The 56,135-nt window shown below is 67.5% G+C and carries 50 protein-coding genes and 1 pseudogene; 24 read left to right on the top strand and 27 right to left on the bottom strand.

Going from position 1 to position 56,135, the window contains the following annotated elements:
• Window positions 1-160: 160 nt before the first annotated feature.
• The 6 genes from AC2EAL_RS09685 (at window position 161) to plsY (ending at window position 4,338) form a co-directional block, all read left to right on the top strand.
• Window positions 161-718, top strand: coding sequence for a hypothetical protein (locus tag AC2EAL_RS09685; protein WP_484724007.1), 558 nt, complete (start codon window positions 161-163; stop codon window positions 716-718).
• On the top strand, window positions 715-1,293 hold the full coding sequence (locus AC2EAL_RS09680; RefSeq protein ID WP_484724006.1) for a hypothetical protein: 579 nt from the start codon (window positions 715-717) through the stop codon (window positions 1,291-1,293). The genes AC2EAL_RS09685 and AC2EAL_RS09680 overlap by 4 nt, the downstream gene beginning before the upstream one ends.
• Window positions 1,294-1,430: 137 nt before the next feature.
• Window positions 1,431-1,871 carry a hypothetical protein gene (locus AC2EAL_RS09675; protein WP_484724005.1) on the top strand — a complete coding sequence of 147 codons (441 nt, stop codon included), beginning with the start codon at window positions 1,431-1,433 and terminating at the stop codon, window positions 1,869-1,871.
• The gene (locus tag AC2EAL_RS09670; protein WP_484724004.1) at window positions 1,868-2,392 is read left to right on the top strand and encodes a hypothetical protein; all 525 of its coding nucleotides are present in this window, start codon (window positions 1,868-1,870) and stop codon (window positions 2,390-2,392) included. The genes AC2EAL_RS09675 and AC2EAL_RS09670 overlap by 4 nt, the downstream gene beginning before the upstream one ends.
• A 58-nt stretch (window positions 2,393-2,450) precedes the next feature.
• The gene (gene pyrC, locus AC2EAL_RS09665; protein WP_484724003.1) at window positions 2,451-3,734 is read left to right on the top strand and encodes a dihydroorotase; all 1,284 of its coding nucleotides are present in this window, start codon (window positions 2,451-2,453) and stop codon (window positions 3,732-3,734) included.
• On the top strand, window positions 3,727-4,338 hold the full coding sequence (plsY, locus tag AC2EAL_RS09660; RefSeq protein WP_484724002.1) for a glycerol-3-phosphate 1-O-acyltransferase PlsY: 612 nt from the start codon (window positions 3,727-3,729) through the stop codon (window positions 4,336-4,338). The genes pyrC and plsY overlap by 8 nt, the downstream gene beginning before the upstream one ends.
• 89 nt (window positions 4,339-4,427) lie before the next feature.
• Here plsY and pepT read toward each other — a convergent pair whose 3' ends face one another.
• The 5 genes from pepT to AC2EAL_RS09635 all read right to left on the bottom strand — a co-directional run bounded on the left by pepT (window position 4,428) and on the right by AC2EAL_RS09635 (window position 9,506).
• Complete coding sequence (gene pepT, locus AC2EAL_RS09655) at window positions 4,428-5,669, bottom strand: peptidase T (protein ID WP_484724001.1); 1,242 nt, start codon at window positions 5,667-5,669, stop codon at window positions 4,428-4,430.
• 9 nt (window positions 5,670-5,678) lie between these two features.
• Window positions 5,679-7,025, bottom strand: coding sequence for a glutamate--cysteine ligase (locus AC2EAL_RS09650; protein ID WP_484724000.1), 1,347 nt, complete (start codon window positions 7,023-7,025; stop codon window positions 5,679-5,681).
• A gap of 225 nt (window positions 7,026-7,250) precedes the next feature.
• Window positions 7,251-7,802 (bottom strand): hypothetical protein, encoded by a 552-nt coding sequence (locus AC2EAL_RS09645; protein ID WP_484723999.1) that lies wholly within the window; start codon window positions 7,800-7,802, stop codon window positions 7,251-7,253.
• Window positions 7,799-8,644, bottom strand: coding sequence for a GNAT family N-acetyltransferase (locus AC2EAL_RS09640; RefSeq protein WP_484723998.1), 846 nt, complete (start codon window positions 8,642-8,644; stop codon window positions 7,799-7,801). Before AC2EAL_RS09640 ends, AC2EAL_RS09645 begins: the two co-directional genes overlap by 4 nt.
• Before the next feature lie 142 nt (window positions 8,645-8,786).
• Window positions 8,787-9,506: a 16S rRNA (uracil(1498)-N(3))-methyltransferase gene (locus AC2EAL_RS09635; RefSeq protein ID WP_484723997.1), complete on the bottom strand. Its 720-nt coding sequence runs from the start codon at window positions 9,504-9,506 to the stop codon at window positions 8,787-8,789.
• A 12-nt stretch (window positions 9,507-9,518) separates the two neighbouring features.
• On the opposite strand from AC2EAL_RS09635, the gene ubiA reads away from it, so the two are divergent.
• From ubiA to AC2EAL_RS09595, 8 genes are all read left to right on the top strand, one after another.
• A complete protein-coding gene (gene ubiA, locus AC2EAL_RS09630) occupies window positions 9,519-10,493 on the top strand; it encodes a 4-hydroxybenzoate octaprenyltransferase (protein ID WP_484723996.1) in 975 nt (324 codons plus the stop codon).
• Window positions 10,494-10,563: 70 nt separating this feature from the next.
• Window positions 10,564-12,627: an OmpA family protein gene (locus AC2EAL_RS09625; RefSeq protein WP_484723995.1), complete on the top strand. Its 2,064-nt coding sequence runs from the start codon at window positions 10,564-10,566 to the stop codon at window positions 12,625-12,627.
• Window positions 12,624-12,953 carry a hypothetical protein gene (locus AC2EAL_RS09620; protein WP_484723994.1) on the top strand — a complete coding sequence of 110 codons (330 nt, stop codon included), beginning with the start codon at window positions 12,624-12,626 and terminating at the stop codon, window positions 12,951-12,953. Before AC2EAL_RS09625 ends, AC2EAL_RS09620 begins: the two co-directional genes overlap by 4 nt.
• Before the next feature lie 172 nt (window positions 12,954-13,125).
• Entirely contained in the window at window positions 13,126-14,604 is a 1,479-nt protein-coding gene (locus AC2EAL_RS09615) for an NAD-dependent succinate-semialdehyde dehydrogenase (RefSeq protein ID WP_484723993.1), read from the top strand.
• Window positions 14,605-14,759: 155 nt separating this feature from the next.
• A complete protein-coding gene (yghU, locus tag AC2EAL_RS09610; protein WP_484723992.1) occupies window positions 14,760-15,605 on the top strand; it encodes a glutathione-dependent disulfide-bond oxidoreductase in 846 nt (281 codons plus the stop codon).
• Between the two features lie 71 nt (window positions 15,606-15,676).
• Complete coding sequence (locus AC2EAL_RS09605) at window positions 15,677-16,408, top strand: SDR family NAD(P)-dependent oxidoreductase (protein ID WP_484723991.1); 732 nt, start codon at window positions 15,677-15,679, stop codon at window positions 16,406-16,408.
• A 74-nt stretch (window positions 16,409-16,482) separates the two neighbouring features.
• Window positions 16,483-17,601 (top strand): pyridoxal phosphate-dependent aminotransferase, encoded by a 1,119-nt coding sequence (locus AC2EAL_RS09600; RefSeq protein WP_484723990.1) that lies wholly within the window; start codon window positions 16,483-16,485, stop codon window positions 17,599-17,601.
• 150 nt (window positions 17,602-17,751) lie between these two features.
• Window positions 17,752-18,237 carry a peptidoglycan-binding domain-containing protein gene (locus tag AC2EAL_RS09595; protein WP_484723989.1) on the top strand — a complete coding sequence of 162 codons (486 nt, stop codon included), beginning with the start codon at window positions 17,752-17,754 and terminating at the stop codon, window positions 18,235-18,237.
• A 57-nt stretch (window positions 18,238-18,294) separates the two neighbouring features.
• Here AC2EAL_RS09595 and AC2EAL_RS09590 read toward each other — a convergent pair whose 3' ends face one another.
• The gene (locus AC2EAL_RS09590) at window positions 18,295-20,226 is read right to left on the bottom strand and encodes a DUF3857 domain-containing protein (RefSeq protein WP_484723988.1); all 1,932 of its coding nucleotides are present in this window, start codon (window positions 20,224-20,226) and stop codon (window positions 18,295-18,297) included.
• A gap of 116 nt (window positions 20,227-20,342) precedes the next feature.
• Here AC2EAL_RS09590 and AC2EAL_RS09585 point away from each other — a divergent pair, with 116 nt between their 5' ends.
• Window positions 20,343-20,879 (top strand): RNA polymerase sigma factor, encoded by a 537-nt coding sequence (locus AC2EAL_RS09585; RefSeq protein WP_484723987.1) that lies wholly within the window; start codon window positions 20,343-20,345, stop codon window positions 20,877-20,879.
• A complete protein-coding gene (locus tag AC2EAL_RS09580) occupies window positions 20,876-23,014 on the top strand; it encodes a vWA domain-containing protein (RefSeq protein WP_484723986.1) in 2,139 nt (712 codons plus the stop codon). The genes AC2EAL_RS09585 and AC2EAL_RS09580 overlap by 4 nt, the downstream gene beginning before the upstream one ends.
• A gap of 139 nt (window positions 23,015-23,153) precedes the next feature.
• Here the strand turns inward: AC2EAL_RS09580 and AC2EAL_RS09575 are convergent, their stop codons facing one another.
• The 6 genes from AC2EAL_RS09575 to AC2EAL_RS09550 form a co-directional block, all read right to left on the bottom strand.
• Window positions 23,154-23,624 (bottom strand): Hsp20 family protein, encoded by a 471-nt coding sequence (locus AC2EAL_RS09575; RefSeq protein ID WP_484723985.1) that lies wholly within the window; start codon window positions 23,622-23,624, stop codon window positions 23,154-23,156.
• A 136-nt stretch (window positions 23,625-23,760) separates the two neighbouring features.
• Window positions 23,761-24,660 carry a trypsin-like serine peptidase gene (locus AC2EAL_RS09570; protein WP_484723984.1) on the bottom strand — a complete coding sequence of 300 codons (900 nt, stop codon included), beginning with the start codon at window positions 24,658-24,660 and terminating at the stop codon, window positions 23,761-23,763.
• Window positions 24,657-25,484: a trypsin-like serine peptidase gene (locus AC2EAL_RS09565; RefSeq protein WP_484723983.1), complete on the bottom strand. Its 828-nt coding sequence runs from the start codon at window positions 25,482-25,484 to the stop codon at window positions 24,657-24,659. The genes AC2EAL_RS09570 and AC2EAL_RS09565 overlap by 4 nt, the downstream gene beginning before the upstream one ends.
• Window positions 25,485-25,570: 86 nt before the next feature.
• On the bottom strand, window positions 25,571-26,857 hold the full coding sequence (gene glcF / locus AC2EAL_RS09560; protein ID WP_484723982.1) for a glycolate oxidase subunit GlcF: 1,287 nt from the start codon (window positions 26,855-26,857) through the stop codon (window positions 25,571-25,573).
• Between the two features lies 1 nt (window position 26,858).
• Window positions 26,859-27,941: an FAD-binding protein gene (locus AC2EAL_RS09555; protein ID WP_484723981.1), complete on the bottom strand. Its 1,083-nt coding sequence runs from the start codon at window positions 27,939-27,941 to the stop codon at window positions 26,859-26,861.
• A gap of 51 nt (window positions 27,942-27,992) precedes the next feature.
• Window positions 27,993-29,426, bottom strand: a complete 1,434-nt coding sequence (locus AC2EAL_RS09550) for an FAD-linked oxidase C-terminal domain-containing protein (RefSeq protein WP_484723980.1) — start codon at window positions 29,424-29,426, stop codon at window positions 27,993-27,995.
• Between the two features lie 82 nt (window positions 29,427-29,508).
• Between AC2EAL_RS09550 and AC2EAL_RS09545 the strand changes: the two genes are divergently transcribed.
• A complete protein-coding gene (locus AC2EAL_RS09545; protein ID WP_484723979.1) occupies window positions 29,509-30,195 on the top strand; it encodes a DUF599 domain-containing protein in 687 nt (228 codons plus the stop codon).
• Here the strand turns inward: AC2EAL_RS09545 and AC2EAL_RS09540 are convergent.
• The 5 genes from AC2EAL_RS09540 to AC2EAL_RS09520 form a co-directional block, all read right to left on the bottom strand.
• A complete protein-coding gene (locus tag AC2EAL_RS09540; protein ID WP_484723978.1) occupies window positions 30,163-31,470 on the bottom strand; it encodes a flavin monoamine oxidase family protein in 1,308 nt (435 codons plus the stop codon). The genes AC2EAL_RS09545 and AC2EAL_RS09540 overlap by 33 nt on opposite strands.
• Before the next feature lie 79 nt (window positions 31,471-31,549).
• Complete coding sequence (locus AC2EAL_RS09535) at window positions 31,550-33,619, bottom strand: hypothetical protein (RefSeq protein WP_484723977.1); 2,070 nt, start codon at window positions 33,617-33,619, stop codon at window positions 31,550-31,552.
• Window positions 33,616-36,399 carry a DUF4159 domain-containing protein gene (locus tag AC2EAL_RS09530; RefSeq protein ID WP_484723976.1) on the bottom strand — a complete coding sequence of 928 codons (2,784 nt, stop codon included), beginning with the start codon at window positions 36,397-36,399 and terminating at the stop codon, window positions 33,616-33,618. The genes AC2EAL_RS09535 and AC2EAL_RS09530 overlap by 4 nt, the downstream gene beginning before the upstream one ends.
• Window positions 36,400-37,272, bottom strand: a complete 873-nt coding sequence (locus tag AC2EAL_RS09525) for a DUF58 domain-containing protein (protein ID WP_484723975.1) — start codon at window positions 37,270-37,272, stop codon at window positions 36,400-36,402.
• Window positions 37,269-38,270 carry an AAA family ATPase gene (locus AC2EAL_RS09520; protein ID WP_484723974.1) on the bottom strand — a complete coding sequence of 334 codons (1,002 nt, stop codon included), beginning with the start codon at window positions 38,268-38,270 and terminating at the stop codon, window positions 37,269-37,271. The genes AC2EAL_RS09525 and AC2EAL_RS09520 overlap by 4 nt, the downstream gene beginning before the upstream one ends.
• Window positions 38,271-38,441: 171 nt before the next feature.
• Between AC2EAL_RS09520 and AC2EAL_RS09515 the strand changes: the two genes are divergently transcribed.
• From AC2EAL_RS09515 to AC2EAL_RS09505, 3 genes are all read left to right on the top strand, one after another.
• Window positions 38,442-39,545: a class II histone deacetylase gene (locus AC2EAL_RS09515; protein WP_484723973.1), complete on the top strand. Its 1,104-nt coding sequence runs from the start codon at window positions 38,442-38,444 to the stop codon at window positions 39,543-39,545.
• Between the two features lie 155 nt (window positions 39,546-39,700).
• A complete protein-coding gene (locus tag AC2EAL_RS09510; RefSeq protein WP_484723972.1) occupies window positions 39,701-40,279 on the top strand; it encodes a nitroreductase family protein in 579 nt (192 codons plus the stop codon).
• A complete protein-coding gene (locus tag AC2EAL_RS09505) occupies window positions 40,276-40,971 on the top strand; it encodes an EI24 domain-containing protein (protein ID WP_484723971.1) in 696 nt (231 codons plus the stop codon). The genes AC2EAL_RS09510 and AC2EAL_RS09505 overlap by 4 nt, the downstream gene beginning before the upstream one ends.
• 75 nt (window positions 40,972-41,046) lie before the next feature.
• On the opposite strand, the gene AC2EAL_RS09500 is transcribed toward AC2EAL_RS09505, so the two are convergent.
• Window positions 41,047-41,316, bottom strand: a complete 270-nt coding sequence (locus AC2EAL_RS09500; protein WP_484723970.1) for a DUF1467 family protein — start codon at window positions 41,314-41,316, stop codon at window positions 41,047-41,049.
• A complete protein-coding gene (gene mce / locus AC2EAL_RS09495; protein WP_484723969.1) occupies window positions 41,313-41,717 on the bottom strand; it encodes a methylmalonyl-CoA epimerase in 405 nt (134 codons plus the stop codon). Before mce ends, AC2EAL_RS09500 begins: the two co-directional genes overlap by 4 nt.
• Before the next feature lie 136 nt (window positions 41,718-41,853).
• Between mce and AC2EAL_RS09490 the strand changes: the two genes are divergently transcribed.
• Window positions 41,854-42,534, top strand: coding sequence for a response regulator (locus AC2EAL_RS09490; protein ID WP_484723968.1), 681 nt, complete (start codon window positions 41,854-41,856; stop codon window positions 42,532-42,534).
• Between the two features lie 9 nt (window positions 42,535-42,543).
• Here AC2EAL_RS09490 and AC2EAL_RS09485 read toward each other — a convergent pair whose 3' ends face one another.
• From AC2EAL_RS09485 to AC2EAL_RS09455, 7 genes are all read right to left on the bottom strand, one after another.
• On the bottom strand, window positions 42,544-43,257 hold the full coding sequence (locus AC2EAL_RS09485; protein ID WP_484723967.1) for a GNAT family N-acetyltransferase: 714 nt from the start codon (window positions 43,255-43,257) through the stop codon (window positions 42,544-42,546).
• Between the two features lie 57 nt (window positions 43,258-43,314).
• Window positions 43,315-44,460 carry a DUF1501 domain-containing protein gene (locus tag AC2EAL_RS09480; protein ID WP_484723966.1) on the bottom strand — a complete coding sequence of 382 codons (1,146 nt, stop codon included), beginning with the start codon at window positions 44,458-44,460 and terminating at the stop codon, window positions 43,315-43,317.
• A 3-nt stretch (window positions 44,461-44,463) separates the two neighbouring features.
• Window positions 44,464-45,759 (bottom strand): DUF1800 domain-containing protein, encoded by a 1,296-nt coding sequence (locus tag AC2EAL_RS09475; protein WP_484723965.1) that lies wholly within the window; start codon window positions 45,757-45,759, stop codon window positions 44,464-44,466.
• A gap of 98 nt (window positions 45,760-45,857) precedes the next feature.
• A complete protein-coding gene (locus AC2EAL_RS09470) occupies window positions 45,858-46,325 on the bottom strand; it encodes a DUF1993 family protein (RefSeq protein WP_484723964.1) in 468 nt (155 codons plus the stop codon).
• Window positions 46,325-48,121, bottom strand: a complete 1,797-nt coding sequence (gene aspS, locus AC2EAL_RS09465) for an aspartate--tRNA ligase (protein ID WP_484723963.1) — start codon at window positions 48,119-48,121, stop codon at window positions 46,325-46,327. The genes AC2EAL_RS09470 and aspS overlap by 1 nt, the downstream gene beginning before the upstream one ends.
• A gap of 107 nt (window positions 48,122-48,228) precedes the next feature.
• Complete coding sequence (locus AC2EAL_RS09460; RefSeq protein ID WP_484723962.1) at window positions 48,229-48,837, bottom strand: aminotransferase class IV family protein; 609 nt, start codon at window positions 48,835-48,837, stop codon at window positions 48,229-48,231.
• Window positions 48,795-49,931, bottom strand: coding sequence for an aminodeoxychorismate synthase component I (locus AC2EAL_RS09455; protein WP_484723961.1), 1,137 nt, complete (start codon window positions 49,929-49,931; stop codon window positions 48,795-48,797). Before AC2EAL_RS09455 ends, AC2EAL_RS09460 begins: the two co-directional genes overlap by 43 nt.
• A 256-nt stretch (window positions 49,932-50,187) precedes the next feature.
• Here AC2EAL_RS09455 and AC2EAL_RS09450 point away from each other — a divergent pair, with 256 nt between their 5' ends.
• Complete coding sequence (locus tag AC2EAL_RS09450) at window positions 50,188-51,747, top strand: amino acid permease (RefSeq protein WP_484723960.1); 1,560 nt, start codon at window positions 50,188-50,190, stop codon at window positions 51,745-51,747.
• A 142-nt stretch (window positions 51,748-51,889) separates the two neighbouring features.
• Complete coding sequence (gene carB / locus AC2EAL_RS09445; protein ID WP_484723959.1) at window positions 51,890-55,219, top strand: carbamoyl-phosphate synthase large subunit; 3,330 nt, start codon at window positions 51,890-51,892, stop codon at window positions 55,217-55,219.
• 91 nt (window positions 55,220-55,310) lie between these two features.
• Here the strand turns inward: carB and AC2EAL_RS09440 are convergent, their stop codons facing one another.
• The gene (locus tag AC2EAL_RS09440; protein ID WP_484723958.1) at window positions 55,311-55,946 is read right to left on the bottom strand and encodes a hypothetical protein; all 636 of its coding nucleotides are present in this window, start codon (window positions 55,944-55,946) and stop codon (window positions 55,311-55,313) included.
• 99 nt (window positions 55,947-56,045) lie between these two features.
• Between AC2EAL_RS09440 and AC2EAL_RS09435 the strand changes: the two are divergent.
• A pseudogene (locus tag AC2EAL_RS09435) lies at window positions 56,046-56,135 on the top strand (IS5/IS1182 family transposase); the annotation flags it as partial.

Genomic DNA, 56,135 nt, shown 5'->3' with positions numbered 1-56,135 from the left:
CTTGTACGTCCGTCTATCTCAGGCTCCACGCTCCAAAGCTCATACGCGGAAGAAGCCTTTCCTTCGAAGGCGAGGCCTTGGCCTTTGATGGCTTGCCTCCAGACGCGGCGACCCGTGCGTTCCATTGGGCGACGACCGGCCGCACAAACGGGTCTCCAGCATGACCAAAGGCGCTCCACCCCTCCCCCTCCGCCCCGGTGAAACCGTCCTCTGGGAGGGCTCCCCCGTCCCCGGTCTGCACCAGCGCGGGAAGGCGATCTTCCTGATGGTCTTCGGCTCCCCCTTCCTGATCGTCGGTGTCTCGCTGTTCTTCCACGGCCTCTGGCAGCTGACCCGCGCCCCGACCTTCGCCGACGCAGGCATTGGGCTTTTCGTCGCCGCCTTCAGCCTGCCCTTCGCCGGGATCGGGGCCTTCCTCGTCTTCGGCCCGCTGGTCGAGGCGAGGACCGCCCACCGCGACATCCGCTATGCCCTGACCAACCGCGCCGCCTATGTCGTCCGGCAGGGGCGGTTCTCCAGCCTCAAGGTCTACCCGATCCTGCCCTCGACACCCCTGGAACTCGAACCCGGGCCCCGCGCCTCGACTGTCTGGCTGCATTCGCGGCTGGAACGCGACTCGGACGGCGATATTGGCACCACGAAAGCGGGGTTCGAGAACATCGCCGAGGCCGAGAAGGTGTTCCTGCTGATCCGCGACCTGCAGGACAAGGCCGGATGAAGCCGCCCACCCCGCGCGACCGCGAGGTCCGGGTCACCGACGCGAACGAGGCGGGGAGCTGGGAGGGTATCCTGAACGCGGGCGAAGAGATCGAATGGCAGGGCACCCCGGTGCAGGGGGTTTTCTGGGAGCTTGGCCGCCGCAAGACGCTCATGGCCATCGCAGCGGCGGCGGGCTTGCTTGGCTTCATCGTCCTCACCCATGGACGGTCGCCAGAGCTCGGCAACACGGCCCTCGTCTTCCTGGCCTGGGGCGTCATCTGGGCGGTGGTCCACCACGCCAGGTCCTTCTGGAACCGCCGCCGCACTTTCTACACCCTGACCAACCAGCGCGCCTTCATTGCGACCTGGCATTTCGGGGTGCAGACCTTGCGCGCCTATCCCATCGCCACGATGCGCCCCCTGCGGCTGGTCGATTCCGGCCCGGGACACATCTGGTTCGATCAGGACAGGGTGGTTCTCAGCGACGGCACCGGGGGACGGAAGGAGGCGATCGTCGACGTCGGCTTCCAGCATCTTGCCAACCCGCGCGAGGTGCACGACCTTCTGGTGCGACATGGCGCCGTGCCTGGCTGACCGCTCAAAGGAGCTGCGATGACCCCCGACCCCGATCGCAAGCCCACCAAGGCCGAGATGCGCCAGGGCGGCATGGTGGCGACCGCCGTCCTGGTCTTCATCGCCGTCTTCACCATCGTCATCGTCTGGATCGCCTGATGGCCCGGATCGAACCCGACCCGATCCTGGGCACCACCACTCCCTTGCAGGAAGGCGAGACCGTCCTGGCCGAGTTCCGCGCCGACAAGGCAGCGTACTGGCGCGGGCATCTGGTCATGGCCGTGGTGCTGGGTGCGGCGGCGGGGGTGTTCCTCATGTGGCAGGGCAACCCCTACCCGGTTGCGGGACCGATGGGCGCGGTGCTCGCCATCGGGGCGCGGGCGGCCTATCTGGCCTCCGAGGCGCTGGCCGAGACCTGGCGGCTGACCGACCGCCGCATTCTCGGGCCCGGGGGACGCGCAATCCCGCTGGCGCAAGTGCAGTCGGCGAAACCCTTCCTGGGCGCGGTCCAGGTCACCACGACGACAGGGGACCGCCACCTCATCAAGTACCAGGTCGACCCTGCCGCCACTGCCAACCGGATTACTGCGCGCCGATGACGCTGACCATTCCCGCACATGACCGGCTTGGCGTCCGGGTCTTCGCCGCAAAGCTGACCCCCGACGACCTGCAGCGCGACAAGGCCCGGCTTGTGGCCGACCTTCTGGGCGATCCCGACCTCGATCCCGCTTTCGTCGAGATCTTCGACGTGGCCGACCTCTCGGGCGTCGGACTTTCCGGCTATCTGATCGAAGGGTTGGGGGTGCCCGAGGCCGCACTTGCCCACGACCGCGCCCGGCTGGATGCGCTGAAAGGTCCGGTCCTGATCCTTTTGTCGAAGGCGCCGCATGGGCGCGAGGTGACGCTGACCCCCGATCCCCGCCTGACCCTGGTCGGGACCTTTGCCGAGGACCGCCCCCCGGTCCATTTCGAACCCCTGCCCACGACCGCCGCGCAGGGCACGCTTGCGCCCGAGCTTCCCCCTGACCGCACCCCGCAGCGGCCGGGTTCGGCCTTCCTCCTCCTCGGGGTCGCACTGGTCCTGACCGGGGCCACGGCGCTGTGGCTTGCGCTTTGGTAACAGTGGACAAGCCGCCCGCGCCGTCGCATATCGGGCCAGCCCTTCGGACGGACCGGACATGACCACGCTGCACTTCACCAACGCCCGCCTGATCGACCCCGAGGGGGGCACGGATGCCCTGGGCAGTCTGACGGTGAAGGACGGGCTGATCCTGGCCCGAGACGAGAAGGCGCCGAAGGGTGCGACAGTGGTGGACTGCGGGGCCAAGTGCCTTGCTCCGGGCATCGTCGACCTTGGGGTGAAGATCGGTGAACCCGGGGAGCGGCACCGCGAAAGCTTTGGCTCGGCCGGGGCGGCGGCGGCGGCGGGCGGGGTCACCACGATCATCGCCCGGCCCGACACCCACCCGGCCATCGACACGCCCGAGACGCTGGAGTTCGTCACCCGCCGCGCCGCCGAAGCGCCAGTCCGCATCCGCCACATGGCTGCCCTGACCAAGGGCCGCGAGGGGCGCGAGATGACCGAGATCGGCTTCCTGCGCGATGCGGGCGCCATTGCCTTCTCGGACGTGTTCCGCGTCTCGACCGACGCCAAGGCGATCACCCGGGCGATGACTTATGCGAAGTCACTGGGCGCGCTGGTCGTGGGCCATCCGCAGGACCCCGGGCTGTCCTCGGGCGCCTCGGCCACCTCCGGCAAGTTCGCCAGCCTGCGCGGTATCCCGGCAGTCTCGCCGATGGCGGAACGGATGGGCCTGGAACGCGACCTTGCCCTGGTCGAGATGACGGGCGTCCGCTACCACGCCGACCAGATCACCACGGCGAAGTCGCTGCCCGCGCTGGCCCGCGCCAAGGCCGCAGGGCTGGATGTGACGGCAGGGACTTCGATCCACCACCTGACGCTGAACGAATTCGACGTGGGCGACTACCGGACCTTCTTCAAGGTCACCCCGCCCTTGCGGTCCGAGCAGGACCGGCTGGCCGTGGTCGCAGCCGTGGCCGACGGGACCATCGACGTGATCTCGTCCTTCCACACCCCGGCGGATGAGGAATCGAAGCGCCTGCCCTTCGAGGAGGCTGCGGCCGGGGCCGTCGCGCTGGAGACGTTCCTGCCCGCGGCGATGCGGCTCTATCATGCCGGGCATCTGGACCTGCCCGCCCTCTTCCGCGCGATGGCGCTGAACCCGGCGAACCGCCTTGGCCTGCCGCAGGGCCGCCTGACCCTAGGCGCGCCTGCCGACCTGGTCCTCTTCGACCCCGACGCGCCCTTCCTGATGGACCGCTTCCGCTTGCGGTCAAAATCCAAGAACACCCCGTTTGACGGGGCGCGGATGGAAGGTAAGGTGCTGGGAACCTGGGTCGGCGGGACCCGTGTCTTTGCGGCGGAAGAAAGCCATGCCTGAATTCGTGACCTCGCAGGGGATGCTGATCTTGGTGGCCATACTGGGCTACCTCCTGGGGTCGATCCCGTTCGGGGTGGTGGTCACTCGGGCGATGGGGTTGGGGGACCTGCGGGCCATCGGGTCGGGGAACATCGGTGCGACGAACGTGCTCCGGACCGGGAACAAGGGGGCGGCGCTGGCCACCCTGCTGCTCGACGGCGGCAAGGGGGCGGTGGCTGTCCTTCTCGCCCGCTGGCTGGTCGGAGAGGACGCGGCGCAGGTCGCGGGGCTGGCGGCGTTCCTGGGGCACCTGTTCCCGGTCTGGCTGCGCTTCAAGGGCGGCAAGGGGGTGGCGACCTTCATCGGGGTCATGCTGGCGCTGAACTGGCTGGTGGGGGCCGCAGTCTGCGTGACCTGGCTGCTGGGGGCGGTGGTCACCCGGACCTCGTCGATCGCAGCACTGATCGCGGCGGCGGCCTCGGGGCTGTTCGTGCTGGGCCTGACCGATGGGAGCCTGCTCCTCCTGACCCTGGTCCTGACGGTGCTGGTCTATGCCCGGCACTGGGGGAACCTGCAGCGGATCAAGGCGGGGACGGAACCCAAGATCGGGGCGAAGAAGGCCTGACTGTCCACGGTGGACATTTCTGGATTTCGTATTGAAATCAAAAACATGTCTGTGGACGGTAACCGTCTGGCAACCAGGATTTCGCGCGCTTAGCCGCCCTTCGCCGCTCGCTCTACCAGCCGCAACACGACACGCGTCGAGAGCGCCATATCCTGCACAGAGATCCACTCGCGGGGCCCGTGCAGTTCTTGCATGCCCGTAAAGACGTTCGGACAGGGCACGCCCATTTCCGTCAGGCGCGAGCCATCGGTGCCGCCGCGGATCGGGACGGACACCGGCTCGATCCCCAGGTCGCGGCAGGCGCCTTGCGCCAGTTCGACGGGCGACATGTCCTTTTCCAGCCAGTAGCGCATGTTGCGGTATTGGGGGCGGATCTCGCAGGTGATCTTCGCGCGCGGCTCCGTCGCGACGACTGCCTCACACACCTGCCGCAACAATGCGCCCTTGGCGGCGAGGCCGTCCAGTTCGAAGTCCCGCAGGATGAAGCGCAGCTCACACTCCGCCGCCGTGCCGCGCATTTCGTAGACCATGATGAACCCTTCACGGCCGCTCGTCGTCTCGGGCGTCATTCGGGCCTGAGGCAGGGTCGAGATGATCTTGGCGCCAAGGTGCAGCGCATTGACCAGCTTGTCCTTGGCGGTGCCGGGGTGTACCGAAACGCCCTCGATCTTCACCACAGCCCCGTCGGCGGAAAAGCTTTCATACTCGATCTCGCCCGCAGCACCACCGTCGAGCGTGTAGGCGAAGTCGGCCTTCAGGTCCTTGGCCAGACGCGGATCGACGCCGCGCCCGATTTCCTCGTCGGGCGTGAAGGCAATGCGGATCGCCCCGTGCGGGATGTCGGGATTGGCGATCAGGTGCCGGGCGGCGGTCATGATGACGGCGACGCCGGACTTGTCGTCGGCGCCCAGCAGCGTGGTGCCCGAGGCGGTGACGATGTCATGGCCAAGGCGCGTGCCGAGATAAGGAGAGACCTCGGGCGACAGCTCCAAGTCCGGCGCGTCGGGAAAGCGGATCGGGCCGCCGTTGTATCCCCGGATCACGCGCGGCTTGACGCCGGTGGCGTTGAAGGCAGGGGCGGTGTCGACATGGGCGAGAAAGCCGATGGTCGGACCTTCTGCCGTGGCCGGGACGGTGGCAAGGACAGTGCCGTAGTCAGTAAGAGTCACGTCCTGCGCGCCGATAGATTTCAGCTCTTCGACCAGCAGGTTCAGCATCCCGAACTGGACCTGCGTGCTGGGCTGGCTCTTGCTGTCCTCGTCGCTCTGGCTGTCGATGGCGCAATAGCGGATCAGGCGGTCTTCCAGCTCGGCGTCGAAATCGGTGCGCATGGTGGCTCCTTACAAGGAAGCGGCCTGGTAGAGCGGCGTGAGGTCCCTGCCCCAGTCACCGTTGTAGAGGTCGAGCCACTTGTCCGCCTGCACCCGGCCGGTCTTAAGGCTTTCGACCAGCGGCAGAAGCTGGACCTCTTCGCCGAGGCCCCTTGCGACGAGGCCCGCATGCGACAGGCCCACGGCGGCACGGGCGAGGTCGAGAAGCTTGACGCCACGCGCTTCGCCCTGCAGGGCCGAGACGGAGGCCGCAACGCGCAGGCCTTCGCGGGTCTCAGTGTCGAGGCCCTTCACGAGGTCCCAGGCCGCATCAAGCGCGGTCTGGTCGTACATGAGGCCGACCCAGAAGGCCGGAAGGGCCGCGATATGGGCCTGGTCGCCGCAATCGGCCCCGCGCATCTCGATGAACTTCTTCGCGCGCGCCTCGGGGAAGACGGTGGTCATGTGGTCGGCCCAGTCCGACAGCGTGGGCTTCTCTCCCGGCAGCGCGGGGAGCTTTCCGGCAAGGAAATCGCGGAAGGATTGGCCGAGGGCATTGATGTACTTTCCGTCGCGGTAGACGAAGTACATCGGCACGTCGAGGACCCAGTCGACATACCTTTGGAAGCCCATCCCGTCCTCGAAGGCGAAGGGGAGCATGCCTGTCCGGCTGTCATCAAGCCCGCGCCAGATACGGCTGCGCCAAGAGCGGTGGGCGTTGGGCTTGCCTTCGAAGAAGGGCGATGAGGCGAAGAGGGCGGTGGCGACGGGTTGCAGGGCAAGCGCCACGCGGAGCTTCTTCACGAAGTCGGCTTCCGAGGCGTAGTCGAGGTTCACCTGCACGGTGCAGGTCCGGTACATCATCTGCGTGCCGTGCGTCCCGACGCGGCCCATGTAGTCGGTCATCAGCCGGTAGCGGCCCTTGGGCATCACCGGCATCTGTTGGTGCGTCCATTCGGGTGCGGCGCCGATCCCCATGAAGCGGACCCCCATCGGGTCGGCGATCTGGCGGACTTCGTCGAGGTGGTTTTGCAGTTCCGCGCCGACCTCCAGCGTCGAGGCGAGAGGGGCGCCGGACAGTTCGAACTGGCCGCCGGGTTCGAGGCTGATGTTGGCCCCGTTCCGGGTGAGGCCGATGGTGTTCTCGCCCTCCTTGACCGGGGTCCAGCCGAAGCGGGCCTCAAGCTGGGCGAAGATGGCCGAGATGGAGCGGGGGCCTGCATAGGGAAGGGGCTGGCGGGTGTCGGTCAGCCAGCCGAACTTCTCATGCTCGGCCCCGATGCGCCACTGGTCCTTGGGTTTGCAGCCGGCCTCCATATAGGTGGCGAGTTGGTCGAAGCTTTCGATGAGGCCGCCGCCGGACTGAGGGATGGACATGGGGGACGGGCTCCGGGTCTTCTGGCTGCTTGGGCTTGGCCCCGCAGGGGAGCCGGATGGCAAGAGGTGTCGCGGGCGGCTCACCAAGTCAAGGGGGGTCACGGGGCCGCGCGCCGTCTGTCCACGGTGGACGGTTCTGCGGGGCGTGGAAATTCAAGGGCTTGGCGGGGCGGACTAAACTTCTGTTATGAAATGAACAGAATTCCTGTCGGATTTGCGGGTTGGTCAGCGGACCACGACGCCCGCTCCCTTGCGCGCCCAGATCAGCCGGTCGACTTCGTTCAGCGCGATGACGCGGGTGTCGGATGCGGGCGCGTCGGTGCCGAGCGCCGCGACAAGGGCGGCCATATCGATGCCGGGCAGCGTGGCGAAGGCGTCGAACAGCGCCTCGGCCCCGTCGGATTCCACGGGGATGTGGAGAAGCTGGCCGTCTCCCTGCTTCAGCTTCCAGATGCGGCGGCCACGCAGGGTAAGAAGGCGGATTTCGGCCAGGTCGGGGAGACCGACAAAGCCGCCGACCCGGGGGCCGTAGTAGGCGATCTGCGCCTCGGTCACGCGAACGATGCCCGGTGCCTCGCCGTCCTGCTGGAAGCGGAGGCGGCGGAAGGCGGTCAGCGCCCAAGCCCCGCCGAGGGTGGTGAGGGCAAGGCCAAGGGGCGTGAGGAAATAGCCGCCGCGCGTGGCGGTCCAGAGGCCGAGGGCGGTGAGGGCGGCCCCGGCGATGACTTCGCGCCAGCGGTGGAGGGTTTCGAGGAGTTCGGGGCGGATGAAGCTCACGGCGTGACCGGATCACGGAAGAGGACAAGGGCGAAGTCTGACGCAGGCTGGAAGCCGATGGCAAGGTAGGCGCGGGCAGCCGCGTCGGAGGCGGCGAACAGAACGGCGCGCCGGGTGCCTTTGGCGCGCGCTTCGGCCAGGTGGAGCGCGACGGCGCGGCGGGCGTGGCCACGGTTGCGGAGGGCGGGCGGGGTGTAGACGCCGCCGACCTGGACGATTTCGGGAAGCGTCGCGTTGAAGCCGGTGAGAGCCACGGGTTCGCCGTCGTGGATCAAGAGGCGGTGGCTGTCGCGGGCGAGGTAGCTGGCAAGGTCGGCCTCGGCCTTGGCGCGGGCCTCGGGGCCGGTGACGCCCGTGACTTCGCCGATGTAAGTTTCGCGCCATTCAGTGACGCGCGGCAGGTCCGCCGGGGACAACGGGCGGAGGGTCGCGGCGGGGAGGTCGGGGAGGATCAGGGCGTCGAGAGGGAGGGCGAAGCCAGGCTCGTCCCGGTCCATTGTTGTGGGCAGGTGGTCAAGAGCGAGCGCTGCCAGCAGGGGCCGGATCGAGGCGGCGGGGCCGATGGCGCCGGTGACGGTGAGGCCGTGGAGAAGGGGGCGGAGGGGCGCGAGATCGGGTGTGCCGTGGAGGAGCGCCATCAGCATCCCCTCTTGCGTCAGAGCAATGAGGCTGTGGCCGTCGACAATCCAGTATCGCGATGCGTGGGGGTGGTCGGCGGCGAAGCCGCCCTGCCCCAGCCCATGTGCGCGGAGGTTTGTCAGGGGAAACATCGCCTGGTCGATGCGGGCGGTCAGGATCGCCTCCAGCGCTGCGCGGTCGTCGGGTCCGGCCTCGACGATCATGGCCCTGTCTCCGGAGGTCGCGCGGGATGGCAAGGGGGAGCCCCCCACCCCCTCCCTCCCCCACGGTGGGGGGAGGGAGGCGCTTTGGCGGTGGAGGCGGCGCTACGGATTAGCGCTCGGGTGGGTGGACGGCTGTTGGGCGTCATCGCCAGTCCCCGCAGGCCGCCTGCCAGAGCGTCAGGGCCGCAACGGCGGCGGTGTCGGCGCGGAGGATTCTGGGGCCGAGGCTCAGGGGGGTGACGTTTGTCCGGGCGCGGAGTTTCTGGGCCTCGTCGGCGGAGAAGCCGCCCTCGGGGCCGATCAGGATGGCGGCGGGGCCGGTCGTCGGTGTCAGGCTGGCGGGCTGGCCGATGGCGGTCTCGTCGCACCAGTAAAGGCGGCGGTCCTCGGGCCATTGGCGAAGGAGGCGGTCGAGGGGCGTGAGGTCCGTTACTTCAGGCACGTAGGTGGCGCCGCATTGTTCGGCGGCCTCCACGGCGTGGGCCTGCAGGCGGTCCTGCCGGATGCGTTCGGAATTGGTGTGGCGGGTCTGGACCGGGAGGATGCGGGCGGCACCGAGTTCCACGGCCTTTTCGACGATGAAATCGGTACGGGCCTTCTTGATCGGCGCGAAGAGGAGCCAGAGGTCGGGGGGCATGTGCAGGGGTTTCGTCTGCACGTCGCAAACCGCGATGGCGTTGCGTTTCCCGGCCTGGGCGAGCGTTGCGCGCCACTCGCCGTCGCGGCCGTTGAAGAGGAGGATTGCCGCCCCCTCGCCCAGCCGCATGACGCCTGTCAGGTAGTGCGCCTGATCCTGCGACAGGGCCACGGCTTGCCCCGCCCCAAGCGGCTGATCTACATAGAGCCTGATCTTCGCATCCATGAGCCGGAACCTATGTCCCAAGCGCCCGAAATGCCAGAGGCTGCCCCCGCGGGTCAGGTTGCGGACGCACCCCGCGCGAACTGGGTGGATGTCTACGCCCCGGCGGCCACGCGGCCCTATCTGCGGTTAAGCCGCGCGGACCGGCCTATCGGGACCTGGCTGCTGCTGGTGCCCTGCCTCTGGGCGATTGCGCTGGCGGGTGGGGTGAGCGGTTTCCGGGCCTGGGACCTGTGGCTCGCGGTCTCCTGTGGCGTGGGGGCCTTCCTGATGCGTGGCGCGGGCTGCACCTGGAATGACATCACGGATCGGGACATCGACGCGCAGGTGGCCCGCACGCGCTCGCGGCCCTTGCCCTCCGGTCAGGTGACGGTGAAGGCGGCACTGGTCTGGATGGTGGTGCAGGCCTTGCTCGCGGCCTGTATCCTCTTCACCTACAACTGGCTGGCGGTGGCCTTGGGGGTCGCAAGCCTGGCGCTGGTCTGCATATACCCCTTCGCCAAGCGCTTTACCTGGTGGCCGCAGGTGTTCCTGGGGCTGGCGTTCAACTGGGGCGCGCTTCTGGCCTGGGCCGCGCATGCCGGGACGGTGCCGGCGGCGGCAGTGGTGCTGTACGCGGCGGGGATTGCCTGGACGCTGTACTATGACACGATCTATGCGCATCAGGACCGCGAGGACGATGCGCTGATCGGGGTCATGTCCACGGCGCGGCTGTTCGGGGACAACAGCCGTCAGTGGCTCTGGGGTTTCTTCGCGGCGACGCTGATCCTGTTCGCCGCCGCCGTGGTCCTGGCCCATGCCGATGCGCAGCGGCCCCTGGCCTTTGTCGTGGCGCTGGCCGGGGTCTGGGCGATGGGGCTGCACCTTGGCTGGCAAATGCGGCAACTGGACCTGGACGACCCGGCATCCTGCCTGAAGGTGTTCCGCGCCAACCGCGATGCCGGGCTGATCCCCGTGCCGTTTCTTGCCATAGCTGCATGGCTTGGTTGAACCTTTGGCCCTGAACCCCTAGGAAGCAGGGGGCCGAACGGTGCCCTTGAGTCTTGCGGAAGTCCCCCAGTTGCTGCCCCGTATTGCCAGACTGTCCTCGACCACCCTTGCGCTGCTTGCGTTCCTGCTGGCGGCGGTCCTGATGATTTCGGTGGCCTTCGGGGCGGCAAAGGTCATCGAGTCGCGCACTTTGAAGGTGGTCACAGCGACGCTGGCCGAAGCCGGGCTGGGCTGGATCACCGTGACGACGGACGGCTTGCAGGTGCAGCTGACCGGCACCGCCCCGCGCGAGGACCTGCGGTTCCGGGCGGTCAACCTGGTGGGCTCGCTGATCGATGCCAGCCGCATCCGCGACGGGCTGGATGTGGCCCCGACCACGGCGATCGAGGCGCCGGACTTCTCGGTCCAGATGCTGCGCACGGAAGACGGCATCCAGCTGATCGGCCTGATCCCGGAAGACCCGGGCGAAGGCGGCCTGGGCGAGGCGCAGCTGACCGAGGCGGCCGCAGCGCTGGCCCCGGGGACCGAGCTTCCGGACATGCTGGAAACGGCGGGCTATCCCGCACCCGCAACCTGGAACGCGGCGCTGGCCTTCGGGCTGGAGGCGCTTGGCAAGCTGGAACGGTCGAAGATCTCGGTCGCGGCAGAGGTGGTCGAGGTCACGGCGATTTCCGACAGCGACAGCGAAAAGCGCGAGCTGGAGCGCGAGCTGCGCGCCTCGGCCCCGGCAGGCGTGCAGCTGGTGCTGGACATCTCGGCCCCGCGGCCGGTGATCACGCCTTTTACCATGCGCTTTGTCGTCGATGCCGAGGGCGCGCGGTTTGACAGCTGTTCCGCCGACACGGAACGGGCGCGGGCGCAGATCCTGCGGACGGCGGCGGCTGCCGGGGTGGAGGGCGCGCCGGTCTGCCAGGTGGGGCTTGGCGTGCCGACCCCGCGCTGGGCCGAGGCGGTGGGGCTGGGCATCCGGGCGGTGACGGAACTGGGGTCGGGGTCGATCACCTTTTCCGATGCCGACGTCACGCTTCTGGCGGGCAGTGACGTGCCGCAGGCGACGTTCGACAAGGTGGTGGGCGAGCTGGAAACCGGGTTGCCGGATGTCTTTTCGCTGACCTCGACGCTCGAGAAGGTGGAGACCGCGACCGAGGGCCCGGCGGAGTTCACCGCAGTGCTGGCCGAGGGCGGGAAGGTCGAACTCCGCGGCCGGGTGATCGATGAGACGCAGCGCAATGTGGTCGACGCCTTTGCGCGGTCGGCCTTTGCCGGGGCGGACGTGCTGACCGCGACGCGGGTGGACGCGGGCCTGCCGGACGGCTGGGCGATCCGGGTACTGGCGGGGCTGAAGGCCCTGGCCGAGGTGGAGAGTGGCAGGCTTCTGGTTCGGCCCGACCTGGTCGAGGTGACCGGGGTCACCGGGTCCACCACGGCCCGGGGCCGGATCACGCAGATCCTGTCCGAAGAGCTGGGCCAGGGCGAGACCTTCAAGGTCAACGTCCGCTATGACGAGGCGCTGGACCCGCTGGCCGCACTGCCCACGCCCGAGGAATGCGCCGCCGACCTGAACGCGGTGATCGCGCGGACGAAGATCACCTTCACGCCGGCCTCGGCCGAGATCGCGACCACGGCGCGGCCGGTGCTGGATGAGTTGGCGCAGATCCTGACCGACTGCCCGGCGATGCAGATGGAAATCGGCGGCCATACCGACAGCCAGGGCTCGGAAGGCGGCAACCTGTCGCTGAGCCAGGCCCGGGCCGAAGCGGTGCTGCTGGCGCTGCAAGGCCGGCGGGTCGATGTGTCCGGCATGACCGCGAAGGGCTTTGGCGAGACGATGCCGATTGCCGACAACGGCAGCGAGGCAGGCCGCGAGGCGAACCGGCGGATCGAATTCGTGCTGAAGGGCGCGCATGGCGCGGCGGCGGCAGGCGAAGCCTCGGCAGAGGCGGCTCCGGCAGAGGCGGGGGGCGAGGCCGTGGCACCGGCGGCTGAGGGCACCACCCCGGCAGCCGAGGCGCCATCGCCTGCTGCCGAGGGTCCCGACTTCTCGGACGACACCAGCCCCTCGGTCGCGCCGACCGAAAAGACCATTGCCCCGAAGCCCCGCCCCGAAGGCCTGCAGGCCGAGGAAGACCAATGAACCGCACCGAATTCGTCGTCGCCACTGCCATCATCCTTCTGGTCGCCTTTGCGCTGGGCTGGTTCACCCACTGGCTTCTGCACCGGTTCACCCGGGTCCAGGGCGGCGACATGGCCGAGATGGACAAGCTGGCGCAGTCGTTGCACGAGGCAGAAGAACTGCGCGACCAGGCGCTGGCCTATCTGGAACAGCGCGAGGCGGAGCTGACGAACCACATCAGCCAGACCGAGGCCGAGCTGAAGGCCGCGATGGAGGGCCTGCGCGAAGCCCGTCACGAGGCCGAGGAGATGCGCACCTATATCGAGCGGATGCACGCGAACGGGTAGTTCGGGGTCAAATTCCTTCGAAGGAATTTGCAAATCTTTTCGAAAAGATTTGCGGCGCGTCGGTCCAGCCGCTCGCAGATTTGATCAAACCTTGGCCTGATGCAGCCCGTCGAACTGGACATAGGCCGCCCCGCATGGCACCTGTCGCACAAAGCATAAGGAGGGCCCACCCATGCTCGATTCCGTGACCGACCTCGCGTCGCTTCTGAAAGACCCCTCGCTTCTGGTGACCAAGTCCTATGTCGCCGGTGAGTGGGTGGATGCCGACGACGGCTCGACCTTCCCGGTGACGAACCCCGCCCGGGGCGACGTGATCTGCCACCTGCCGAACCTTGGCCGTGCGGAAGCCGCCCGCGCGATCAAGGCCGCGCATGCCGCGCACCGCGAATGGGCCAAGCGCACCGGGAAAGAGCGTGCGCAGGTGCTGCGCAAGTGGTTCGACCTGTGCATGGCGAACCAGGACGACCTGGCGACGATCCTGACCGCCGAGATGGGCAAGCCGCTGGCCGAAGCCAAGGGCGAGATTGCCTATGGCTCGTCCTACATCGAATTCTACGGCGAGGAAGCCAAGCGCACCTATGGCGACATCATCCCCGGCCACCAGCGCGACAAGCGCATCCATGTGCTGAAGCAGCCGATCGGCGTGGCGGCCTCCATTACCCCGTGGAATTTCCCGAACGCGATGATCGCGCGGAAGGTGGCCCCTGCCCTTGCGGCCGGTTGCGGGTTTGTGGCGCGTCCTGCGGCGGAGACTCCGCTGTCGGCCCTGTCGCTGGCGCTGCTGGCAGAGCGCGCTGGGGTGCCGGCGGGGCTCTTCTCGGTCATCACGTCCAAGCGGTCCTCGGACATCGGCAAGGAGTTCTGCGAGAACCCGCTGATCCGCAAGCTGACCTTCACCGGGTCGACCGAGGTGGGTCGCATCCTCTTGAAGCAGGCGGCGGACCAGATCCTGAAGTGCTCGATGGAGCTGGGTGGGAATGCCCCCTTCATCGTCTTCGACGACGCCGATCTGGATGCGGCGGTGGAAGGCGCGATGATTTCCAAGTTCCGCAACAACGGCCAGACCTGCGTCTGCGCGAACCGGATCTATGTGCAGGCAGGCGTCTATGACGCCTTTGCGAAGAAGCTGGCAGCAGCGGTCGAGAAGCTGTCGATCGGCGACGGTCTGAAGGCTGGTGTCACCACCGGCCCGCTGATCAACGCGGCCGCCGTGGACAAGGTCGAGGAGCATATCGCCGACGTCCTCGCAGGCGGCGGCAAGATCGTCACTGGGGGCCGCCGGCATGAGCTGGGCGGGACCTTCTTCCAGCCGACCGTCGTGACCGGCGTAAAGCCCGACATGAAGGTTGCCCAGGAAGAGACCTTCGGGCCGCTCGCCCCCCTCTTCAAGTTCGAGACCGAGGAAGAGGTCATCGAGCTTGCCAACAACACGATCTTCGGTCTGGCCTCCTACTTCTATGCACGCGACATTGGCCGGATCACCCGGGTTCAGGAAGCGCTGGAATACGGGATGGTTGGGGTGAACACCGGGTTGATCTCCAACGAGATGGCACCTTTCGGTGGCGTCAAGCAGTCGGGTCTGGGCCGCGAGGGCTCACGGCACGGTCTGGATGACTACATGGAACTTAAGTACGTCTGCCTGTCGATCTGACGGGTCTGGGCATCTGGGCAAGGGGCGGTCTTCGGGCCGCCCCTTTGCGTTGGGCTGTGCGTTTCTGCAGCCCCCTCCCGCCGTTCGGGGCCACTGGTGGGGCGCGGATCGATGCACTAGCTTTGCTGTCCGATCCGCATAGCAAGGGTTCCGAGATGTCGAACGACTATACCCCGCCGAAGGTCTGGAAATGGGAGCAGCCCTCGGGCGGCACTTTCGCAAACATCAACCGCCCCATCGCCGGGGCGACGCATGACAAGGAACTGCCGGTCGGCAAGCATCCCTTGCAGCTTTACTCGCTGGCGACGCCCAATGGCGTGAAGGTGACGATCCTGCTGGAGGAGCTTCTGGAAGCGGGCTACGATGCCGAATACGACGCTTGGCTGATCGATATCGGCAAGGGCGACCAGTTCGGGTCGGGGTTTGTCGAGGTGAACCCGAATTCCAAGATCCCGGCGCTGATGGATCATGGCAACGGGCAGCGGGTCTTCGAGAGCGCCTCGATCATGCTGTACCTGGCCGAGAAATTCGGCGGCGCGTTTATCCCGAAGGATGCCTCGCAGCGGACCGAGATGTTCAGCTGGCTTTTCTGGCAGATGGGCTCCGCGCCCTTCGTCGGCGGCGGCTTCGGGCATTTCTACGCCTACGCGCCGGTGAAGATCGAATACGCGATCAACCGCTATGCGATGGAGACGAAGCGGCAGCTGGACGTGCTGGACCAGCATCTGGCGAAGAACGAATGGATGGCGGGGGAGTATTCGCTGGCCGACATTGCGGTTTATTCCTGGTACGGGAACCTTGTGCTGGGCCGGGCCTACAACGCGGCCGAGTTCCTGGATGTGGAGAGCTACAAGCACGTCCTGGCCTGGGCCAAGCGCATCGATGCGCGGCCGGGGGTGGTGCGGGGGCGGAAGGTCAACCGCTCCTGGGGCGAGGACTGGGAGAAGCTGCCGGAGCGTCATTCCTCGGCCGATTTCGACAAGCTGCCGAAAGCACCCTGACAACTCGACAGGACGGATTGAGCCAGCCCGGGCCTTGGCCTAGGCTGGCTTTTCCATGTCTGGGGGGAGCCATGTCCAATCGCATCGCCGTCGTGACCGGGGCCGCAGGTGGGTTGGGGCGGGCCTTCGTCGACCGGCTTCTGGCCGACGGGTTGACCGTGGTGGGCGTCGACATCGACGGGGCGGCGCTCTTGGCGATGGCGGCGGACCGGGAGGGCTTCGTGGCGGAAGCGGTGGACCTGACGGACGCCGAGGCCATTGCGGACCTGTTCGACCGGCTGGTGTCCCGGTTCGGCGGGGTGGATGCACTGGTGAACAACGCCGGGACCTGCTTCATGTCGGATTTCCCGGACATTCCGGCCAGTGAACTGGACCGGCAGATGGCGATTAACTTCTCCTCGGCCTTCCATTGCTGCCAGCAGGCGGTCAAGGCGATGGCGGGGCGGCCGGGGGTGCGGAAGATCGTCAATATCTCGTCGAACGGGGCCTACAACTTCGACGTCTTCGACCCGCCGCATTACCGGGCCTCGAAGGCGGCGATGGACACGCTGACGAAGGACTTGGCGCGGCGCTATGCGAAGGAGAGGATCGCGGTGAACTCGATTGCGCCGGCGATGACCGAGACACCCCTGTTCAATGTGTTGACCGAGGAGGTGCTGGCGAAGGCGATCAGCGCGATGCCGCACGGGCGGGCGATGCAGCCTGACGAGATTGCGGCCTGGGTGGGGTTCCTGATTTCGCCTGCAGGGGATGTGTCGTCGGGGAACGTGATCATCCTGAACCAGGGGCGCGACGTGCGGTGAGGAGACCAAATTTCTTGAGTAAGAAATTTGACAAGAATTTTACTTAAAATTCTTGGGGTTGCGCGAGGGGGCGAATGAAGGTCACCATTCACAAGCTGTTCGATTACCTCTTGGAGACCACGGCCGCCGAGCCGCCAGAGTGCTTCATCGGGTTTTCGCTGGCGCGGTCGCCGCGGCTGAAGGACTTCCTCGCGGACCTTGACCCCGAGTTGTCGCTGGACTGGAACGGGAAGAGCTTTTTGGGCCTGCCAAGCCTGCGGCAGCGGGTGCTGGACCAGGCGGGGCTTTCGCAGCCTCTGGACTCCGTCCTGATCACGGCGGGGGCGGCGGAGGCGAATTATCTGCTGTTCCGGCAGCTGGTGCAGGCGGGGGACGAGATTGTCACCGAGGCGCCCGGCTGGCCGCAGGCGGGAGTGATGGCGAAGGCCATCGGAGCGCGGCTGGTGGAGGTGGCGCGGGACGAAGGCCGGGGATGGTGGTTGGACCCCGAGGCGGTGGCGCGGGCGATCACGCCGAAGACGCAGATGATCTTTCTGACCAATCCGAACAACCCGACCGGGCGGCTGATCCCCGAGGCCGACCTTCGGGCGCTGGCGGATCTGGCGGAGCGGCATGGCATCTGGCTGGTGGTGGACGAAGTCTATGCGGGGCTGGAGTGGGCGGGACCGCGACCGCCGTCCATCGCCGGGATGACACGGTTCGGGATCACCACGGGGTCGGTGTCGAAGGCGCTGGGGCTGCAGGGGCTGCGGACGGGGTGGATGATCTGCCAAAGCCCGGAGGTGATCCGCGACGCGATGATCCTGCGCGAGAACGGGTCGGAGATCATGAATACCCTCGGCGAGCATATCGCCGAAGTCGCCTTGCGGCCTGACCGGCTGGCGGCGGCGCTGGGGCGCGCCCGGGCCGAGGGGGCAGAGACGCTGGACCTGCTGGACCATTTCGTGACCAAAGAACCGCGCCTGTCCTGGCACCGGCCCGAGGCGGGGCTGATCGGGCTGGCGCGGGTCGATGGGATCGACGGCGAATCGCTGGCCCGCGCGCTGCTGAGGCCGCCATATCGCACCTTCCTGCTCCCTGGATCGGCCTATGGCCTGCCGCATCACATCCGGATCGGGGCGGGCGGGGGGCCGGAAGCGCGGCTCAACGAAGGTTTAGAGCGGTTGTCAGCGGCGCTGCGCGACTTGGCCTGACGGCCCAACCCACTGATCCAAAAGGCGTTATCCGATAACATGGGGGTGTTTTTCCCTAGCGTGGCGCTGATTTTGCCTAGCGTGGACCGGGTGCCCATAACCATTGGCATCGAACCCCGGAAGCCCCGGGCAACCACGAAAGGACACGACATGCTGCTCTCTGTCATGAACGCGAAGACCACCCTGATCGCCGGCCTGACCGCGCTGTCCATCGCCGCCGTTCCCGCCGCCCCTGCGCTGGCCTGGGGTGAGAAGGAACAGGGCTTTGTCGCCGGTGTTGCCACCGCCGTGATCGTCGACGAGATCCTGAAGAACAACCGCAAGGCCCGCCTTTATGACCGCGGCCACACCGCCGCCGGGCCGACCTATGTCGAGCCGCGCGTGGTCTATGTCGAGCCGCGCCACACCACCTCGATCTACGCGACCCCGGCGGCGCGGGCCTTCAAGACCTATTCGGCCAGCGAGCGCAAGGCGATCCAGCGCAACCTGCGCGCCTGGGGCTACTATCGCGGTGGGATCGACGGCGCCTTCGGGCCTGGCACCTACAACGCGATCACCGCTTATGCCCGCGACGAAGGCATCTCCTTGTCGACCACGGCGAAGGCTTACGGCGCCTATGACGGACTGCTGTTCTGATCCCCTGACGGTCCCTGCCCTGTCCCGGCCCGGTCGATCAGACCGGGCCGGAGCGCTTCATTCCGGCGTCAGGTCCCAGGACCACCAGGTGGCATCGCTGGCCGCCCGGGCATCCTGCAGGACCGCCGCCGCCTCTGCCGCCGCAACCGCGCGGACCTTCGGGGCATAGGTCCAGGTCAGCTCCATCTCGCCACCTTCTTCCGAGGTCCCCTTCAGGCTGAAATCGAAGGCGGGGTTCGAGATCGTCAGGTCTTCCGGCGTGGTAAAGTCGATCGGCGCATTCTGCACGGTGACCCGGTGCACCAGCGTCCAGGGCCCGCCCACCGCCAGCGGCAGGCGGCGGGGCGAGGTCTGGGGAGCGGGATAGCGGTCCATCAGGCCGGGCACGGCAAACACGAAATCCTGGCGCAACCCGTTCTGGTCCAGCGCGGTGAAGGGCAGGAAATAGTGTTCCTTGATCGTCACCCGGTTCGCGGCGCGGTCATCGGTCATCTGCGGCGGCCTTGCTTCGGTCAGGCCCGGGTAGCGGTCGGCGTAGAACTCCAGGAACTCGCGCCCGATCTGGCTGACGGGGGTCGCGGCCCAGCGGGCGCGGGCCTGGTCGGCGGCCCCGGTCCGGTTCTCGGTCGTCACAGTCAGAAAGACGCCGACCATGGAAAACCGGTAGTCCTCATGCACCTCTTGCGCCCAGGAGCCTTCGGCCGTCACCTCGATCCGCTCCATGGCCGTCGTGCCTTCGGCTATGGGCAGGGCAAAGCCGAAATCCGGCTGGGCCGCCGTCCCGAGCCCGCCACCTTCGTGCGAGCCGGTCGGGTCCATCCAGACGGTCTGCCCGCCCAGGGTCGCGCGCAGGATCATGTGGTCGAAGACGAAGGGGGTGGGCAGCTCTTCCGGCAGGCGGTAGCCATTGTCGAGGTCGGTCAGGGCGACGGCGGCGTCGATCCCCAGCCGGTTGAGCAGCACGCGAAGAAGCAGCGACTTGTCCTTGCAGTCGCCAAAGCCCGAGGCGATCACCTCCTCCGGCAAACGCGCGAAATAGCCCCCGGCGCCGACCGACAGCGAGACATAGCGGATTTCATCCTGCACCAGGCGCAGGGCGGCATAGGCGCGGGCCTCAGGCGTTCGGTGGTCGCGGGCGATCTGGTCCAGCCGGGCCTGCCAGTCGGGCGGCAAGGGATAGTCGGCCGCGTAGTGCGGTATCAGCGCGGTGACCAGTGGGGTCCAGTCGCGGCTGTCGGAAAAGCGGACCAGCGCATCTTCGATCACCTCGGAGGGCACGGCCTCTTCCTCGATGGGCGGAATGTGGTTTTCGCGCCGCCATTCGTGGCGCATGAGGCCGTTGCCGAGGTCAGTCGCGGCATAGGTCACGCGGTCGGGCAAGGGGCCAAGCTCCAAGGGCGCGTCCTTGGGCCAGGTCAGCAGCGTGCGCGACAGGACGACCGGGGTCGACCATTCGAGCCACGAGCCGCCGCTGCGTTCGGCCCCGCCGACCAGGGGCCGGGTCTCCAGAAGTGTCGCCTGTTCCAGCACGTCGCCCACCCGCAGGCCGGGGACCTGGACCACCGCGGTCAGGCTGCCGTCGATGATCCCCTCCTCCAACCGCGTTTCCCGTCGGTAGACTTGCGGTGCGGCTGTCGCCTTCAGGTCGATGACCTGACCGTCGCGGTGGATGATTAGGCGCGTGAGGCTGGCGGTCTCATGGCTGGGGTCGAAGTCGACCTGGATCGTCGCCAGCTCTTCCAGCCCCGCGCGGTCGGTCACCTCGGCCACGACGCGGTTCCAGGATTGTTTGGTGTCGCCCTCCCAGGCGATCTGGTGATCGGAGAGCAGGAAGAACTGCCCGCCCTCGACCTCGGCCCGCAGCGCCGGGGTGCCTTCGGGGATGGGCGCGATGTCGACCCAGGGCGGGTCATCGGCCACCGTCAGAGTCTGGGCGTGCAGGGCGACGGCGGACAGGCAGTACGCGAGAACCAGGAACAGAAGGCGCATCGGGAATCCGGGGAATGAATTTCCGGCAGGCTAGCCGGGGATCGGTCGGCTGCAAAGGATTTCCCGACCTGTCCCAAGGATTGCCGCGTGGCCTGCGTCTTGTGTAAGTGATGCTGATGGACACGCCCGACGAGATGTTGGCTACTGCCGCCGCTGGCGGGGACCGGGCGGCCTTTGCCACGCTGGTCGGGCGGCATTACGACCGCATTCATGGGCTGGCCTGGCGGCTGACCGGGTCGAAGGCCGAGGCGGAGGACCTGACGCAGGACATCTGCGCCGCGCTGCCGGTCAAGCTGCGGAACTGGCGCGGGGAGGCGCGGTTCACCACCTGGCTCTACCGCGTGGTGGTGAACGCGGCGCATGACCTGCGGCGGCGGCAGGCAACCCGCGCTAGGGCCTCTGCAGGCTGGGGCGACTGGGAGATTGCAAGGCAGGACGAGATTGCGACGCAGGCCGAGGCCGCGGACTGGCTGGCGCAGGCGATGACGCAGCTGTCGCCGGAATTGCGCGATACGGTGGCCCTGGTCCTGGGCGAAGAGATGACCCAGGCTGAGGCCGGGGTTGTGCTGGGCGTGTCCGAGGGGACCATTGCCTGGCGGATGAGCGAAGTGAAGAAACGCCTGCGGGCCATGGCCAGGGAGGACGCGAAATGAGTGACGATCTCGACGACCTCCGCGCCGCCTTGAAGGCGGCCCCGGCCCCGGATGGGGATGCCAAGGCCCGGGCGATGGCTTTGGCGACGGAAAATTTCGACCGGCTCCAAGGATCGACCGAGCCGCTCCGTTCCAGTGAGGACCGCAAAGGAGCGGCCCCCCTGAACGGAGTACGTCGCATGTTGAATTACCTGACCTACCGCCCTGCCCTGGCCGCCACCACCTCGGTTGCGGCGCTGATCATCGGTGTCGCGGTGATCCTGCCGGTCGCTGATCTGCGGATCGGCAAGCCGACCGTCGTGGTCGAGACGCCGAAGAGCGAACCCACCCCGCCGATGGACCCGGTGGCCGATGCGGCCAAGCCCGAGGCCGCCCTGACGACCGAAGTCGCCCCCTCGGGCGGCGAGGGCGCAGCCCTGACGCAAGAGACCCTCGACGCGGCCCCCCCGGTGGTGGACGCGCCGGTGACAGTCGAGGAAGTGATCGTCGCGGATGATCTTGCTCTTTCGCAAGAAGGGAACGTTGCCTCGTCTGCAGCCATTGCCGAAGCAGCCCCTGATGTGGTGACCGAAGCGTCGCCGATGGCCGAGGTGGAGGCGCTTCCCGCCGCGCCGGTGGAGGGGCTGTTGACCGAGGCCGAGCCGCGGCTGCGGGCCGAGGCGAAGATGGAAGGCGATGGCACCCTTGGCTATCTGCCTGCCCCACCCGGTATCGCCCCCGATGCCCTGCCCGCCCCGGTCGAGAACACCGAGGCCTATTCGAACGAGGCCCCGAACCCGGTGAAGGTGACGGCGGAAGAGCCAGTCTCGACCTTCTCCATCGACGTGGATACCGCGTCCTACGCCGTCGTGCGGTCGTCACTGACCGGGGGCTATCTGCCCTCGCCCGATCAGGTGCGGATCGAAGAGATGGTGAACTACTTCCCCTATGCCTATGCGGCGCCCGAGGGGGATCAGGCCTTTGCCTCGACCATTTCTGTGATGCCGACGCCCTGGAACCCCGGCACGCGGCTGGTGAGCATCGGCATCCAGGGCGCGCTGCCGGAGGTCGCCGCGCGGCCCCCCTTGAACCTGGTGTTCCTGATCGACACCTCGGGGTCGATGGAGGATGCGAACAAGTTGCCTCTCCTCAAGCAGTCGCTGTCGTTGATGCTGTCCGAACTGCGGCCCGAGGATCAGGTGTCCATCGTCACCTATGCGGGCTCGGCCGGTCTGGTGCTGCCCCCCACGGCGGCGGGGGACAGGGCGGCGATCCTGTCATCCCTGGAGAACCTGGCGGCAGGCGGGTCGACGGCCGGGGCCGAGGGGCTGGAGCTTGCCTATCAGGTCGCCGAGGGGATGAAGGCGGACGGTGAGGTCACGCGGATCCTGCTGGCGACGGATGGGGATTTCAACGTGGGTGTCAGCGACCCCGAGGGGCTGGAGGCGTACGTCGCGAAGAAGCGCGAGACGGGGACTTACCTGTCCGTCCTGGGCTTCGGGCGCGGGAACCTGGACGATGCGGTGATGCAGTCGCTGGCGCAGAACGGGAACGGGACGGCGGCCTATATCGACACGCTCTCCGAAGCGCGGAAGGTGCTGGTGGACCAGCTGACCGGGGCCCTCTTCCCCATCGCGGATGACGTGAAGATCCAGATCGAGTGGAACCCCGCCACGGTCGCGGAATACCGGCTGATCGGCTACGAGACCCGCGCTCTGCGGCGCGAGGATTTCAACAACGACGCGGTCGACGCGGGTGAGATTGGGGCGGGTACCCAGGTCACCGCGATCTATGAGGTGACGGCACCGGGGTCGGATGCCCTGCTGAACGACCCGCTGCGCTATGGCCAGGCCTCGGCGAGCGGGGATGCGACGGGCGAGTTGGGCTTCCTGCGGCTGCGCTGGAAGGCGCCGGGAGAGGACGCGTCCACGTTGGTGGAAACGCCGATCACCGGGACGGAAGGGTCAAGCGAGGAGACCCGCTTTGCCGCCGCCATTGCCGGGTTCGGGCAGCTGTTGCAGGGATCGGTCTACCTGGGCGACTGGGGCTGGGATCAGGCCATTGAACTCGCCGTCCAGAACCGGGGCGAGGATGCCTTTGGCTACCGGATCGAGGCGGTGAACCTGATGCGGCTGGCCGAGAGCCTGTCTCAGTAACGGCTCCTCGTTCGACTTCGTCTCCTCGTCGCAAGGTCCGCCGCAGCGAGGAGTGACGAAGTCATCGACGAGCGGTCGTCGAAAGCAGAACGGCGCGCCCCGTAAGGGACGCGCCGTCGGTCATTCGGCCTTCGCCAAGTCAGTTGACGGTTTCGGCCTTTGCCTCAAGCACCGGGGTCGCGCCGTTGGCACGGGCGATCTCGATCCGGCGGGGCTTCATCGCCTCGGGCACTTCGCGGACGAGGTCGACGTGGAGCATGCCATGTTCATGCACGGCGCCCGTCACGCGGACGTGGTCGGCAAGGGCAAAGCGACGCTCGAAGGCGCGGGTGGCGATGCCACGGTGCAGGTAGGTCCGCTCGGTCTCGTCAGCGGCTTTGCGGGCGGTCACGAGAAGCGAGCCGTCCTTCACTTCGACCGACAGTTCATCGGGGGTGAACCCGGCGACGGCGATCGAGATGCGATAGGCATCCTCGGCGGTCTTTTCGATGTTGTAGGGCGGATAGGTCGGCTGGGCGACGTCCGTGGACAGCACCCGGTCCATCAGGTCGGCGATCCGGTCGAAGCCGACGGTGGCTCGGTACAGCGGTGCGAAATCAAGGTTGCGCATTGTCATCCTCCTGGAAGCGATGTCAGGGGCCCTCCCCTTCAGGGGGCAGGGCGGTAAACCCGGGCCCGTCATGGCACCCGGATGACAGTCAGGTAGGAAACGGCAAACGGCCTTTCAAGACCTGCGCCAGGCGCGGTCAGGGCGCGACGAAGCGGGCCCCGCCGCCCGAGGTCGCACCCAGGCCACTGTCGCCCTGCAGCACGATCCGCTTTGCCGGCTTGCCCGGCATGCCCGAGCTGGCCGTGCCGATCCCGCTGCCGGTCGTGCCGACCCCGGTGTCTTCGGGCGCTTCGGCCACGCTGGTCGCCTCGCCCCGGCGGAGCGCGGTCTTCAGGCGGTCAACCAGTTCGGGCAGTTCCATCCCGATCGCGATCGGCTGGCCGTCTTCGTCGCTGCCGGCAGAGATGATCGAGACGATCCTGGCCCGATAGCCCGACCGGTCCAGGACCGGCGCGCCGGACGAGCCGAAGGTCACGTCGCAATCCATGGCGATCAGCACACCCTCGCGCCCCAGCACGTGGCAAACGCGCTGCCAGGACAGCACCTCTTCGCGGCCTTCGGCATAGGAGACGACGCTGACCTCGTCGCCGTTGCCGGGACGCGCCACGGTAAAGGGCGAGATCATCGAGCTTGGGATCGGCTCGGCCAGCTGCAGAAGGGCCACGTCCTTCTCGATCATCTCGGCCGGGGCCGGGTCCATGCTGCGGAAGGTCGGGTCGACGATGGTGCGGACCACCGGCACCTCGATCAGCGCTTCGCCATTGGCAAGGCCCGCCCGGAACAGGATGCGCGAGGCGTTGACCGGGCTGCCGGTGCGTTCCACCACGCAATGCCCGGCGGTCAGCACAAGGTCAGGCGCGATCAGCGCGCCGGTGCAGAACCCGCCGTTCTCGATGTCAACCCGACCCACGGGTTCGAACCCGCGCAGGTCGTCGCGGGTGACAAGCTCTGCCAGACCGCTGTTGTCCGAACTGGGCATGTCTTGTGCCGCGGCGGCGGAGGAGAGGGCCAGTAGTGCGATGAAAATGTTTTTCATGGTTTCACGAACTTGGCACCCGATCCGGTGCCCCCTGACAGAACCCGCACTGATTTGCTGCCAACCGCCGACCCCGCACGGCTTTCTTCCAGCGCGGCGAGTAACGCAACCAGCGGCTCGGCCAATGGCACGGCAAGCGCCACCTTCTGGCCGTTGACCTCGGCCTTGGCCGAGATGACCGAGACCACCTGGGCCACCCCGTCCTTGACGACGAAGACCGGCGCGCCGGAGGATCCGAAGTCGACGTTGCAGGTCAGGATCAGCGCATCGCGGCGGTCGGCCAGCACTTCGCAGGCCTCCTGGATCGAGGGCGCTTCCTCACGGTCCTGCGCATAGGACACCACGTCGACGGCATCGCCTTCGACCGGAGCTTCCCCGGTCTCGAACGGCGTCAGCGACGGCAGGCGGATCGGCTGGCTCAGCTCCAGAAGTGCCAGGTCGCCGGTCACGTCTTCCAGCCGCTCCTCTCCGGGATAGCGGTAGTCGGGATGGGTGACGGCGCGGGTGACCCGGCGATAGGCCACCGCCCGGCCATTGCGGAAGCCGGCCATGAACTCGATGTCCTCGGGCTGCATCTGCACGCCGGTGGTCTTGTCATAAAGGCAATGCGCAGCGGTCAGCACCAGTTGCGGCCCGATCAGCGCCCCGGTGCAGAAGCCGCGTTTGCCAAGGACCAGCTTGCCGACAGCGTCCCAACCTCGGGAATCATCGGCCGTTTCCAGCTTGACCATTTCGCTGTCTTGCGCCCGGGCCGCCGATGGCCCAAGCGTCAAACCCAAGAGACACAACCCCATGGTCAGAAGACCGGGGAACAGGTGACGCATGGAACCCCTCCCAATCCGCGCAGCCTTCACTGTTGCCCGGCGAGTTTGGCGGATTTAGGGCCGCCCACGCAAGCACTGCCTTCGTGTCAGCCCTGCAAGGCGCGCGGCTGTGGCCCGCCGGTCGCCCAGTCCAGCAGCTCGACGGTGTGGACAACGGGGATGCCGGTGCCAGAGCCGATCTGCATCATGCAGCCGATGTTGCCCGCGGCGATCACCTGGGGGGCCTTGGCTTCCAGGGTCTGCACCTTGCGGCGCTTGAGGTCCGCGCTGATTTCGGGTTGCAGCAGGTTGTAGGTGCCCGCGCTGCCGCAGCAGAGATGGCTGTCGGCGGGCTCCACCACCTCGAACCCTGCGCGTTTCAGCAGGTCCTTCGGCGCCGACTTGATCTGCTGGCCATGCTGCAGGCTGCAGGCGGCATGGTAGGCGACGCGAAGCCCCTTTGGCGCGCCTTGCGGCAGGCCGAGTTGGGTCAGCACTTCGCTGACATCCTTCGCCAGCCCGGCGACGGTGGCGGCATCTTCGGCCAGGGGATCGTTGCGGAACATGTGGCCGTAATCCTTGACAGTGGTCCCGCAGCCCGAGGTGTTGATGACGATGGCATCCAGCCCCCCGGCCCGCTGTTCCGCCATGAAGGCCCGGATCGTGGCGGCGGCGTGGGAGTGGCTGAGGTCCTCTTTCCCCATGTGGTGCGTCAACGCCCCGCAGCAGCCCTGCCCCTTGGCGATCACCACCTCGCAGCCCAGGCGGCGGAGAATGCGGATCGTGGCGTCATTGATGTCGGTGTTCAGCGCCTTCTGCGCGCAGCCGGTCATCAGGGCGACGCGCAGCTTGCGGTCTCCGATGGCGGGAAAGACCTGCGGGTCGTCGTTGCGGCTGACCGGAGGGATGGTCTTCGGGGCCATCGCCAGCATCGCCTGAACGCGCGCATCGGGGATCAGCCAGGCAAAAGGCTTCCCGATCTTCGCCGCCAGCAGCGCCAGGCGGAAGCGGCCGGGATAGGGGATGATCCGCGCCAGCACCGCGCGCAGCATCCGGTCCATGAAGGGCCGCTTGTAGGTCTTTTCCACATGCGCCCGGGCATGGTCGATCAGGTGCATGTAGTGGACGCCCGAGGGGCAGGTCGTCATGCAGGCAAGGCAGGAGAGGCAGCGGTCGAGGTGCTTGACTGTCTTCTCGTCCGCCGGACGCCCCGCCTCCAGCATGTCCTTGATCAGGTAGATCCGGCCCCGAGGAGAGTCCAACTCGTCACCCAGCACCTGATAGGTCGGGCAGGTCGCCGTGCAGAAGCCGCAATGCACGCAGGACCGCAGGATCTGGTTGGCGCGGGCGATGCCGGGGTCTTTCAGCTGCTCGGGGGAGAAGTTCGTCTGCATGTCAGCCCATCATCCCGCGATTGAGAATGCCCCTGGGGTCAAACTTCACCTTCAGCCCCGCCACCAGAGCCGCAACCTCGGGCGCCTCGGGCGGGAAGACCGGGCCGCCCCGCCCTTTCACCAACGTGGCATGGCCCCTGCCCGCCACCGCCGCCGCAACGTCCGCCCCCCGGCCATGGTCGAGGAGCAGCCATATGAGCCCCCCGCCCCAGTCCCAGACCGCCTCGCCTTCAAGCTGCGCCACGATGCCCGCCGCCGCCGTAGGCAGCGTGGCGATCCGCCAGACCTCGCCCGGCTTGCCCTGCAGGGGGACCACGTCTCGTACCTCGCGCCAGAGGGCGGCGCTCTCGGCACCTTCGGCCACCGTAATCTCGCCGCCGACCTGGTCGCGCAGCTGAGCCACGCGATAGGCCACCGAGCCCACCATCCCTTCGACCCGGATCAGGCTACGCCCGGAATGCCGTGCGGCACCCGAGACGTCGAAGGGCGACCCCAGCGCCGCCCGCAGCGCCTGAAGCCCCGCCTCGTCGCCCAGCCCCTCGACGACCAGCGTCGCCTCGGACTCGGGCAGGGCCTGCACCTTGAAACTGACTTCGGTCAAGATTCCCAAGGCGCCCCGGCTGCCCGCCAGAAGCTTGACCAGGTCGTAGCCGGTGACGTTCTTCATCACCCGCCCGCCGTTCTTGACCACCGTCCCCGCCCCATCCACGAAGCGCACCCCCAGGCAGGCGTCCCGGCACGCGCCCACCTGCACCCGACGCGGACCGGAGGCATTGGCGGCCACCACGCCGCCGATGGTCGAGGTGCCGTCACGCCCCAGAAGCCCGCGCAGGTCCGGCACCTCGAAGGCCAGCCGCTGCCGCTCTCCGGCCAGCACCCGCTCCACCTCGGCCACCGGCGTCCCGGCGCGGACAACCAGAGTCAGCGCGCCGGGCTCATAAAGCTCCACCCCTGAAAGGCCCCCGGTCTCCAGCACTTCGCCCACGGCATGGCCCAGCGTCCGCGTGCCCCCGCCCCGCACCAGGAGGGGACCCGAGGCCCCCGCCACGGCGTCCGCCAGTTCCGCTTCTGTCACAGGCCGCATGTCTTGCTCTTTTCATAAATACTCCGGGGTCTGGGGCAGCGCCCCGGGGGTTCAACCCGCGCGCCGTTCGGCACTGACGCCCAGGGGAAACACCTTCGCCGGGTTCAACAGCCACTTCGGGTCGAACACATCCTTCACCCGCATCTGCGCCTCCATGTCCTGGGGGGCAAACTGCACCGACATCAGGTCGCGCTTTTCGATCCCGACGCCGTGCTCGCCGGTCAGGCAGCCGCCCACCTCGACGCAAAGCTTCAGGATTTCCGCCCCGAAGGCCTCGCACTTTTCAAGATCGCCCGGCTTGTTCGCGTTGAACAGGATCAAGGGGTGCATGTTGCCGTCGCCCGCATGGAAGACGTTGCCGACGTCGAGGCCGAAGTCGCGGCTCATCTTGCCGATGCGCTTCAGGACATGCGGGAGGCTGGAAACCGGGATCGTCCCGTCGAGGCACATGTAGTCGTTGATCTGCCCCATCGCCCCAAATGCGCTTTTCCGTCCCAGCCAGATGCGCTTGGCCTGGTCTTCGTCGGCGGCCTCGCGGAACTCGACCGGGTCATGGGCCATGGCAATCTGCTTGATCCGGCCAAGCTGTTCACTGATCTCTGCCTCGGACCCCTCGACCTCGATGATAAGCAGCGCCTCGCAGTCCGGGTAGCCCGCCTTGGCGAAGGCTTCGGTGGCGCGGATGCAGGGGCGGTCCATGAATTCGATGGCGACGGGCAGGATGCCGGCCTTGATGATGTCGCTGACGCAGGCCCCCGCGACCTCGTTCGAGTTGAAGCCCACCAGCACCGGCCGCGCCCCTTCGGGCTTCGGCAGGATGCGGAGCCAAGCTTCGGTGACCACCCCCAACTGCCCCTCGGACCCGCACACGACGCCCAGAAGGTCGAGGCCCGAAGGCTCGCCCCAGGGTCCGCCCAGCGTCACGACGGTCCCATCCATCTTGACCAGCCGCACGCCGAGAAGGTTGTTCGTCGTCACCCCATACTTCAGGCAATGCGCGCCCCCGGAGTTCATCGCTATGTTCCCGGCAATGGCGCAGGCGAGCTGGCTACTCGGATCCGGCGCGTAGAAGAACCCCTCGGCCTCGACCGCGCCGGTGACCGACAGGTTGGTCCGGCCCGCCTCGACTTGGATGAAGCGGTTTTCGTAGTCGGTCGCAATCACCCGGTTCATCCGGGCGACCCCCAGAATCACGGAGTCCGCCGTTGGCATCGCGCCCCCGGCGAGGCTGGTCCCCGACCCACGCGGCACCACCGGGACGCCCTCCTCCCAGCAGACGCGCAGCACGGCGCTGACCTCCTCGGTCGTCCGGGGCAGAACGGCGGCGAGCGGTGGGCAGCGGTAGGCGGTGAGGGCATCACACTCGTAAGCGCGCAACTCCTCGGGCGCGTCGATCACCGCGTCGGCGGGCAGCACACCGCAGAGGCGGGCGACGATGCGGGCCTTGCGGGAAAGGACGCCCTGGTCCGGTGCTGGCATGTCCATGGGCGATCCTCCGCTGACTGGTAAGAAATTATAACCAATTTCCCCGGATGACAAGGGGAAACCCGGCCCCTAGGGTCGGGGCATGATGATGAACCTCGCCTCGATCCCTGGTCTGGACCTTGCGATGCTGGGGCTGCTGGTCGTGGCCTGGGTAATCTCGGGCTGGGTCAGCGAAAGCCCGCCCAAGGCGTTCCCCTCGGTGTCCTCGCTGATGGAGGAGTACCGCCGCGACTGGATGCGGACCTTCGTCACCCGCCAGCCGAGGATCTTCGATGCCACGCTGATCGACAGCCTCCGGCAGGGGACGGCCTTCTTCGCCTCGGCCTGCATGATCGCCATCGGCGGTGGGGTGGCGGTGATCGGCAATGCGGCGGCGGTGCAAAGGCTGGCCGATGAGCTGCCCATTGGCGCGGGGCCGGACGTTGCGCTGAAGATGCTGCCGGTGATCGCATTTCTGGCAAACTCGCTGCTGAAATTCGTCTGGGCGCATCGGCTGTTCGGCTATTGCTCGATCCTGATGGCGGCGGTGCCGAATGATCCGGGTGATCCGCTGGCCTTCCACCGGGCGGGCCAGGCGGCCGAGATCAACATCACGGCAGCGAAAAGCTTCAACCGGGGGCTGCGGTCGATCTATTTTGCACTTGCCGCGCTTGGCTGGCTGCTCGGCCCCTGGGGCCTTCTGGTCGGGACGGTGCTGGCGACCGGGGTGCTGCTCCGGCGCGAATTCGCGAGCCACTCACGCAAGGTGATCCTGGCCCGCGAGCCGTAGGGCCACCTGCCCGGCCGCCGCCTCTCCTGAAAGCCTGGCGCCCGCAGCGGTCTGCTTCAGCCCCCCGGCCAGCGCCTCGCCCGCGAACCAGATGCGGTCCCCGACCGGGTCCTTCAGCACCTCGCGGGCATGGGCCTTGCCGGGACGCGCGGCGGCGTAGCCTCCCCGCACGTGCCGTTCCGCCGACCAGTTCGTCATGGTGCCATGAGTGACGGCCTTCCGCACGTCCGCACCGAAGATGTCGACCAGCCGGTCGGTGACGAAATCCACCGCCGCCGCGCGGCCTGCGGCCTCCATCTCCCAGGCAAAATCGCCGCCGACGAAGCCGACCATGAGGTCGGTGTCGAAGGGGAAAGCGAGGAAATAGAGGTCGTGCCGCGCGTGGCGCTCGATCAGGACGTCGTCGAAGGGTGAAAGGCCAAGGCGGGTGCCCTCGATCCGGACCGGCACCTTGGTGAGCAACCCCATGGGAAGGTCGAAGATCGCCTCCTGATGGCCAAGCGGCAGGTCGGGAGTAAAGGCAATGTCTTCGAAGGCAAGGACGCCGGTGGAGACGGTGACGATCACCGCCTGCGCCCGGATCGTGCCGCGGTCGGTCGCCACCTCCACCGCCGGCCCGTCCCAGCGAATGCGGCGGACCGGGGTGGACAGCGTCACCGGCACGTCGGCACCCCAGCGGTGGATCAGCGCGCCGTAGCCTTCCTTCGTGAAGTAGTTCGGGTCAAGGTCGGCGGCGGCACGGTAATCGGTCACGCTGATCTCGTCATCATCCGCGCCAAAGTCCATCGGTCCCGCGAAGGTCGCGCTGACCCGGAGCCCGTGGCAGGCCTCGACCAAGGTCGACAGCCGGTCGCTTTGGCCCTTGTGGCGTTCGATACAGGCGGCAAGTTCCGCTTCTGCCCGCCGTTCATCGGCCATTTCCGCGTCGGTCGCGCGTCGCTTGCCGAACCAGAGATGGTCAAGGCCCATGTCGTGATGCTGCAAGGTCCAGCCCGCGGCCTGCGCTTCGGGGAAGAAGGGGTTGCGGTCGGCGGCGTGAAGCCAGGCGCAGCCGATGTCGAAGGGGATGCCGAAGTCGGTCCTGGTGGTCCAGGCGCGACCACCGATGCGGTCCATCGCTTCGATCACCTGGAAGGTCAGCCCCGCACCGCGCAGCCGCTTGGCCGCTGCCAGGCCCGCGCAGCCTGCGCCGACGATCACCACATCGACATCCGTCATCCCGAAATCCTCCGCCTGAAATAAGGGCAGGATGATCGAAAGCCGGGCAGTGGCCAACTGGTTTCGCTATGGGAAGGGGGACGAGTTTTCGGCGAAAACTCGGCACTTCGAATTTTCGCCGAAAATTCGTCCCCGGTCAGGCGGCCTTGGCGCCCTTGCGGCCTTCGACCAGCCAGGCGACCACGGCGAGCCCCGCCGCTATCAGCAGCCAGGCCCAGGCCGGCAGGAAGGGCACGACGTTGACCTCGGTCGTGAGATACGCCTCGCGCGGGGTGATGCCGATCCAGCCGCGACCCAGGGCCACGCGGCCCTCGGCCACGCTGCGGATGTCGGGCGCGCCCGGTTCCAGTCGGGTCACGCCGCCGCGTGTAGCCTCGGCCACCGGCTGCAGCGCCTCGCCCGAGGCGATGGTCTCGGTGAACTCGCGCGGGCTGGCGGGGCCGACGGCGATGACCCGGGTCAGATCGCCCTGCTCCAGCCGGTAGAGCCCCAGCGAGGGCGCCTGCCAGGTGGTCTCGTAGCGGCCCGGGGCGACCAGCGGCATCGCCAGTTCGACCGAGGTCCCGTCCGGCCCGGTGATTGTGACCGGCCCCGGCTCTTCCTCGGCCAGGGACCGGCGGGTGATGGTCAGCGCCTCGCCCCGCACTTCGGCGGTGAGCGTTTCCTCTTCCAGCTCGGGTTCCTTCAGCATCCAGTGCGCCAGCCGCCGGAGAAGCTCCAACTGCGGCCCGCCACCTTCATACCCCCGGCCCCAGAGCCAGGCGTGGTCTGAGGCCAGCACCGCGATCCGGCCCTGTTCGACGCGGTTCAGGACCAGAAGCGGCAGGTCGTTCGGACCGGACATCAAGACCTGGCCCGCAGTCTGTTCGACCTCGATCAGCCGGAACCAGCGGCCCCAGCCGCCTTCCGGCGCCTCGGCCTCCAGCCCCTCGGTCACCGGATGGCGGCGGCCGAGGTCGGTCACCTTGGGCCGGTAACCTTCCTCGATCACTTGGGCGGTGGGGGCGACGGGCAGGATCTCGGCCAGGGGCGAGCGGTAGAGGCTGTCGACCGCGCCGAACTCCGGCCCGGCGGCCACCAGGACTGTGCCGCCGTTGCGCACGTAGGTGACCATGTTCTCGATATAGGACATCGGCAGGATGCCCCGCATCCGGTAGCGGTCGAAGATGATCAGGTCGAATTCCTCGATCTTCTCGACGAACAGCTCCCGCGTGGGGAAGGCGATGAGGCTGAGTTCATCCACCGGCACGCCGTCCTGCTTTTCGGGCGGGCGCAGGATGGTGAAGTGGACCAGGTCCACCGCCGCGTCGGATTTGAGGAGGTTACGCCAGACCCGTTCGCCGGCATGGGGTTCGCCACTGATGAGCAGCACCCGCAGCCGGTCGCGCACGCCGTTGATCTGCACCGCGGACGCGTTGTTGCGGTCGGTGATCTCGCCCTCGACCGGGGCCACGCTGAACTGAAGCACGTTCGCCCCGCCATGGGGGAGCGTCACGGGCAGCTCCAGGTCCTCGTTCAGGGGGACGGAGTAGGTCACCGGCTCTTCGGTGTCGATGGCGATGGTCAGATCGACTTCGGACCCCAGCGCCGGGGCGGCGCCGATATCCTCGATCCGCAGCTCCAGCTTGAACTCCTCGCCGATGATGGCGAAGGCGGGGGCGTTCTTGATGACGATGCGGCGGTCCCAGTCTGCCGACTGCCCGGTCAGCAGGACCTGCAGCGGTGCGGGCAGGTTCGGGACCACGCCCGCGTCATGCACCCGGCCGTCGGTGATCAGGATCGCGCCTGCAACCCGCGCGCGGGGTTCCTCGGCCAAGGCCTCGGCGAGTGCCGTCATCACCAGGGAACCTGAGTCCTCGGCCCCGTCGCCGACGCGGTGGATGCGCAGTTCGGTGTTTGGCATCGCGGCCACTTCGGCCTGGACGGCAGCCACCGCCGCCTCGGTCTGGGCGCGGCGGTCGGCCAGGCCCTGGCTTGCGCTTTCGTCGACAACGAGGATGACGATGTCGGACAGGTTCTGGCGTTCTTCCTCTTGCAGCGCCGGGTTGGCCAGCGCCAGCACCAGCGCGCCCAGCGCCAGCCCGCGCAGCCACCAGCCCGACAGCCCGCGCCACAGGGCAAAGGCGACCATCGCAGCGGCCACGCCCGCAAGGAAATAGACCAGTACCCAGGAGACCAGAGGCGCAAAGACGACGGACGCGCTCATTGTCCAAGCCTTTCCAGAAGGGCCGGCACATGCACCTGGTCGGATTTGTAGTTGCCGGTCAGCACATGCATGATCAGGTTGATGCCGAAGCGGTAGGACATCTCGCGCTGCTGCTCACCGGCGAACCCGCGGCCGACCTGGACCAGCGGCACACCAATGTCATCGGTGGCCCAGGCCGCGGCCCAGTCGGCCCCGCCGATCACCACCGGCGTCACCCCGTCGTTGAGGTTGCGGAACGGCATGCCCTCGGCTGCCTCGGCCGCTGCATCGGGCGAGGCTTCGACCCAAAGCTGCCCGCCCTGGTGGCGGCCGGGGAAGTCCTGCAACAGATAGAAGGTCCGGGTCAGGACATGGTCGGACGGCATCGGTTCCAAGGGCGGGATGTCCAGCCCTTCGGCGATGACCTGCAGGGCCTGGCCCTCCGGCGTCGTGCCACCGCCAAAGCCGGTCAGGTCGGCGTCGCGGGTGTCGAACAGGATCATCCCCCCGGTCCGCAGGTACTGGTTCAGCTTGGCATAGGCGGCATCCGAGGGCTGCGCCGCCCCGGCCACGACGGGCCAGTAAAGGAAGGGGAAGAAGGCCAGTTCGTCCTTCTCGATGTCGACGCCCATCGGCATCATCGGCTCGATCGAGGTGCGCTGCCAGAGCTTGTCGGACAGACCCAGAAGACCCGCGCGGGCCATCTCGTCCACCTTGGGGTCGCCGGTGAGGACATAGGCCAGCACGACCGAGCTGGTCGCCTGCAGGGCGAAATCATCGGCCTCGCCCGTGTCCTGGGCCACGGCATCGCGCGGCGTCGTAGCCAGAAGCGCAAGCACGACCATGGCCGCCGCACCGCGCGCCAGCCCCCGCAGGCGGCCCGCCAGCCACAGCGCGGCGAGAACGTCCAGCAGCAGAAGCGCCGTCGCCAGCGTCAGGAACTCGCCCTTCAGCGCCCGGGCCACATTCGCCTCGAGCCGGTCAACCGGCACAGACGCAGGCCAGACGGCGGTTTCCAGCACGGTTTCCGCCCCGATCACGTTCAGCGCGACCCGCCGCTCGGCCCCGGCGTAAAGCCCGGGCGGGGTATCGGCGGTCGGGCCCTCGGCGATCATCTTCGCCAGCACCTCGCCTTCCACCCCCGGCAATTCGCCCGCGTCCGAGCTTTGGCCAAAGGCGTCCAGCACCACCTCGGGCACCCAGGTCTGACCGGCAAGGTCGGAGGCCTCGGGCGTCGCGGGCTTGGTGGAGACGGCCAGCCGCTCCAGCATCTGGACGAACAGCCCCGACAGGGGCAGCGAGGACCATTCGGCGTTGGCGGTCACATGGACCAGCACTACCTGCCCGGAGCCCACGACCTTACGGGTCATCAGGGGCGTGCCGTCATCCAGCGCGGCGATGGTACGTTCGGCGAGGTCGGGGTCAGGCTGCGCCAGCACCTGTTCGCGCACCACCACATCCGGCGGCGCGGTCAGGCCGAAGAAGGGCGAGCCTTCGGGGAACGGCGCCAGGGCCTTCGGTTCCCCCCAGCTCATCGCGCCGCCGACGGTACGACCGCCTTCGCGCAGGCGCACCGGCAAAAGCGGGTCTTCGTCGATGCGGGACACATCGCTTGCCGCCAGCACCGGCCCGGCAAAGCGCAGGAGGAGACCGCCCTTTTCCAGCCATTCCGTCAGGTCGGCCCGTTCGCTGGCCGAGACATCGGCGACATCGGCCAGGATCACCACGTCCGGGTTGGCCTGGAGCGAATCCGTCAGGTTGGCTTCGATAAGGTCGGCAGTGGGGGCCAGCGCCTGCCGCAGGTAGTGCAAGGGCGACAGAAGCTGCAGCGTCTCCTCATCCGCGCCGGTCTGGATCAGCGCGATCTTGCGGCGCTTCAGGCTGTCATCGGCCAGGCTGACCGCCCCCGCCGTCCGCGCGCCTTCCAGTACGAACCGGGTGATCCGGTTGCGCAGTTCCGGCGGCAGGTCGATCGCGGCCTCGGCCCGGTCGGCGCTGGCGTCGAAGGTCAGCGTCACCCGGCCCAGGTCGCGTTCGACGCCCGAGGGGTCCGGCCCCTGCGCCAGCACATCGACTGACACGGCTGCCCCGGCGGGCACCCGGCTGGCGGCGACGGTGACCTTGCCGTCCTCATACCCCGCCGGATGCAGGGCCAGCACGGGCCGATCGTTTTCCACCACCCGCACATCGCCGCGGGCCTGCAGGGCCCTCAGCAAGTCCTCGCGCCCAGGATGGGCGAGGCCGTCGGACAGCCAGACCGTCTCGAACTCGCCTTCCGGCAGGGCCGCGGCCCAACCGGCAAACTCGCCCGGCGCCCAGGCTTGCGGCTGCAGACCTGCGGCCCGGCCGGCCCAGGCTTCGGCAGTCTGGAATTCCACCTGATCGGGCGCGTCGCTTAACCGGACCAGCGCCACCGTGCGACCCACTGCCCCGGCCTCACCCACCAGCGCCTCGATCTTCTCCTGCCGCTCCGGCCAGTCGCGCGCATCGGCCCAGCCGCCGTCCACAGCGATCAGCAGGGGGCCAGAGCCCGCCACCCGATCCTCGGGGTTCAGGACCGGACCGGCAAAGCCCAGGATCAGGGCGCCGATGGCCAAGGTGCGAAGAAGCAGAAGCCACCAGGGCGTCTTGTCCGTTTCGGCCTCTTCGTCCTTCAGGCCCAGAAGCAGCGCCACGCCCGGGAACCGCCGCCGGATCGGGGCGGGTGGCACGGCGCGGAGCAGAAGCCACAGGATCGGCAGCGCGACCAGCGCGACCAGAAGCCAGGGCGCGGCAAAGCCAAGGGGGCCGAGGGTGAACATCTACCGACCGCCCTCCAGAGCCAGATAGGCCCAGAGCAGCGCCGCTTGCGCGGGCGCCCCGGTGTGGTGCGTGGTGAAATGCCAGCCCACCGCGCGGGCAAGCCCAGCCAGCCGGTCCTTGCGTTCAGCCAGCCGGGCGAGGTAGCGGGTCCGCAACTCTCCGGCCTGTTGCGTCTCATGCCGCATGGTGCCGCCCATCGATTCAAAGATCGTGCGACCGTCGAAGGGGAACTCCTCTTCCGCCGGGTCGAGGACCTGGATCAGGACGCCCTTCACCCCATGGTCCGCCGCGCGGGCGAGACCGGCCTCGATGCCCGAAAGGTCGCCCAGGAAATCCGACAGGAACACGCCGCGGCCATGGCTGACCATGCCCTCGGTGACCGGCGCGCCGTAATCCTCGCCCGCCTCCTCACCCGACAGCCGCGCCGCAAGCCGCAAAAGCTGCGCCCGGCCAGCCCTTGGCGAGGCGAGGCCTGCCAACCCCACCCGTTCCCCGCCACGGAGGAGGAGGACAGCGAGCGCCAGACCCAGAAGCTTTGCCCGGTCCGCCTTCGGCGCGCGGGACTTGTCGCCGGTGAAGCTCATCGACTTGGCCGGATCGACCCAGATCGTCACCGACTGCGCCGCCTGCCATTCGCGTTCGCGCACGAAATGCGCGTCACTGCGGGCCGACCGCCGCCAGTCGATCATCCGGGCGCTATCGCCCTGATGCGCCGGGCGGTACTGCCAGAACTCATCCCCAAGCCCCGCCCTGCGACGGCCATGCTCGCCCATCATCACGGTCGAGGCCAGCATTTCGGCCTCGGCCAGAAGGGGCGGCAGGGTCTGGCCCAGTGCTTCCGCACGGGACCGCAGGTCGGGGGCTAAGCTCACGCTGCCGCCTCAAGCCGCAGGGTCTTGGCAGTGACACGGGAAATGATGCCCGCCAGCGTCTCACCCCGCGCGCGGGCGGCGAAGGACAGGGCCATGCGGTGGATCAGCACGGATTGCGCGAGGTCGGCCACATCGGCGACCGAAGGCGCGAGGCGATCGTCCAAGAGCGCCCGCGCCCGAACCATCAGCATCAGCGCCTGCGCAGCGCGGGGGCCGGGTCCCCAGGAGAGAGAGTCGGCCAGATCGCGGCCTTCGGGTTCCCCCGGTCGGCAGGCGCGGACGAGGTCCAGGATCGCCTCGACCACCTGGTCGCCCACCGGCATCCGACGGATCACGCCTTGCGCGTCGATCAAGCCTTGCGCGGTGAAGACCTGGTGCGCCTCGGCCTCCTCGGCCCCGGTGGTGGCGATCAGGATGTCACGCTCGGTCTGGCGGGTCGGGTATTCGACGTCGACCTGAACGAGGAAACGGTCAAGCTGCGCTTCGGGAAGGGGATAGGTGCCTTCCTGTTCGATCGGGTTCTGGGTGGCGAGGACATGGAACGGCTTGCCAAGCGGCCGGTGCTGGCCCGCGATGGTGACCTCTTTCTCCTGCATCGCCTGCAGAAGCGCCGACTGCGTCCGGGGCGAGGCACGGTTGATTTCGTCGGCCATCAGAAGCTGGCAGAAGATCGGCCCTTCGATGAAGCGGAATGCGCGCGAGGTGGCGTCGCCATCCAGCACTTCCGACCCCAGGATATCGGCCGGCATCAGGTCCGGCGTGAACTGGATGCGGTTGGCCTTCAGACCCATCACCGTGCCCAAGGTGTCCACGAGCCGCGTCTTGCCCAGCCCCGGCAGACCGACCAGCAGCGCATGGCCGCCGCAGAGCATGGAGGCCAGCACCAGCTCCACCACCTTTTCCTGCCCGATGAAGCGGCGGTTGATCGAGGCCTTCGCCTGACCCAGCGTCGCGCCCAATGCTTCGATTTCCGCGACCAGCGCCTTGGTGTCGGCCATGCCTCATGCTCCCTTCAGGGTCCTCTACCCGCCAGTAAAGCGAAGTATTCCGGCGGGCACAAATGGCAAAAGGCGACTTGACACAAATGATCGTGAGACTTGCGCGACTGCGTCAGGCGCTGGCCAACTGCGTGGGGCTTGCCTAGGGTTACGGCAAACGGAGACTGCGCCATGACCACTGCCTTCTATTCCGACGAGCGCTGCTTCTGGCATGGCGGAGGCAACTATGCCTTCACCCTGCCCGTCGCTGGTCTGGTGCAACCGACGCCGGGGGGCCTGCCGGAAAACCCGGAGACCAAGCGCCGTCTGCGGAACCTGATCGAGGTGACGGGCCTGACGCGCCAGCTTGCGATGCGGGGGGCGGAGGCGGCTACGCTTGAAGACCTGCTGCGCGTCCATCCCGAAAGCTACTTGACGGCCTTCAAGGCGGCCTCGGACGCGGGCGGGGGCGAACTTGGCCTTCGCACACCTTTCGGCGCGGGGGGCTATGAGATCGCGTCGCTGTCAGCGGGGCTGGCGAAGGCCGCGCTGCGGGCGGTCCTGACGGGCGAGGTCAGGAACGCCTATTCCCTGTCGCGCCCCCCGGGTCACCATTGTACCGCCGACTGGCCGAACGGCTTCTGCCTTCTGAACAACATCGCCGTGGCGATCCGCGCGGCACAGGCCGAGGGGCTGGTGCGCCGGGTCGCGGTGGTCGACTGGGACGTCCACCACGGCAACGGGACCGAGGCGATCTTCTGGAACGACCCCGACGTGCTGACGATCAGCCTGCATCAGGAACGAAACTACCCGCTCGACACCGGCGGGGTGGAGGCGACGGGCGGGCCTGACGCGCCGATGTCCAACCTCAACCTGCCGCTTCCCCCCGGCTGCGGCCATGCAACCTATCTGCACGCGATGAATCGCGTGGTCCTGCCCGCACTTGCCCGGTTCCAGCCCGAGGTCATCATCGTCGCTTGCGGCTTCGACGCCGCGGCGGTCGATCCGCTTGGGCGGATGCTGTGCACCGCCGAAACCTTCCGCGCGATGACGCGGCAGATGATGCAGGCGGCCGACAGGCTTTGCGGCGGCAAGCTCGTCCTTGTCCACGAAGGCGGCTATTCCGAGGTCTACGTCCCCTTCTGCGGCCATGCCGTGCTGGAAGAACTGAGCGGCGCGGACATCACCGCCCCTGACCCCCTCGCCGCCACCCTGGCCAAGCGCCAGCCCGACGCCCGCTTCGACGCCTTCGTGCGCGGCTGGATCGAGGAGGCGGCCCTGGGCCTGGGCATATAGCTGCCGACCGATTTCTTCGATGAAATCGGACCGGAGCCTTCAAAGGCCCCGAAGCGGAGTTTTCGAAAACTCCGCCCCACGTCGATACGACCCGCACTGGCGGTTAACGGACGGGGCTTCTAGACTGCCGAATGCATCTTACCCGAAGGACCGACATGCCCGCCCGCAACGACGCCGCCCTTGCCTTCCTGAAAGCCCGCCGCTCGCGCCCGGCGAAGCTCTTCACCCTGCCCGTCCCCTCGCGGGATCAGCTGGAGGAGATCCTGACCGCCGCCACCCGCGTTCCCGACCATGGCAAGCTGGAGCCCTGGCGGCTTCAGGTCATCCAGGGCGCGGCCTTCGCCCGGCTGGCCGATCTGGCCGAGGCGCGGGCAAAGGAACTCGGCGGGAATGCCGAGATGGTCGCCAAGGGGCGTGGGCAGTATGACCTCGGCAAGCTCGCCGTGGTGGTTATCGCCTCGCCCAAACCTTCGCCCAAGATCCCGGTCGCAGAGCAGCAGGCCTCGGCCGCGGCCCTGTGCCTTGGCCTGGTCAACGCGGCCGAAGCGGCGGGCTGGGGCGCCTGCTGGCTGACCGGCTGGCCCGCGCATGATGCAAGCTTTGCCGCACGCGCCTTTGGCTGCGAAGGGGCCGAGACGGTGGCCGGCATCGTCCACATCGCCACCCCACCCGAGGACGGGCCCGACCGCCCCCGCCCGGACCTGTCCCGCCTTGTGACCTGGATCAACGCATGATCTTCGCCGCCTTCTTCCAGTCCCTGGGGCAACTCGGCGACCGCCGCTTTCGCCGCGTGGTGGGACTGGGCGTCCTCTTGGCGCTGGCGCTCCTCTTCGCCGCCTATATCCTGTTCATCCAGCTGATCTGGTGGCTGTCCCCCGAAACCATCGATCTGCCAGTGATCGGCCCGGTCTCGGGGATCGAGACCTTCCTCGGCTGGGCCTCGTTGTTCCTGATGATCGGGCTGTCGGTCTTCCTGATGGTCCCGGTCGCCTCGGCCTTCACCGGGTTTTTCCTGGAGGACGTGGCCGATGCGGTCGAGGACCGGCACTATCCGGGCCTGCCCCCCGCGACGGCGCTGACGCTGGGCGAAAGCCTGCGCCAGTCGGTCAACTTCCTGGGCCTGGTGATCGCGGTGAACGCAGGCGCGCTGTTCCTCTATCCCTTCGTCGGCCCCGGCATCCCGCTGGTCTTCTGGGCGATCAACGGCTTCCTTCTGGGGCGAGAGTATTTCAGCCTGGTTGCGCTGCGCCGCCTGCCCCCGCAGGAGGTCAAGGCGATGCGCCGCCGGAACCGCTGGACGCTTTGGGCCGCAGGCACGCTGATGGCTGCCCCCCTGTCGGTGCCGCTGGTCAACCTTGTGATCCCGGTCCTGGGTGTGGCGACCTTCACCCATATCTACCACCGCCTGGCCAGCGCGGGGCGGTAGGGACTGGACCCAAATTTCTTAAGCAAGAAATTTGTCAAAATCCTTGCTTAAGGATTTTGGCCCCCAGCCGCGCCGTCAGGGAGTCGCTCGGCCGAACCAGTCGAGGTCCGCGATGGAAATCCAGCCCGACAGGATGACGCCCGCGATCACTGCCCAGATTGGCGTCGCGATCAGCGTGGTGATCCAGACCTTGCGCTTCATCACCTCGCCCGCCGGCGCGCCGGGCGGGGTGCCGGGGACGATGTGGTTCGCCTCATCCTGCGACTGGGTGCGGTAGGGCAACACGCAGAACAGCGTCATGAACCAGGTGATCGAGTAGAGGACGAGGGCGGCGGTGATGGTCATGCCTGTTCAAGCTCCACCAGACAGCCATTGAAATCCTTGGGATGCAGGAACAGCACCGGCTTGCCATGCGCGCCGATCTTCGGCTCGCCCGAGCCCAGGACCCGCGCGCCTGACGCCTTGAGGTGATCGCGCGCGGCCAGGATGTCTTCAACCTCGTAGCAGATGTGGTGGATGCCGCCCGATGGGTTCTTTTCCAGAAACCCCAGGATCGGCGAGGCATCACCCAGGGGATGCAGAAGCTCGATCTTGGTGTTCGGCAGTTCGATGAAGACCACCGTCACCCCGTGATCGGGTTCAGCCTGCGGCGCGCCGACCTTGGCGCCCAGCGTCTGGCGGTACTGGGCCGCAGCCGCCTCCAGGTCCGGGACGGCGATGGCGACATGGTTCAGGCGTCCGATCATGGGGTCCTCGCATGGCTTTGCGCCGGGTTATGCGGCCCGGGCGGCGGCGCTGCAAGCGGCGCGATGGTCGCAGGCGCCTTTACCGCGCCTTAACGCTGCGGGACGACACTCGCTTCCGTCACGAAAGAGGTCCGCCATGCCCAACCGCCCCTCCCACCTGAACCTGCCTGATCTGCCCTTTGGCGGTGGTGATCTGCCGCTGCAGGGGCTGACGCTGATGGTCGTCGATGACAGCCGCTTCACCTGTGACGCGCTGCGGCTGATCCTGCAGCGGGCGGGCGCACGGCTGCGTCGGGCGGAAAGCCTTGAAATCGCACGGCTTCACCTGAACTGCTACCGGCCAGACCTGGCCATCGTCGATCTTGGCCTGCCTGATGGCCGGGGTGAGGACCTGATTGCCGAGCTTTCCGCGCAGGGCTTCCCCGTCCTCGGCCTGTCCGGCGATCCTGAGGGGCGGGATCGTGCGCTCGACGCCGGGGCGGCCGGATTCCTGGAAAAACCGCTCGGCTCGGTCGCGGGCCTGGTGCGGCTGATTCGGCAGCTGACCACCGGCGTTGGCCCCATCGACAAGGGCGAGGATGTGCCCGCCCCGATGGGCGACCCGATCGCACTGCGCGACGATCTTGCGCGCGGGGCGCAGCTGATCACCGCGCCGGGCGATCCGTCCTATGCCCGCGCCTTCCTGCAAAGCCTGGCCCGCGCCTCGTGCGACAGTGAGCTTGAGGATGCCGTGCGCGACAGTTCCACCCCCTTCGACCGGGCGCGCCTGTCCCGGATGATCGAGGATCGGATCGCCGCCCTGCGCTCGATGGCCTGACCGGGCTGCTCAGCCCTCCAGCGCCGGGTCGCTGTCTGCCCGCACCAGCCGCGTCAGGTCGGACAGCCGTTCGCGCTGGCGGCCCCGGGCGTCGAAGTTCGACGGTGCCAGCCAGACCGCATAGGCCTCGGCCAGCGCGGGCCATTCGTTGTCGATGATCGAGAACCAGGCGGTGTCGCGGTTCCGGCCCTTGACGATCATGTGCTGGCGGAACACGCCCTCAAAGCTGAACCCCAGCCGCTGCGCCGCCCGGCGTGAGGCCAGGTTCAGCGCGTTGCACTTCCATTCATAGCGCCGGTAGCCCGCCTGGAACGCCCAAGCCATCATCAGGAACATGGCTTCCGTCGCTGCCGCCCCCCGCTGCATTGAGGGTGAGATGCAGATGTGCCCGACCTCGATCGACCCGGCCTCGGGCGTGATCCGCAGGAAGCTGGCGATCCCGCCGCATTTGCCGCTGCCTGCATCCCGCATCACGAAGAACCGAGGGTCCTCGCCGCCCTCTCGTTCCCGCGCCCAGCGGTGATAGGCCGAGCCCGAGGTGAAGGGGCCGTAGGGCATGTAGTCCCACAAGCTGTCGTGACCCTGGAAAGCCTCTTGCAATTCAAAGGCATGGGTGTCGGCCTGCAACGGCTCCAGCCGCACGAACCGCCCCTCCAGCGCCGCATGGCCCGGCCGCGCAGGCGGCGTCCAGCCCTTGACCTCATCCCCCAGCCTCTTGCCCATCACCCTGCCCTCCCGTCCCAGGCGCAGGCTATGCCGGGGGTCGCGGGCACTGCAAGGTCAGAGAAGCAGCGAGGGTGCGGCTTCCATCGTCAGGCCCGGGAAAATCGTCCGTTCAAGATTGGCCCGGTCCAGCCCGTAAAGCCCCGCCATCACCTGCGCCGCCCAATCCCGCACGTCCGAGGTCGGCATCAGGTCGCGCCGGTCATAAAGGTCGGCCTCCGCCAGCCCCGGCCAGCGCCCATGGACCTTTCCGCCGCGCACCGCCCCGCCCGCGACCAGCATCGCACCGCCCGTCCCGTGGTCCGTCCCGCCCGAGCCGTTCTGCCGCACCGTCCGCCCGAACTCGGTCATCGCCAGCACGACCGTCTTGCCCCAGACAACCGGCCCCGTCCCCGCCTTCAGCCGCAAGACCGCGCGCTGGAGACGGTCGAGCGGCCTGCGGATCGCCCGCTCCTGCCCCTTGTGGGTGTCCCAGCCGGTCAGCGAAAACGCCGCGATCCGCGCCGGGCCGCGCAGGCGTTCGGCGACGAAATCGGCGATCAGGTCGGTGTCCTGCCCCGCGCCCTCCTCCATCCCCGCCAGGCCGAAGGCGGTGGCCGAGGCCTGGTGGAACAGCGGGTCGTCCTGGTAGACATGCTCCAAAAGCGACCGCGCCGGGACGGAGACCGCCAGGTCCTGGTCCGGCGCCCAGCTTTCCGCCGGGGCCGCTCCGGCCAGGATCGGCATCGCCTCGCGCCCGACGGCCCAGGCGGTTTCCGAGGTCACGCCGGGCAGCACCGACAGAAGCCGGTTCAGCCAGCCATCCCGCTGCGCCGCCGGGGCTAGGTCGGTGCCGGTCCCGGCCTCCAACAGGTCCTGCCCGTCGAAATGGCTGCGCTTGTCGCGGTAGGGGGTCGAGGTCGCATGGACGAAGGCCAGTTCCCCCGCCTGCCACAGCGGCATCAGCCCGGACAGGCCTTCATGCAGCGCAAAGAACCCGTCGAGGTCCTGCGCCTGGGCCAACACCCCGGGCCGCACCTTGGCCAACCCCCGGTCGCCCCGCGGCTGCACCACGTCCAACCCATCCATCGCCCCGCGCAGGATGATGACGACCAGCCGGTTCTCGCCCGGTGCCGCCGCCAGCGTCAGCGTGGTCAGCAGGGGATGCGCCGCGGCCGAGCAGCCCATCACCCCCAGCCCCTTCAGGAAAATCCGCCGATCCATCGCCTACCTCCTGTTGAACTCGGGCGAGGCAAGGACCAGCCCCACCCCATCCCGCGCCGATTCCGCAGCACCCACCGCCCATGTCAGCTTCTCCCCCGCCGTTCCGCCCAGCGCCCGCGATTGGAAGGCCCTCGGGTCCGGCAGGGGCCGCACCAGCCGCTCGGGCGCCTGCATCGCGAAAGTGATCCGGGCCGCAAGACCCTGCGGAGTGATCCAGTCGGCCTCACGCTCTGGCCAGCCATCGGGGCCGGGCGCTTGCTGGAAGGGCTGGCCCATCGACTGCAACGGATCGAGGATCAGCCGCTTGAAGGCCCTTGGCTCCAGCCCCAGGATCACTTCCGGCCCCACGCCCAGCGCGCGCAAGCTCGCCACCAGAAAATCGAACGGCTGCCGCGTCTTAATCCCCTTCGCAGCCTTGGGATGTGCTGCCAGCGCGTCAGAAACCTGTCGCAGATCCCCGCCCCCGTCGCGGAAAACCGCCGCCAGATCATCGACCAGTCCCTCGTCCGGATCATCCGCCACGAAATGCACCGCCAGCTTCCGCGCCAGATGCGCCGCCGTCTCGGGCCGCGCGGCAAGATCGTCCAGCGCCTGAAGGATCGGCGCCTCGCCCTTGCCGTCGTAGCGCACGCCCAGCACCGTCTCGGCCCCTGGCTCTGCCCTTTTCGCATCGAAGACAAACCCCTCGCGCCCCACGGTAAGGCCGGTCAGAAGCTCGGCCAGCTGCCGCACGTCGTCCTGGGTGTAGCCCGCCCCGACCCCCAGCGTGTGCAGCTCCAGAAGTTCCCGCGCGAGGTTCTCGTTCAGACCCTTCTGCTGCCGCTTGCCCTTGAGCGAGCCCGGCCCGAAGGACGCCTCCTGGTTCAGGTAGACCAGCATGGCCGGATGCGTGGTGACCGCGCGCAGCATGTCGGCGAAACGCCCCGTCACATGCGGGCGGATCGCCTCTTCGACCAGGATCCCCGGCAGCGCGCGTTCGATGCGGTTGCGCGCGGTGACGGTGAAATTGTCGGCCCAGAAGGCCACCAGCCTCTCGCGGTAGGGGTCGTCGGATCCGATGGCCCGGGCAAAGATCGCCTTCGCCCCGCGCAGGGCCAGCGCATCGACCGCCCGCTGCGCCTCTTTCACCGCCGTCTCGTCCTTGGCCTTCTTCGCCGCCCGGTAGGCGAGTGCTTCGGGCGCAAGCTCGGCCAGCGTCACCCCTGGCCAGGTCCGCGCGGCAGTGTCCTCTGCCCCGAGGCCCATGACCCCCGCAGGCAGCCCATAGCCGAACCGGATTGCAAAGCTGTCGCTGTCCATGCGCGCCTCCCGTTTCTTGCGGGATCATACGCGAGGGAGCCTGCGTTCCGTCGCCGCCCAGCGATGAGCAAGCGGAGCGCCCGCGAAGAGCCGCCGGTTCAGAAGCGGAAATCGGCCGGATAGGAATGGAACCCGTCGAAATCCGCCTTGCCCAAAGGCACCCCGGCGGCGCGGAGTGCGGCATAGCCCATGGTCAGGTGGAAGAAGAAATTCGGCAGGCCGTAAAGATGGAGGAACTCTGCCCCGGTCTGATCCAGCTCGGCAAAGCCCGCCTTGTGGCGGATCATCCGGCTCTCGGCGCCCTCGAAATCGGCAGGCGTCATCGCACCTAACAGCGCCCGCGCCACCGCCAGCCGGGGACCCAGGCCCTGCGGCAGGTCCGGCACTTCGCGCCCCGCCAGGGGGCAGGCGATCCGCAGGGCAAAGCCCGCAGCCGTGGCGAACTGCTGGCGGGCGGGAAAGCTGTCGGCGATCTGGGCGTCCAGCGCATCCGGCCCCGCCACCGCCACGATGTCGCTGACGCGCGACAGGTAGTGGCGGAAGACGGGGACCGAGGCCTGGTACATCAGCTGTCCTTAGGGACGACGCGAAGGTTCAACTCGCGCAGCTGCTGCAGGGTCGGGTCCGAGGGCGCATTCATCAGCAGGTCCTCGGCCCGCTGGTTCATCGGGAACATGATGACCTCGCGGATGTTCTGGGTGTCGGCCAGCAGCATCACCAGCCGGTCGATCCCTGCAGCACAGCCACCGTGGGGCGGAGCGCCGTACTTGAACGCCTTGACCATCCCGCCGAAACGCTTGTCGACCTCGGAGTTCGGGTAGCCCGCCAGCTCGAACGCCTTGTACATGATCTCGGGCTTGTGGTTCCGGATGCCGCCCGAGATCACCTCATAGCCGTTGCACGCGAGGTCGTACTGGTAGGCATAGACCTTCAGCGGGTCGCCAGACAGCGCCTCAAGGCCCCCCTGCGGCATCGAGAAGGGGTTGTGGCTGAAGTCGATCTTCCCCTCGTCGGTCTTCTCGTACATCGGGAAGTCGACGATCCAGGCAAAGCGGAAGCAGTCCTTCTCGGTCAGCCCCAATTCCTCGCCGATCACGTTCCGCGCCTTGCCGGCGATGCCCTCGAAGGCCTCGGGCTTGCCGCCCAGGAAGAAGGCCGCGTCGCCCTTTTCCAGGCCGAGTTGCAGCCGGATCGCCTCGGTCCGCTCCGGCCCGATGTTCTTGGCCAGGGGGCCGGCGGCTTCCATGCCCGAGCCATCCTCGGCGTCGCGCCAGAAGATGTAGCCCATCCCCGGCAGGCCCTGCTGCTGCGCGAAGGCGTTCATCCGGTCGCAGAACTTGCGGCCCACAGGTTCGCCCGACGGCCCCTTCGGCGCCGGGATCGCGCGGACCTCGTTGCCCTCCTGCTCCAAGAGTTTGGCGAAGATCGCGAAGCCCGAGCCGCGGAAATGTTCGCTGACGTCCTGCATCCGGATCGGGTTCCGCAGGTCGGGCTTGTCGGACCCGTACCACTTCAGCGCATCCCGATAGGCGATGCGCGGCCAGTCAGAGTACACCTTCCGGCCCTTGCCAAAGTGCTCGAAGAGGCCCTGCAAGACCGGCTGGACGGCGGCAAAGACGTCGTCCTGGGTCACGAAGGACATCTCGACATCGAGCTGGTAGAAGTCGGTAGGCGAGCGGTCGGCGCGCGGGTCTTCGTCGCGGAAGCAGGGCGCGATCTGGAAATAGCGGTCAAAGCCCGCGACCTGGATCAGCTGCTTGAACTGCTGCGGGGCCTGGGGCAGCGCGTAGAACTTGCCCGGATGCAGGCGCGAGGGCACCAGGAAGTCGCGCGCGCCTTCGGGGGAGGAGGCGGTGATGATCGGCGTCTGGAACTCGGTGAAGCCCTGGTCCCACATGGCACCCCGCAGCCAGCGCACCACGTTCGACCGCAGCATCATGTTCTGGTGCATCGTGTCGCGGCGGAGGTCGAGGAAGCGGTAGGTCAGCCGCGTCTCCTCGGGGTATTCGGTGTCGCCGAAGACCGGTAGCGGCAGTTCCTCGGCCGCACCCAGGACTTCCAGGTCGGTCACATAGACCTCGATCTCGCCCGTCGGGATCTTGGGGTTCACGAGCGAGGCATCCCGCGCCTTCACCCGGCCGTCAACGCGGATCACCCACTCCGACCGCACCTGCTCCAGCGCCTTGAACGCCGCCGAGTCGCCGTCACACAGCACCTGAGTGATCCCGTAATGGTCGCGCAGGTCAATGAAGAGCACACCGCCATGGTCGCGCACCCGGTGGACCCAGCCCGACAAGCGGACGGTTTCGCCCACATGGGACGTGTTCAGCGCGGCACAGGTATGGCTGCGATAGGCATGCATCGTCGTTCCCCTTTCGGAGGGCCTTGAATTCCATCGCGCCGATACACCTTGCCCAAGGGGCCAAGTCAAGCCCGACCCCGCCGGTAGGGTGGGCAATCTTGCCCACCTTACGTCTGAAAAACCGCCGGGATCAGCCCGCGCAGCGCATTGCCCGCCCAAAGCCGCACGCGGGGCAGGTCCTCGGCCAGCAGAACCTCCTCCAGACAGCCAACTTCTGCCCGCAGCACCCCCGGCAGCGACCCACAGGCCAAGGGCGGGGTCCGCATCCCCTGCCCCCGGTCGAAGAAGACCGTGGTGATCGACCCGTCGCAGACCTCGCCGCGTTCGTTCAGGAAGATCACCTCGTCCAGCCCTTGCGGAAGCGCCGCCCGCGCCCGGTCATAGACTTCGCGCCGGGTGGACTTTACCCGCAGCCAGGGGTCATCCGACCGCAGCCGCTCCCCGGCCAACCCCACCCGCCACTCCGCCTTGGCCGGGGGCAACGGGGCGACCGTCCACTCCACCCGACCCTGCCGGTCCAAAGTCAGCCGTAACCGCGCCGGATGGTCGGGGCCGGACGGTGCAACCTCGGGACAGGACCAGCCCAGCATCGCCGCCGACCGCTGCAGCCGCTCCCGATGCAACGCCCAGCGCGGGGCGCCCGCCCCGTCCCACAGCAGCGTCTCAATCAGCCTCAGTCCCGGCTCACCGCCGCCTTCACGAAGCGCGCTTTCCACAGCGCCTCCTCCCATTCTCCTTCAGCGGTCGAGCCATGCGTCAGCCCGCCGCCCACGTTCATCACGATGTCCGACCCGGAAACCGACAGCGTCCGGATCGCGACCGAAAAATCGGCGTCCCCGGACGGAGACATCCACCCCACCGCGCCGCAATAGACGCCGCGCGCAAAGGGCTCCACTTCACGGATGATCTGCATCGCCCGGATCTTCGGCGCGCCCGTGACGCTGCCGCAGGGAAACAAAGCCGCCATCAGCCCCGGCAGGGTCGGCGGCGCCTCAAGCTCCCCCTCCACCGTCGAGGTCATCTGATGCACCGTCGCATAGCTTTCGATCGCATACAAAGCGGGGACCTTTACCGTCCCCACTTTCGACAGCCGCGAGATGTCGTTGCGCAGAAGGTCCACGATCATCAGGTTCTCGGCCCGGTCCTTCTCGGCCCCCCGCAACTCGGCAATGATCGCCGCATCCTCGGCCGCGTCCTTGCCCCGGGGTCGCGTGCCCTTCATCGGACGCGTCACGACGCGGCCAGCCTGAACCTTGAAGAACAGCTCGGGGCTCCGCGAGACCACCACCGGCCCCACACCCAGGTCGACATAGGCCCCATGCCCCACGGCTCCGGTCCGCCGGAAGGCCCCGTAAAGCCCCAGAGGAGACCCCGAGACCAGCCGCGCCGCCATTGGGAAGGTCAGGTTCACCTGATAGCAATCCCCCGCCGCGATATAGTCGAAGACGCGCCGCGCCGCATTGCCGTAGGCCCGACGACCGATCAGCGGCGCGGGCGCGGTCATCCAGGTCGACCGGCCCTCCTCCAGCGCCCGGGCCAGAGCCGGCCCGGCCTCCCGTGGCCCGTCGAAGACGCCAAGCGCGAGCAGCGGGCCGGGGCGTTTCCGCGGCATCAGGCGGGAAAGCTTCGGCTCCAGCGCATAGCCGGCCTCATAGGCAACATAGCCCGCAAGCCAGGCCCCCGATGCCCGCGCTGCCTCGGCCTGCGCCAGGGCCGCGGGCAGATCGGCCGGGCGGCGGGCAATGATCACCTCGCGCGGCCGGTCGAAGAGCGCGGGCGCATCCCCCGGTCCATGTTCGATGAGGATCACCCGTCGGCCCCCGTATTCCCGTCAGCCCGAAATAGGCCGAAGCCCGCGCGCCCGCCAGTTCATTCCGCGCCGCAGCTGCAGCAGAAAACGACGCCGCAGCGCAAAAAACTTGATCGATCGGTCAAGAAACGCATTCAAAGCTTGCCTGATGGTTAAAATAGCGCTTCCTTGTCGATACACCCGGGCACCACATGATGTAGCCGGGGGGCAACGAACAACAAAAATCGTCCAACACCGGTACGAAGGGACACCGAAAATGGCTTCCGACGACTACAACGACCATGCCAAGCATGAGGACCTGAAGGTCTTGCACGGCATGGGCTACGCGCAGGAGCTGCAGCGCTCCATGTCGAAGTTCTCGAACTTCGCCATCTCCTTCTCGATCATCTGCATCCTCTCCGGAGGCATCAACTCCTTCGCCCAGGCGATCTCGTCCGTGGGCGGAGCGGGGGCGGGCATCGGCTGGATCACCGGCTGCATCGTCTCGGGCATGTTCGCCCTGGCGATGGCGCAGATCGCCTCGGCCTTCCCGACCGCGGGCGGGCTTTATCACTGGGCCTCGATCCTGGGGAACCGGTTCTGGGGCTGGCTGACCGCCTGGCTCAACCTGCTGGGCCTGATCACCGTCCTTGGGGCGATCAACATCGGGACCGCCTACTTCTTCGCCGGGACCTTCGGGCCGATGTTCGGCTTCACCGGGACCGACTGGCAGATCGTGGGCTTCGTTGCCGCGATCACCGTGCTCCAGGCGATCTTCAACCACATCGGCATCAAGGCCACGACCTTCCTGACCGACATTTCGGGCTACATCATCTTTGCGACGACCGCGGTGCTGGTCGTGGCCTGCCTCTACTTCGCCCCGGCCATCGATATCTCGCGGCTGTGGACCTTCACCAACTACTCGGGCGAGGCCGGCGGCAACGTCTTCCCCGCCAGCGACAGCATCCCCTACCTGTTCCTCCTCTGCCTCCTTCTGCCGGTCTACACGATCACCGGCTACGACGCCTCGGCCCATACGTCCGAGGAAACCAAGAACGCGGCCCACTCGGTGCCGCGTGGGATCGTCTCGGCCGTGTTCTGGTCCTCCATCGTCGGCTGGATCATGATCTGCGCCATCACGCTGGCGATCCCGGACATGAACGCCGCCGCAGTCCAAGGCTGGGGCATGTTCTTCGGCACGATGGACGCCATCATGCCGCAAGGCCTGAAGACCGCGCTCTACTTCTTCATCCTGATCGCGCAGTTGCTTTGCGGTCTGGCCACGGTGACCTCGGCCAGCCGGATGCTCTTCGCCTTCTCGCGCGATGACGGGGTTCCGGGTGCGTCCAAGGCGCTGGCCACCGTCTCGCCGAAGTACCGCACGCCGGTCAACGCGATCTGGACCTCGGCGGTGCTTTGCATCCTCTATGTGCTCCTGGCGCTGTCGATCAAGGTGGGCGAGACCTCGATCTACGTGATCGTGGTGAACTCGACGCTGGTGTTCCTGTTCCTGTCCTTCATCATCCCGATCCTGGCCGGGATGCTGGCCTATGGTGGGCCGAAGTGGCCGACCCCCGGCCCCTGGGCGATGAGCGCAGGTCTCTTCAAGCTGGTCTGCGTGCTGGCGCTGATCGGCAAGGGGATCATCCTCTACATCGCCGTGGCCCACCCGAACGAGCGGGTGCTCTACGTCGTCCTCGGCTTCATCGCGCTGGCCATCGTGCTTTGGGTGCTGGTCGAGAATCGCCGCTTCGAGGGCCCGCCGACGGGTGAGCGCATCGCTGCCCGCAAGGCCGCAATCGCCGCCGCCGAGGCCGCGGTGGGCGAACGGGCATAAGGCGTCCGCGCCCCTGAAACCGACAAAGGCCGGGGTTCTCCCCGGCCTTTTCCATTGCGAATGCGCCCCGCCGTTTGCCCCTTGCGCCGGTCCGGCTTCTCTCTATAACCCGCACAATTTTGCGCAATAGGTGGGGGCTCAGATGCCGAAGCGGACCGATATCAAGTCGATCATGATCATCGGCGCGGGTCCCATCGTCATCGGGCAGGCCTGCGAGTTCGACTACTCCGGCGCCCAGGCCTGCAAGGCCCTGCGCGAGGAAGGCTACCGGGTCATCCTGGTGAACTCGAACCCCGCGACGATCATGACCGACCCGGGTCTGGCGGATGCGACCTACATCGAGCCGATCACCCCCGAAGTCGTCGCCAAGATCATTGAAAAGGAACGCCCTGACGCGCTGTTGCCCACGATGGGCGGGCAGACCGGCCTCAACACCGCGCTGGCGCTCGCGGACATGGGCGTGTTGGAAAAGTACAAGGTCGAGCTGATCGGGGCCAAGCGCGAAGCCATCGAAATGGCAGAAGATCGCAAGTTGTTCCGCGAGGCGATGGATCGCATCGGGCTGGAGAACCCCAAGGCCACGATCATCGCAGCGCCGAAGAAGCCCGACGGCAAGTACGACATCGCCGCCGGCGTGCGCGAGGCGATCGAGGCGATCGAATACGTCGGCCTCCCCGCCATCATCCGCCCCGCCTTCACTCTCGGCGGCACCGGCGGCGGCGTCGCCTACAACCGCGACGACTATGAAGCCATCGTGAAGTCCGGGCTCGAAGCCTCCCCCGTCGCGCAGGTCCTCGTCGACGAATCCCTCCTCGGCTGGAAGGAATACGAGATGGAAGTCGTGCGCGACCGCGCCGACAACGCCATCATCGTCTGCTCCATCGAGAACGTCGACCCGATGGGCGTCCACACCGGCGATTCCATCACCGTTGCGCCCGCCCTGACGCTGACCGACAAGGAATACCAGATCATGCGCAACGGCAGCATCGCCGTGCTGCGCGAGATCGGGGTCGAAACCGGCGGCTCCAACGTGCAGTGGGCGATCAACCCCGCCGACGGCCGCATGGTCGTGATCGAGATGAACCCCCGCGTCTCCCGCTCCTCAGCGCTCGCGTCGAAAGCCACCGGCTTCCCCATCGCCAAGATCGCCGCGAAACTCGCCATCGGCTACACGCTGGATGAGCTTGACAACGACATCACCAAGGTCACGCCCGCCTCCTTCGAGCCCTCCATCGACTACGTCGTCACCAAGATCCCCCGCTTCGCCTTCGAGAAATTCCCGGGCTCCCAGCCCAACCTCACCACCGCGATGAAGTCGGTCGGCGAAGCCATGGCCATCGGCCGCACCATCCACGAATCCATGCAGAAGGCTCTCGCCTCGCTGGAAACCGGCCTCACCGGCTTTGACGAAATCGCCATCCCCGGCGCGCCGGACAAGGCCTCCATCGTCAAGGCCCTCGGCCAAGCCACCCCAGACCGCCTGAGGGTCATCGCCCAGGCCATGCGGCACGGGCTGACCAACGACGAAATCCAGGACGTCACCGCCTTCGACCCCTGGTTCCTCGCCCGCATCCGCGAGATCATCGACACCGAGGCGACCATCCGCAAGAACGGCCTGCCCACCAACGCCGAAGCGCTCCGCCAGCTGAAGATGATGGGCTTCACCGACGCGCGCCTCGCCAAACTCACCGGCCGCGACGAAGCCCAGGTCCGCCGCGCCCGCACCCGCCTCGGCGTCACCGCCGTCTTCAAGCGCATCGACACCTGCGCGGCGGAGTTCGAGGCCCAGACCCCCTACATGTATTCCACCTACGAAGCCCCCGCGATGGGCGACGTGGAATGCGAAAGCCGCCCGACTAACGCCAAGAAGGTCGTCATCCTCGGCGGCGGCCCGAACCGGATCGGCCAGGGGATCGAGTTCGACTACTGCTGCTGCCACGCCTGCTTTGCGCTGACCGCCGCCGGGTATGAGACCATCATGGTCAACTGCAACCCCGAGACCGTCTCGACCGACTACGACACCTCCGACCGCCTCTACTTCGAGCCCCTGACCCTGGAGCATGTCCTGGAAATCCTGCGGGTTGAGCAGGAGAACGGCACGCTCCACGGCGTCATCGTCCAGTTCGGCGGTCAGACGCCGCTGAAACTCGCCAACGCGCTTCACGCCGAAGGCATCCCGATCCTCGGCACCACGCCCGATGCCATCGACCTCGCCGAAGACCGCGAACGCTTCCAGCGGCTCCTCCAGGACCTGGGCCTGAAACAGCCGCACAACGGCACCGCCCGCAGCCGCGACGAGGCCTTCAAGGTCGCGAAAGAAGTCGGCTACCCCCTCGTCATCCGCCCCTCCTTCGTCCTTGGCGGCCGCGCGATGGAAATCGTCCGCTCGGACGAACAGCTCGAACGCTACATCTCCACCGCCGTCCAGGTATCCGGCGACTCGCCCGTGCTTCTCGACTCCTACCTCTCCGGTGCCGTCGAGGTTGACGTCGACGCGCTCAGCGACGGTAAATCCGTCCATGTCGCTGGAATCATGGAACATATCGAGGAAGCGGGCGTCCACTCCGGCGACTCGGCCTGCTGCCTGCCGCCGCACCAGCTGTCTGCCGAAACGGTCGAGGAGCTGAAGCGCCAGACCGTCGTCATGGCCAAGGCGCTGAACGTCGTGGGCCTGATGAACGTGCAATTCGCGATCAAGGACGGGGTGATCTACGTCCTGGAAGTGAACCCGCGCGCCAGCCGCACTGTGCCCTTCGTCGCCAAGGCCACCGACAGTGCCATCGCCTCCATCGCCGCCCGCCTGATGGCCGGTGAGCCGCTGAAAGCCTTCCCGATGCGCGCGCCCTACCCCGCCGGCGTCGGCCCCGACACCGACCTGCCCCTCGCCGACCCGCTGACCCTCGCCGACCCGAATACCCCCTGGTTCAGCGTCAAAGAGGCCGTCCTGCCGTTTGCGAGGTTCCCCGGCGTCGACCCGATGCTGGGGCCCGAGATGCGTTCGACCGGCGAAGTGATGGGCTGGGACCGCACCTTCGCGTTGGCCTTCCTCAAGGCCCAGATGGGCGCAGGCACGATCCTCCCAACCGAAGGCCGGGTCTTCCTATCGGTCAAGGACATGGACAAGACTCCGGCCCTCGCCGCCGCCGCCCGCGACCTTGTGGCGATGGGCTTCGTGATCGTCGCCACCAGGGGCACCGCGAAGTGGCTGGCCTCGCAGGACGTGCCGTCAGAGGCCGTCGCCAAGGTCTACGAAGGCCGCCCGAACATCGTCGACCGGCTGAAGAACAACGACATCGCTTTGGTGATGAACACGACCGAGGGCACCCAGGCGGTGTCCGACAGCCGGGATATCCGGCGGGTCGCGCTGATGGACAAGATCCCGTATTTCACCACGGCTGCGGCGTCAGTGGCGGCAGTTGCGGCGATGAAGGCACGGGGCGAGGGGTATGGGGTTAGGACGTTGCAGGGGTGAGGCGCGGCCCCGGCCCTGCCGGGGTGAAAACGCTCCAGTGGAGCGTTTTCAGCGCCGAACGGCCCGAGGCAACGAGGGCCGGACCCAACGCTTAGCTGTTGAGCATAGCCATAACACTCGGCGTTTGATCTGGAGGGGTCTCATACTTTGCCACGACCTTCTTTACTCGCTCCTTCGCGCCCCAAAATAGATCGACGTTAAGGAAGTAAGTGTTCGGAGCAAGGCCTAGGGTGAAATAATTCCCTGATCGCGACTCCAAGTCAGCATTAGTCGGTTCAAGAACTACCGAAGCTAACAAGCCCCAGGCGATTGGTTCCGGGAGACGAACGCCGTTCCCCACTTTGTCGATCTGAAAGTCAAAACTGCCGTCTGGTTTGCGTGGAAGAATCGAACAGTTTTCGCCGAGTTCCTGACCATGAGCCAATGAACAGCGATGTAGGTAATAGAGAACCTCGGCTAGATCTGGACGGTCAACGACCCTTCCATCAGTTAACTTGGGATCAAGGGTGGGGAAACGCAGAAGCCCAAAGTCAAGAAAGCTTCCAGAGAACCAGTGGAATACATCATAGTTCTCTCTAATAAGCCTCATAAATGATGTGCGCCCACCTGCACCAAACTTCTTCTTTGCGGATGCTTCAACTGCGGGCAGCGCAAATGAAAGCATCGGCAGAAACTCTTTGTTTAGCCCAAGATCGAAGGCTAAGCGAACGCGGTCTTCGATTTTCACTTGCCAATCCTTCTGACCGGAAACTGAAGGTCTTCTAGGGTCAGGACCCATTGATCTTGCGTCTGTGGCGTGATTCAGCCTCCGTAAGGAGACTGAGCGATGAGCAACCTTTTCTGGCTGACGGAGGCGCAGATGGCGCGGCTGCAGCCTTTCTTTCCCAAGAGCCACGGCAAGCCGCGCGTGGATGAC

It is taken from the genome of Tabrizicola sp. T74 (assembly GCF_057219935.1).
This window is presented reverse-complemented; position numbering and strand designations above follow the sequence as displayed.

What these genes read in the sequence shown, in the direction of transcription:
- AC2EAL_RS09590 (WP_484723988.1), bottom strand. Translation starts at nt 20,226, where the DNA reads ATGCGCCTTCTGTTCCTGGTTCTCGCGTACTGCCTGTCCGCCGTCGCC.
- AC2EAL_RS09620 (WP_484723994.1), top strand. Translation starts at nt 12,624, where the DNA reads ATGAACCGCACCGAATTCGTCGTCGCCACTGCCATCATCCTTCTGGTC.
- AC2EAL_RS09600 (WP_484723990.1), top strand. Translation starts at nt 16,483, where the DNA reads ATGAAGGTCACCATTCACAAGCTGTTCGATTACCTCTTGGAGACCACG.
- plsY (WP_484724002.1), top strand. Translation starts at nt 3,727, where the DNA reads ATGCCTGAATTCGTGACCTCGCAGGGGATGCTGATCTTGGTGGCCATA.
- AC2EAL_RS09640 (WP_484723998.1), bottom strand. Translation starts at nt 8,644, where the DNA reads ATGATCGTCGAGGCCGGACCCGACGACCGCGCAGCGCTGGAGGCGATC.
- pyrC (WP_484724003.1), top strand. Translation starts at nt 2,451, where the DNA reads ATGACCACGCTGCACTTCACCAACGCCCGCCTGATCGACCCCGAGGGG.
- AC2EAL_RS09450 (WP_484723960.1), top strand. Translation starts at nt 50,188, where the DNA reads ATGGCTTCCGACGACTACAACGACCATGCCAAGCATGAGGACCTGAAG.
- AC2EAL_RS09515 (WP_484723973.1), top strand. Translation starts at nt 38,442, where the DNA reads ATGACCACTGCCTTCTATTCCGACGAGCGCTGCTTCTGGCATGGCGGA.
- AC2EAL_RS09480 (WP_484723966.1), bottom strand. Translation starts at nt 44,460, where the DNA reads ATGGATCGGCGGATTTTCCTGAAGGGGCTGGGGGTGATGGGCTGCTCG.
- AC2EAL_RS09530 (WP_484723976.1), bottom strand. Translation starts at nt 36,399, where the DNA reads ATGTTCACCCTCGGCCCCCTTGGCTTTGCCGCGCCCTGGCTTCTGGTC.
- AC2EAL_RS09685 (WP_484724007.1), top strand. Translation starts at nt 161, where the DNA reads ATGACCAAAGGCGCTCCACCCCTCCCCCTCCGCCCCGGTGAAACCGTC.
- AC2EAL_RS09505 (WP_484723971.1), top strand. Translation starts at nt 40,276, where the DNA reads ATGATCTTCGCCGCCTTCTTCCAGTCCCTGGGGCAACTCGGCGACCGC.
- AC2EAL_RS09570 (WP_484723984.1), bottom strand. Translation starts at nt 24,660, where the DNA reads ATGAAAAACATTTTCATCGCACTACTGGCCCTCTCCTCCGCCGCCGCG.
- AC2EAL_RS09675 (WP_484724005.1), top strand. Translation starts at nt 1,431, where the DNA reads ATGGCCCGGATCGAACCCGACCCGATCCTGGGCACCACCACTCCCTTG.
- AC2EAL_RS09635 (WP_484723997.1), bottom strand. Translation starts at nt 9,506, where the DNA reads ATGGATGCGAAGATCAGGCTCTATGTAGATCAGCCGCTTGGGGCGGGG.
- AC2EAL_RS09605 (WP_484723991.1), top strand. Translation starts at nt 15,677, where the DNA reads ATGTCCAATCGCATCGCCGTCGTGACCGGGGCCGCAGGTGGGTTGGGG.
- mce (WP_484723969.1), bottom strand. Translation starts at nt 41,717, where the DNA reads ATGATCGGACGCCTGAACCATGTCGCCATCGCCGTCCCGGACCTGGAG.
- AC2EAL_RS09555 (WP_484723981.1), bottom strand. Translation starts at nt 27,941, where the DNA reads ATGCGGCCTGTGACAGAAGCGGAACTGGCGGACGCCGTGGCGGGGGCC.
- carB (WP_484723959.1), top strand. Translation starts at nt 51,890, where the DNA reads ATGCCGAAGCGGACCGATATCAAGTCGATCATGATCATCGGCGCGGGT.
- glcF (WP_484723982.1), bottom strand. Translation starts at nt 26,857, where the DNA reads ATGCAGACGAACTTCTCCCCCGAGCAGCTGAAAGACCCCGGCATCGCC.
- aspS (WP_484723963.1), bottom strand. Translation starts at nt 48,121, where the DNA reads ATGCATGCCTATCGCAGCCATACCTGTGCCGCGCTGAACACGTCCCAT.
- yghU (WP_484723992.1), top strand. Translation starts at nt 14,760, where the DNA reads ATGTCGAACGACTATACCCCGCCGAAGGTCTGGAAATGGGAGCAGCCC.
- AC2EAL_RS09510 (WP_484723972.1), top strand. Translation starts at nt 39,701, where the DNA reads ATGCCCGCCCGCAACGACGCCGCCCTTGCCTTCCTGAAAGCCCGCCGC.
- AC2EAL_RS09575 (WP_484723985.1), bottom strand. Translation starts at nt 23,624, where the DNA reads ATGCGCAACCTTGATTTCGCACCGCTGTACCGAGCCACCGTCGGCTTC.
- AC2EAL_RS09535 (WP_484723977.1), bottom strand. Translation starts at nt 33,619, where the DNA reads ATGAGCGCGTCCGTCGTCTTTGCGCCTCTGGTCTCCTGGGTACTGGTC.
- AC2EAL_RS09485 (WP_484723967.1), bottom strand. Translation starts at nt 43,257, where the DNA reads ATGGGCAAGAGGCTGGGGGATGAGGTCAAGGGCTGGACGCCGCCTGCG.
- AC2EAL_RS09550 (WP_484723980.1), bottom strand. Translation starts at nt 29,426, where the DNA reads ATGGACATGCCAGCACCGGACCAGGGCGTCCTTTCCCGCAAGGCCCGC.
- AC2EAL_RS09470 (WP_484723964.1), bottom strand. Translation starts at nt 46,325, where the DNA reads ATGTACCAGGCCTCGGTCCCCGTCTTCCGCCACTACCTGTCGCGCGTC.
- AC2EAL_RS09670 (WP_484724004.1), top strand. Translation starts at nt 1,868, where the DNA reads ATGACGCTGACCATTCCCGCACATGACCGGCTTGGCGTCCGGGTCTTC.
- AC2EAL_RS09680 (WP_484724006.1), top strand. Translation starts at nt 715, where the DNA reads ATGAAGCCGCCCACCCCGCGCGACCGCGAGGTCCGGGTCACCGACGCG.
- AC2EAL_RS09615 (WP_484723993.1), top strand. Translation starts at nt 13,126, where the DNA reads ATGCTCGATTCCGTGACCGACCTCGCGTCGCTTCTGAAAGACCCCTCG.
- AC2EAL_RS09595 (WP_484723989.1), top strand. Translation starts at nt 17,752, where the DNA reads ATGCTGCTCTCTGTCATGAACGCGAAGACCACCCTGATCGCCGGCCTG.
- AC2EAL_RS09520 (WP_484723974.1), bottom strand. Translation starts at nt 38,270, where the DNA reads ATGGCCGACACCAAGGCGCTGGTCGCGGAAATCGAAGCATTGGGCGCG.
- AC2EAL_RS09580 (WP_484723986.1), top strand. Translation starts at nt 20,876, where the DNA reads ATGAGTGACGATCTCGACGACCTCCGCGCCGCCTTGAAGGCGGCCCCG.
- AC2EAL_RS09490 (WP_484723968.1), top strand. Translation starts at nt 41,854, where the DNA reads ATGCCCAACCGCCCCTCCCACCTGAACCTGCCTGATCTGCCCTTTGGC.
- AC2EAL_RS09565 (WP_484723983.1), bottom strand. Translation starts at nt 25,484, where the DNA reads ATGCGTCACCTGTTCCCCGGTCTTCTGACCATGGGGTTGTGTCTCTTG.
- AC2EAL_RS09650 (WP_484724000.1), bottom strand. Translation starts at nt 7,025, where the DNA reads ATGTCCATCCCTCAGTCCGGCGGCGGCCTCATCGAAAGCTTCGACCAA.
- pepT (WP_484724001.1), bottom strand. Translation starts at nt 5,669, where the DNA reads ATGCGCACCGATTTCGACGCCGAGCTGGAAGACCGCCTGATCCGCTAT.
- ubiA (WP_484723996.1), top strand. Translation starts at nt 9,519, where the DNA reads ATGTCCCAAGCGCCCGAAATGCCAGAGGCTGCCCCCGCGGGTCAGGTT.
- AC2EAL_RS09545 (WP_484723979.1), top strand. Translation starts at nt 29,509, where the DNA reads ATGATGATGAACCTCGCCTCGATCCCTGGTCTGGACCTTGCGATGCTG.
- AC2EAL_RS09585 (WP_484723987.1), top strand. Translation starts at nt 20,343, where the DNA reads ATGGACACGCCCGACGAGATGTTGGCTACTGCCGCCGCTGGCGGGGAC.
- AC2EAL_RS09475 (WP_484723965.1), bottom strand. Translation starts at nt 45,759, where the DNA reads ATGGACAGCGACAGCTTTGCAATCCGGTTCGGCTATGGGCTGCCTGCG.
- AC2EAL_RS09500 (WP_484723970.1), bottom strand. Translation starts at nt 41,316, where the DNA reads ATGACCATCACCGCCGCCCTCGTCCTCTACTCGATCACCTGGTTCATG.